At 61.3% G+C, this 55,508-nt stretch carries 57 protein-coding genes and 1 other RNA gene (2 of these 58 cut by a window edge); 23 read left to right on the forward strand and 35 right to left on the reverse strand.

The window, feature by feature from the left end:
- Window positions 1-1,148: the 3' portion of a CYTH domain-containing protein gene (locus KW062_RS28370; protein ID WP_105753615.1), read on the forward strand. 220 nt of this gene lie to the left of the window's left edge; the window shows 1,148 of its 1,368 coding nt (coding positions 221-1,368); the start codon falls outside the window, past its left edge; it ends in the stop codon at window positions 1,146-1,148.
- A 124-nt stretch (window positions 1,149-1,272) separates the two neighbouring features.
- On the opposite strand, the gene KW062_RS28375 is transcribed toward KW062_RS28370, so the two are convergent.
- Window positions 1,273-1,737 (reverse strand): Lrp/AsnC family transcriptional regulator, encoded by a 465-nt coding sequence (locus KW062_RS28375; RefSeq protein ID WP_027616915.1) that lies wholly within the window; start codon window positions 1,735-1,737, stop codon window positions 1,273-1,275.
- 125 nt (window positions 1,738-1,862) lie between these two features.
- Between KW062_RS28375 and KW062_RS28380 the strand changes: the two genes are divergently transcribed.
- From KW062_RS28380 to KW062_RS28400, 5 genes are all read left to right on the forward strand, one after another.
- Window positions 1,863-2,201, forward strand: a complete 339-nt coding sequence (locus tag KW062_RS28380) for a hypothetical protein (protein WP_027616914.1) — start codon at window positions 1,863-1,865, stop codon at window positions 2,199-2,201.
- Between the two features lie 111 nt (window positions 2,202-2,312).
- Entirely contained in the window at window positions 2,313-4,094 is a 1,782-nt protein-coding gene (locus KW062_RS28385) for a GspE/PulE family protein (protein WP_105753614.1), read from the forward strand.
- A 70-nt stretch (window positions 4,095-4,164) separates the two neighbouring features.
- Window positions 4,165-5,085, forward strand: a complete 921-nt coding sequence (locus KW062_RS28390; protein WP_027616912.1) for an SPFH domain-containing protein — start codon at window positions 4,165-4,167, stop codon at window positions 5,083-5,085.
- 10 nt (window positions 5,086-5,095) lie between these two features.
- Window positions 5,096-5,545, forward strand: coding sequence for an NfeD family protein (locus tag KW062_RS28395; RefSeq protein WP_027616911.1), 450 nt, complete (start codon window positions 5,096-5,098; stop codon window positions 5,543-5,545).
- 72 nt (window positions 5,546-5,617) lie between these two features.
- Window positions 5,618-5,932, forward strand: a complete 315-nt coding sequence (locus KW062_RS28400) for a DUF2388 domain-containing protein (protein ID WP_027616910.1) — start codon at window positions 5,618-5,620, stop codon at window positions 5,930-5,932.
- Window positions 5,933-6,002: 70 nt separating this feature from the next.
- Here KW062_RS28400 and gcvP read toward each other — a convergent pair whose 3' ends face one another.
- Complete coding sequence (gene gcvP, locus KW062_RS28405; RefSeq protein ID WP_105753613.1) at window positions 6,003-8,876, reverse strand: aminomethyl-transferring glycine dehydrogenase; 2,874 nt, start codon at window positions 8,874-8,876, stop codon at window positions 6,003-6,005.
- A 151-nt stretch (window positions 8,877-9,027) separates the two neighbouring features.
- Here gcvP and KW062_RS28410 point away from each other — a divergent pair, with 151 nt between their 5' ends.
- Complete coding sequence (locus tag KW062_RS28410) at window positions 9,028-10,167, forward strand: DegT/DnrJ/EryC1/StrS family aminotransferase (RefSeq protein WP_105753612.1); 1,140 nt, start codon at window positions 9,028-9,030, stop codon at window positions 10,165-10,167.
- A 44-nt stretch (window positions 10,168-10,211) separates the two neighbouring features.
- Here the strand turns inward: KW062_RS28410 and gcvH are convergent, their stop codons facing one another.
- The 9 genes from gcvH to KW062_RS28455 form a co-directional block, all read right to left on the reverse strand.
- Window positions 10,212-10,595 (reverse strand): glycine cleavage system protein GcvH, encoded by a 384-nt coding sequence (gcvH, locus tag KW062_RS28415; protein ID WP_105753611.1) that lies wholly within the window; start codon window positions 10,593-10,595, stop codon window positions 10,212-10,214.
- A gap of 51 nt (window positions 10,596-10,646) precedes the next feature.
- Window positions 10,647-11,729, reverse strand: a complete 1,083-nt coding sequence (gene gcvT, locus KW062_RS28420; RefSeq protein ID WP_105753610.1) for a glycine cleavage system aminomethyltransferase GcvT — start codon at window positions 11,727-11,729, stop codon at window positions 10,647-10,649.
- A gap of 155 nt (window positions 11,730-11,884) precedes the next feature.
- Entirely contained in the window at window positions 11,885-13,501 is a 1,617-nt protein-coding gene (locus KW062_RS28425) for an ABC transporter permease (RefSeq protein WP_027616905.1), read from the reverse strand.
- A 102-nt stretch (window positions 13,502-13,603) separates the two neighbouring features.
- Window positions 13,604-14,605: an extracellular solute-binding protein gene (locus tag KW062_RS28430; RefSeq protein WP_027616904.1), complete on the reverse strand. Its 1,002-nt coding sequence runs from the start codon at window positions 14,603-14,605 to the stop codon at window positions 13,604-13,606.
- 107 nt (window positions 14,606-14,712) lie between these two features.
- Entirely contained in the window at window positions 14,713-15,930 is a 1,218-nt protein-coding gene (locus KW062_RS28435) for a 2-octaprenyl-3-methyl-6-methoxy-1,4-benzoquinol hydroxylase (RefSeq protein WP_177433236.1), read from the reverse strand.
- A 9-nt stretch (window positions 15,931-15,939) separates the two neighbouring features.
- Complete coding sequence (locus KW062_RS28440) at window positions 15,940-16,425, reverse strand: DUF4442 domain-containing protein (protein ID WP_027616902.1); 486 nt, start codon at window positions 16,423-16,425, stop codon at window positions 15,940-15,942.
- A complete protein-coding gene (ubiH, locus tag KW062_RS28445; RefSeq protein ID WP_105753608.1) occupies window positions 16,418-17,605 on the reverse strand; it encodes a 2-octaprenyl-6-methoxyphenyl hydroxylase in 1,188 nt (395 codons plus the stop codon). Before ubiH ends, KW062_RS28440 begins: the two co-directional genes overlap by 8 nt.
- Window positions 17,602-18,936, reverse strand: a complete 1,335-nt coding sequence (gene pepP, locus KW062_RS28450; protein WP_105753607.1) for a Xaa-Pro aminopeptidase — start codon at window positions 18,934-18,936, stop codon at window positions 17,602-17,604. Before pepP ends, ubiH begins: the two co-directional genes overlap by 4 nt.
- 31 nt (window positions 18,937-18,967) lie before the next feature.
- Window positions 18,968-19,528 (reverse strand): YecA/YgfB family protein, encoded by a 561-nt coding sequence (locus tag KW062_RS28455; protein ID WP_027616899.1) that lies wholly within the window; start codon window positions 19,526-19,528, stop codon window positions 18,968-18,970.
- Between the two features lie 164 nt (window positions 19,529-19,692).
- On the opposite strand from KW062_RS28455, the gene KW062_RS28460 reads away from it, so the two are divergent.
- The 4 genes from KW062_RS28460 to KW062_RS28475 all read left to right on the forward strand — a co-directional run bounded on the left by KW062_RS28460 (window position 19,693) and on the right by KW062_RS28475 (window position 21,136).
- A complete protein-coding gene (locus KW062_RS28460; protein WP_027616898.1) occupies window positions 19,693-19,902 on the forward strand; it encodes a TIGR02449 family protein in 210 nt (69 codons plus the stop codon).
- Window positions 19,899-20,216 (forward strand): cell division protein ZapA, encoded by a 318-nt coding sequence (locus KW062_RS28465; RefSeq protein ID WP_027616897.1) that lies wholly within the window; start codon window positions 19,899-19,901, stop codon window positions 20,214-20,216. Before KW062_RS28460 ends, KW062_RS28465 begins: the two co-directional genes overlap by 4 nt.
- 30 nt (window positions 20,217-20,246) lie before the next feature.
- A non-coding RNA gene (gene ssrS / locus KW062_RS28470) (6S RNA) lies at window positions 20,247-20,425 on the forward strand.
- An 87-nt stretch (window positions 20,426-20,512) separates the two neighbouring features.
- On the forward strand, window positions 20,513-21,136 hold the full coding sequence (locus tag KW062_RS28475; RefSeq protein ID WP_027616896.1) for a 5-formyltetrahydrofolate cyclo-ligase: 624 nt from the start codon (window positions 20,513-20,515) through the stop codon (window positions 21,134-21,136).
- 3 nt (window positions 21,137-21,139) lie between these two features.
- On the opposite strand, the gene KW062_RS28480 is transcribed toward KW062_RS28475, so the two are convergent.
- Window positions 21,140-21,286 (reverse strand): hypothetical protein, encoded by a 147-nt coding sequence (locus KW062_RS28480; protein ID WP_177327211.1) that lies wholly within the window; start codon window positions 21,284-21,286, stop codon window positions 21,140-21,142.
- A gap of 197 nt (window positions 21,287-21,483) precedes the next feature.
- Here KW062_RS28480 and KW062_RS28485 point away from each other — a divergent pair, with 197 nt between their 5' ends.
- Window positions 21,484-21,933 (forward strand): EVE domain-containing protein, encoded by a 450-nt coding sequence (locus KW062_RS28485; RefSeq protein WP_105753606.1) that lies wholly within the window; start codon window positions 21,484-21,486, stop codon window positions 21,931-21,933.
- Window positions 21,934-21,957: 24 nt separating this feature from the next.
- Here the strand turns inward: KW062_RS28485 and KW062_RS28490 are convergent, their stop codons facing one another.
- Window positions 21,958-22,365 carry a flagellar basal body-associated protein FliL gene (locus KW062_RS28490; RefSeq protein WP_105753605.1) on the reverse strand — a complete coding sequence of 136 codons (408 nt, stop codon included), beginning with the start codon at window positions 22,363-22,365 and terminating at the stop codon, window positions 21,958-21,960.
- A gap of 158 nt (window positions 22,366-22,523) precedes the next feature.
- On the opposite strand from KW062_RS28490, the gene KW062_RS28495 reads away from it, so the two are divergent.
- On the forward strand, window positions 22,524-23,501 hold the full coding sequence (locus tag KW062_RS28495; protein ID WP_105753604.1) for an NADPH:quinone oxidoreductase family protein: 978 nt from the start codon (window positions 22,524-22,526) through the stop codon (window positions 23,499-23,501).
- Here the strand turns inward: KW062_RS28495 and KW062_RS28500 are convergent.
- Window positions 23,498-24,106 (reverse strand): energy transducer TonB, encoded by a 609-nt coding sequence (locus KW062_RS28500; RefSeq protein ID WP_105753603.1) that lies wholly within the window; start codon window positions 24,104-24,106, stop codon window positions 23,498-23,500. The two genes, KW062_RS28495 and KW062_RS28500, sit on opposite strands and share 4 nt — an antisense overlap.
- 167 nt (window positions 24,107-24,273) lie before the next feature.
- The gene (locus tag KW062_RS28505; RefSeq protein WP_027616891.1) at window positions 24,274-24,942 is read right to left on the reverse strand and encodes a gamma-glutamylcyclotransferase; all 669 of its coding nucleotides are present in this window, start codon (window positions 24,940-24,942) and stop codon (window positions 24,274-24,276) included.
- A 298-nt stretch (window positions 24,943-25,240) separates the two neighbouring features.
- On the opposite strand from KW062_RS28505, the gene KW062_RS28510 reads away from it, so the two are divergent.
- Window positions 25,241-25,708, forward strand: coding sequence for a hypothetical protein (locus KW062_RS28510; protein ID WP_027616890.1), 468 nt, complete (start codon window positions 25,241-25,243; stop codon window positions 25,706-25,708).
- Window positions 25,709-25,753: 45 nt separating this feature from the next.
- On the opposite strand, the gene KW062_RS28515 is transcribed toward KW062_RS28510, so the two are convergent.
- The 5 genes from KW062_RS28515 to KW062_RS28535 form a co-directional block, all read right to left on the reverse strand.
- Window positions 25,754-26,722 carry a CDP-6-deoxy-delta-3,4-glucoseen reductase gene (locus KW062_RS28515; protein WP_027616889.1) on the reverse strand — a complete coding sequence of 323 codons (969 nt, stop codon included), beginning with the start codon at window positions 26,720-26,722 and terminating at the stop codon, window positions 25,754-25,756.
- Window positions 26,722-28,188, reverse strand: coding sequence for a 4-hydroxy-3-polyprenylbenzoate decarboxylase (ubiD, locus tag KW062_RS28520; RefSeq protein WP_105753602.1), 1,467 nt, complete (start codon window positions 28,186-28,188; stop codon window positions 26,722-26,724). The genes KW062_RS28515 and ubiD overlap by 1 nt, the downstream gene beginning before the upstream one ends.
- 139 nt (window positions 28,189-28,327) lie before the next feature.
- Window positions 28,328-29,587: a transcription termination factor Rho gene (gene rho, locus KW062_RS28525; protein ID WP_003206716.1), complete on the reverse strand. Its 1,260-nt coding sequence runs from the start codon at window positions 29,585-29,587 to the stop codon at window positions 28,328-28,330.
- 247 nt (window positions 29,588-29,834) lie between these two features.
- A complete protein-coding gene (gene trxA / locus KW062_RS28530) occupies window positions 29,835-30,164 on the reverse strand; it encodes a thioredoxin TrxA (protein WP_003206727.1) in 330 nt (109 codons plus the stop codon).
- Window positions 30,165-30,284: 120 nt separating this feature from the next.
- Complete coding sequence (locus KW062_RS28535; RefSeq protein WP_105753601.1) at window positions 30,285-30,992, reverse strand: FadR/GntR family transcriptional regulator; 708 nt, start codon at window positions 30,990-30,992, stop codon at window positions 30,285-30,287.
- A gap of 255 nt (window positions 30,993-31,247) precedes the next feature.
- On the opposite strand from KW062_RS28535, the gene KW062_RS28540 reads away from it, so the two are divergent.
- From KW062_RS28540 to ppx, 5 genes are all read left to right on the forward strand, one after another.
- Window positions 31,248-32,033, forward strand: a complete 786-nt coding sequence (locus tag KW062_RS28540) for a transporter substrate-binding domain-containing protein (protein WP_105753600.1) — start codon at window positions 31,248-31,250, stop codon at window positions 32,031-32,033.
- A gap of 22 nt (window positions 32,034-32,055) precedes the next feature.
- Window positions 32,056-32,724 (forward strand): amino acid ABC transporter permease, encoded by a 669-nt coding sequence (locus tag KW062_RS28545; RefSeq protein ID WP_027616884.1) that lies wholly within the window; start codon window positions 32,056-32,058, stop codon window positions 32,722-32,724.
- A complete protein-coding gene (locus KW062_RS28550; RefSeq protein ID WP_027616883.1) occupies window positions 32,721-33,371 on the forward strand; it encodes an amino acid ABC transporter permease in 651 nt (216 codons plus the stop codon). Before KW062_RS28545 ends, KW062_RS28550 begins: the two co-directional genes overlap by 4 nt.
- Window positions 33,358-34,095 (forward strand): amino acid ABC transporter ATP-binding protein, encoded by a 738-nt coding sequence (locus KW062_RS28555; protein ID WP_105753599.1) that lies wholly within the window; start codon window positions 33,358-33,360, stop codon window positions 34,093-34,095. Before KW062_RS28550 ends, KW062_RS28555 begins: the two co-directional genes overlap by 14 nt.
- Before the next feature lie 217 nt (window positions 34,096-34,312).
- Window positions 34,313-35,815 carry an exopolyphosphatase gene (ppx, locus tag KW062_RS28560; protein WP_027616881.1) on the forward strand — a complete coding sequence of 501 codons (1,503 nt, stop codon included), beginning with the start codon at window positions 34,313-34,315 and terminating at the stop codon, window positions 35,813-35,815.
- Window positions 35,816-35,869: 54 nt separating this feature from the next.
- Here the strand turns inward: ppx and ppk1 are convergent, their stop codons facing one another.
- Together ppk1 and hemB are read right to left on the reverse strand one after the other, a co-directional pair.
- Window positions 35,870-38,101 (reverse strand): polyphosphate kinase 1, encoded by a 2,232-nt coding sequence (gene ppk1 / locus KW062_RS28565; RefSeq protein WP_027616880.1) that lies wholly within the window; start codon window positions 38,099-38,101, stop codon window positions 35,870-35,872.
- A gap of 18 nt (window positions 38,102-38,119) precedes the next feature.
- Window positions 38,120-39,133, reverse strand: coding sequence for a porphobilinogen synthase (gene hemB, locus KW062_RS28570; protein WP_027616879.1), 1,014 nt, complete (start codon window positions 39,131-39,133; stop codon window positions 38,120-38,122).
- A 207-nt stretch (window positions 39,134-39,340) separates the two neighbouring features.
- Between hemB and KW062_RS28575 the strand changes: the two genes are divergently transcribed.
- On the forward strand, window positions 39,341-39,970 hold the full coding sequence (locus KW062_RS28575; RefSeq protein ID WP_027616878.1) for a DedA family protein: 630 nt from the start codon (window positions 39,341-39,343) through the stop codon (window positions 39,968-39,970).
- 172 nt (window positions 39,971-40,142) lie between these two features.
- Window positions 40,143-40,811, forward strand: coding sequence for an isoprenoid biosynthesis glyoxalase ElbB (elbB, locus tag KW062_RS28580; RefSeq protein ID WP_027616877.1), 669 nt, complete (start codon window positions 40,143-40,145; stop codon window positions 40,809-40,811).
- Window positions 40,812-40,814: 3 nt separating this feature from the next.
- Here elbB and KW062_RS28585 read toward each other — a convergent pair whose 3' ends face one another.
- The 5 genes from KW062_RS28585 to abc-f form a co-directional block, all read right to left on the reverse strand.
- The gene (locus tag KW062_RS28585) at window positions 40,815-41,270 is read right to left on the reverse strand and encodes a YaiI/YqxD family protein (protein WP_105753598.1); all 456 of its coding nucleotides are present in this window, start codon (window positions 41,268-41,270) and stop codon (window positions 40,815-40,817) included.
- 21 nt (window positions 41,271-41,291) lie between these two features.
- Window positions 41,292-43,187: an FTR1 family protein gene (locus KW062_RS28590; protein ID WP_105753597.1), complete on the reverse strand. Its 1,896-nt coding sequence runs from the start codon at window positions 43,185-43,187 to the stop codon at window positions 41,292-41,294.
- 147 nt (window positions 43,188-43,334) lie between these two features.
- Window positions 43,335-43,967, reverse strand: coding sequence for a LysE family transporter (locus KW062_RS28595; protein WP_105753596.1), 633 nt, complete (start codon window positions 43,965-43,967; stop codon window positions 43,335-43,337).
- 115 nt (window positions 43,968-44,082) lie between these two features.
- Window positions 44,083-44,664 (reverse strand): mechanosensitive ion channel family protein, encoded by a 582-nt coding sequence (locus KW062_RS28600; RefSeq protein WP_105753731.1) that lies wholly within the window; start codon window positions 44,662-44,664, stop codon window positions 44,083-44,085.
- A complete protein-coding gene (gene abc-f, locus KW062_RS28605; protein WP_105753595.1) occupies window positions 44,664-46,574 on the reverse strand; it encodes a ribosomal protection-like ABC-F family protein in 1,911 nt (636 codons plus the stop codon). The genes KW062_RS28600 and abc-f overlap by 1 nt, the downstream gene beginning before the upstream one ends.
- A gap of 50 nt (window positions 46,575-46,624) precedes the next feature.
- On the opposite strand from abc-f, the gene KW062_RS28610 reads away from it, so the two are divergent.
- Complete coding sequence (locus tag KW062_RS28610; RefSeq protein WP_105753594.1) at window positions 46,625-47,089, forward strand: TIGR02444 family protein; 465 nt, start codon at window positions 46,625-46,627, stop codon at window positions 47,087-47,089.
- Here the strand turns inward: KW062_RS28610 and KW062_RS28615 are convergent.
- Entirely contained in the window at window positions 47,086-48,243 is a 1,158-nt protein-coding gene (locus tag KW062_RS28615; RefSeq protein ID WP_105753593.1) for an AlgP family protein, read from the reverse strand. The genes KW062_RS28610 and KW062_RS28615 overlap by 4 nt on opposite strands.
- Before the next feature lie 192 nt (window positions 48,244-48,435).
- Between KW062_RS28615 and KW062_RS28620 the strand changes: the two genes are divergently transcribed.
- On the forward strand, window positions 48,436-49,101 hold the full coding sequence (locus tag KW062_RS28620; RefSeq protein WP_105753592.1) for an FKBP-type peptidyl-prolyl cis-trans isomerase: 666 nt from the start codon (window positions 48,436-48,438) through the stop codon (window positions 49,099-49,101).
- Between the two features lie 60 nt (window positions 49,102-49,161).
- On the opposite strand, the gene KW062_RS28625 is transcribed toward KW062_RS28620, so the two are convergent.
- The 7 genes from KW062_RS28625 to KW062_RS28655 form a co-directional block, all read right to left on the reverse strand.
- The gene (locus KW062_RS28625; RefSeq protein ID WP_027616868.1) at window positions 49,162-49,620 is read right to left on the reverse strand and encodes an Rsd/AlgQ family anti-sigma factor; all 459 of its coding nucleotides are present in this window, start codon (window positions 49,618-49,620) and stop codon (window positions 49,162-49,164) included.
- A 176-nt stretch (window positions 49,621-49,796) separates the two neighbouring features.
- Entirely contained in the window at window positions 49,797-50,348 is a 552-nt protein-coding gene (locus KW062_RS28630) for a disulfide bond formation protein B (protein ID WP_105753591.1), read from the reverse strand.
- A gap of 231 nt (window positions 50,349-50,579) precedes the next feature.
- Entirely contained in the window at window positions 50,580-51,818 is a 1,239-nt protein-coding gene (locus KW062_RS28635) for a heme biosynthesis protein HemY (protein ID WP_027616866.1), read from the reverse strand.
- Window positions 51,815-52,951, reverse strand: a complete 1,137-nt coding sequence (locus KW062_RS28640) for a uroporphyrinogen-III C-methyltransferase (RefSeq protein ID WP_027616865.1) — start codon at window positions 52,949-52,951, stop codon at window positions 51,815-51,817. The genes KW062_RS28635 and KW062_RS28640 overlap by 4 nt, the downstream gene beginning before the upstream one ends.
- Before the next feature lie 16 nt (window positions 52,952-52,967).
- Window positions 52,968-53,732: a uroporphyrinogen-III synthase gene (locus KW062_RS28645; RefSeq protein ID WP_105753590.1), complete on the reverse strand. Its 765-nt coding sequence runs from the start codon at window positions 53,730-53,732 to the stop codon at window positions 52,968-52,970.
- The gene (hemC, locus tag KW062_RS28650; RefSeq protein ID WP_105753589.1) at window positions 53,729-54,670 is read right to left on the reverse strand and encodes a hydroxymethylbilane synthase; all 942 of its coding nucleotides are present in this window, start codon (window positions 54,668-54,670) and stop codon (window positions 53,729-53,731) included. The genes KW062_RS28645 and hemC overlap by 4 nt, the downstream gene beginning before the upstream one ends.
- A gap of 138 nt (window positions 54,671-54,808) precedes the next feature.
- Window positions 54,809-55,508, reverse strand: the 3' portion of a protein-coding gene (locus KW062_RS28655; RefSeq protein ID WP_105753588.1) for a LytR/AlgR family response regulator transcription factor. The gene runs 47 nt beyond the window's last position; only the last 700 of its 747 coding nucleotides appear in the window; its start codon lies beyond the right edge, outside the window; it ends in the stop codon at window positions 54,809-54,811.

Raw genomic sequence — 55,508 nt, forward strand, 5'->3', positions numbered from 1 at the left:
GCCAGAGCGTCGCCGGCCTGTCCGAGCGCAATGAATTCAACTGGGACCTGCCCAAGGCCAAGCTCGACGTCAAAAAACTCGACGGTGAATGCTGGCCTGAAGCGCTGGCTGAGCTGGACAAAAAAACCCTTAAGCCCATTTTCACCACCGACTTCGTGCGCGAGCGCGCCGAAATCGCCTGGGGCCGCGGCAAGGCCAAGGTGGTGATCGAGGCCGCACTGGACCTGGGCCACGTCGTGGTCGGCAAGCAGAAAGAAGAAATCTGCGAGCTGGAACTGGAACTGCGCGAAGGCGAGCCGGCAGCCTTGCTGGAACTGGCCGCCGAGCTGGCCGAGAAACTGGCGCTGATGCCGTGCGACATCAGCAAGGCGGAACGTGGCTATCGCCTGTACGACGCCAACAGCTACTCGCTGAGCCTGCCGGCCCCCGAGCTGAGCTTCGAAATGCCGCTGGACGATGCATTCGCAGCCCTGTGCTGGCACTTGCTGGGCAGCAGCCAGCGTCTGGCCGAGCAGTACCGCTTCAACGGCCACTGGCGCCTGCTGCAGGACTGGGTCGAGTGCCTGGCCGAACTGCGCGCACTGATTGGTAGCCTCGGCCAAGCCGCGCCACGCCAGTCGACCCACGACCTGCGTGCGGCACTCGACGCCCTGCTCGAAGACTGGCGTCCACTGGTCCAGGCCGGTCTGGACGACGAAGACGTACGCAAGGTGGCACCCGAGCAATTCCTCGAAGAACTCGAAGACCCACGCTGGGGCCAGTTCTCGCTGAACGCGTCACGCTGGTTGCTGGCTCGCAGCTGGACCGCCGACCGCAACACCCGGGGCAATCGCCAGGGCGCTGCGCAGTTGGGGAACTGGTTGCCACGCCTGTTGGCTGAAGAAGCCACCTCGCTGCAATTGCAACGCTACCAGCAGCAGCCGGAAGACCTCGCCGAGCAGTTGCCGCGCATCGAACGTATCCAGGCCTGGCTGCACCACGCCCGCGCCGTGCTGGACGTGGCGGAAATGGATCGCCTGTATGGCGAGCTGAACAAACTGGCGCAACTGGCCAACGAGTCGATCACCGACGAAGTGCTCGACGCCCGCAAGCAGCAGGCGATTGCGGTGTATCAGAACCGCGCGTGGAAGACCTTGCTGCGTATGTAATGCCGCCATCGCTGGCAAGCCAGCTCCTACAAGGGACGTGTGGTGCACACAACCCCCCTGTAGGAGCTGGCTTGTCGGGCCGCCGCATCGCAGCGAAGAGGCCCGCCCAATCACCGCAAAACCTTCAAACCGGCAAACAGGTGGTCGACTTGATCTCCGACAACGCCACAATCGAGTTCACTTCCTGGATCCCCGGCACCATCGACAGTTTCTCGAAGAAGAAGCGCTCGTAGGCTTCGATGTCCGCCGTGACGATCCGCAGCAGAAAATCCACCGCGCCCATCAGCACATAACACTCCAGCACTTCAGGAAAACCGCGAATCGCCTCGGTGAATTCGGTGAAGTTCGAACGGCCGTGGGCGTTCAGTTTGACCTCGGCGAATATCTGCGTGTTGAGGCCGATTTTCTTGCGGTCGAGCAAGGTCACCTGACCACGAATCACCCCCTCCTCACGCATTCGCTGGATCCGGCGCCAGCACGGCGACTGGGATAACCCGACCTGATCGGCGATCTGCGCGCTGGACAGTGAAGCGTCCTCCTGCAGCAACGCCAGAATACGGCGATCGTAAGCGTCCAGCTCGCTGCGCATAAATAAACCTCCTTATCGTTTATCTGAGAATCAATTAATTCGACTGACCTGCAATTTCGCCTATCTTAGGCAAAAAAAACCCCGCGACAGATGTAAAAATTTCTCCATCGCCCTGGAGACCGACCATGCCCCCGCTCGAAGCTGTCAGCAACCCACCTGTCCGCGCCGATGTCTGGCACGCAGCCAACACCCATTGCCAAGTCCACTACCAATTGCTCGCCGAAGCCGAGCCAGACCTGCTATGCCGGGCGCTGAACCTGTTTGCCCTGCAATTCCTCGTGCCGCTGCAGGTCAACGTGCAGCGTCAGGACGACCTGTTGGCCCTGGACATCGTGATCGACGGCTTGAGCTGGCATCGGGCCGAAGTGATCGCGGAAAAACTCCGTAACCTGATCAGTGTCTGCTCGGTGGAACTCACAACCACTGACTCTCACCGGGATGTAGCGATACTGGCGACCGGCTGAAGACCGCAGAAAAACCTCGCAACGCTTGATCCGGGCGTACCGCCAAGGCTGCGTCGGGGGATATCTATCCTTGCCAATCGATGCTCTACATCGTTTCCACAAGGAGTGCGGATGTCCTCTCAACTCGCTACCCCGGATCGCTGGCTGGATCTCAACGAACTGCTGCGCGCCTTGATCGCTCAAGGGTTCCTCAGCCAAGAGGCGGCCGAACAGACGCTCAGCGCCCGACGCGACCCAGCCAACAGCCAATTACACCCACTGGAGTTTCTTGCCAGCCAGCAACTTGCCGACCGCCACCGACCGGGCCAACACCTGGATCTGGAAAGCCTGACCCTGTGGCTGGCGCAACAGGCCGGCCAGCCCTACATGCGCATCGACCCGCTAAACATCAATGTCGCCCGGGTCACTCCGCTGATGTCCTATGCCTTCGCCCAGCGCCACAAAATCCTCGCCGTGGCGATCGATCGCCACGCAGTGACCGTCGCCAGCGCACAGCCTTACGTTCGCGGCTGGGAAGCCGACCTGGCCCATGTGCTGCAACTGCCGATCAAGCGCGTGCTGGCCAATCCGGCCGACATTCAGCGCTACAGCGTCGAGTTCTATCGCTTGGCCAAGTCAGTCAGCGGTGCCAGCCTGGCGGATCATGCAGCGACCGTCGGGGGCAACTTCGAGCAGTTGCTCAACCTTGGCGCCAGCGACCAGGAGCCCGACGCCAATGACGCGCACATCGTCAACATCGTCGACTGGCTGTTCCAGTACGCCTTCCAGCAGCGTGCCAGTGATATCCACATCGAGCCCAGGCGCGAACAGGGCACCGTACGATTTCGCATCGACGGCGTGTTGCACGTGGTCTATCAATTTCCGCCTCAGGTCAGCGCGGCGATTGTCAGTCGCCTGAAAAGCCTGGGGCGGATGAACGTTGCCGAAAAGCGCAAACCCCAGGACGGCCGCGTCAAGACCAGGACTCCGGAAGGCGGCGAAGTGGAGCTGCGTTTGTCGACCCTGCCCACCGCGTTCGGGGAGAAGCTGGTCATGCGCATTTTTGATCCGCAGGTACTGCTCAAGGACTTCAATCAACTGGGATTTTCCGCCGACGATCTACGTCGCTGGGAAGACATGACGCGCCAGCCCAACGGCATCATTCTGGTCACCGGCCCGACGGGATCGGGCAAGACCACTACCCTCTACAGCACCCTGAAACAACTCGCGACGACCCAGGTCAATCTGTGCACCATCGAAGACCCGATCGAGATGATCGAACCGGCATTCACGCAAATGCAGGTCCAGCACAGTATCGAGCTGGGCTTTGCCAGCGGAGTGCGCGCGCTGATGCGCCAGGACCCGGACATCATCATGATCGGTGAAATCCGTGACCTCGAAACCGCCGAGATGGCCATTCAGGCAGCGCTTACCGGGCACCTGGTGCTGTCGACCCTGCATACCAACGATGCGCCCAGTGCCATCAGCCGTTTACTGGAATTGGGCATCCCGCACTATCTGATCAAGGCGACCCTGCTCGGGGTCATGGCCCAGCGTCTGGTGCGCACCCTGTGCCCACACTGCAAGGTGCCACTGGCATTGTCCGACAGTGACTGGCGCAGCCTGACTCACCCAAGACCGCTGGCTCCGCCCACCAACGCACATCGCGCCACGGGTTGTCTGGAGTGCCGCAACACGGGTTACCGCGGCCGTGCAGGTGTCTACGAAATCATGCAACTGAGCGAGCGCCTCAAAGCCATGCTCAACCCGGCTGTCGATATCCAGACCATCCGTTACCAGGCGCTCAAGGACGGCATGTGCAGCCTGCGCGAGGCCGGCGCGGAAAAAGTCGCCAAAGGCCTGACCAGCATCGACGAAGTCCTGCGGGTGACGCCACATCCTGAACGGAAGTAAAGCGTGTCGCGGACAAGCACCCACCGCTACACTCAGGCCTGCACCTTCATTGACTGAACAGGGATATTTCATGCAAACCGGTAGCGTACTTCTGCTTTTCGTTGGCTTGGTGGTGGCCATTTTGTTCATGGGGTTCAAGGTGGTTCCCCAGGGCTATCAATGGACCGTCGAGCGATTTGGCCGATACACCAACACCCTCAAGCCAGGCCTGAACATCATCATTCCGGTGATGGACCGCATCGGTCGCAAGATCAACGTGATGGAAAGCGTGCTGGATATTCCACCGCAGGAAGTCATCACCGCCGACAACGCCACGGTGCAGATCGATGCCGTGTGCTTCTTCCAGGTGGTCAACACCGCACAAGCGGCTTATGAGGTGAACAACCTCGAACACGCCATTCGCAACCTGCTGCAGACCAATATCCGCACTGTACTGGGGTCGATGGAACTGGATGCCATGCTCAGCCAGCGCGACGGTATCAACGAAAAACTACTGCGCACCGTGGATGAAGCGACCGCGCCCTGGGGCATCAAGATCACCCGGATCGAAATCAAGGACATCAGCCCGCCCGCCGACCTGATGGCGGCCATGTCCGGGCAGATGAAAGCCGAGCGGATCAAGCGCGCGCAGATCCTGGAAGCCGAAGGCCTGCGCGCCTCGGCGATTCTCACCGCCGAGGGCAAGAAGCAGGCACAGATCCTCGAAGCCGAAGGCAGTCGCCAGGCAGCATTTCTCGAATCCGAAGCCCGTGAACGCCAGGCCGAAGCAGAAGCCAAGGCCACCCAGGTGGTGTCTGAGGCGATCGCCAACGGCAACGTCCAGGCAGTGAATTACTTCGTCGCGCAAAAATACATCGACGCCCTCGGCAAACTGTCTTCGGCCAACAACAGCAAAGTCATCCTGATGCCGCTGGAAGCCAGCCAGGTGATCGGCGCGGTCGGCGGTATCGGCGAGATCGTCAAGGCCACGTTCGACAGCAAGAAGGCCTGAGGCGCGATTTATGTGGGCATTCCTGCAACAGCTTTCATTCTGGGACTGGCTGGCACTGGGCACTGTGCTGTTGATTCTCGAAGTGTTCGGTGCCGGCGGCTACCTGCTGTGGATCGGCTTGGCGGCCGCCGCCGTCGGCGTGCTGACTTTCGTCATTCCCGGCCTGTCATGGGAGTGGCAGTTCCTGCTGTTCGGCTTGCTGTCGATCTTCACCGCCCTGTACTGGTGGTATCGCCAGCGCAGTGCAGTGCGGACCAGCGACGAGCCGAACCTCAACCTGCGCGGCCAGGAACTGCTGGGCAAGGTGTTCGTGGTGCATCAGGCGATAGTCGACGGGCGCGGCAAGATCAAGGTGGCTGATGGCGTGTGGATGGCCAGGGGGCCGGACACTCCCGAGGGCGCCAAAGTACGGGTAGTGGGTTTGGATGGTGTGGTGATCGTCGTCGAGCATCTGGATTAGCCGGCGCGGAACAAAATCGCCCTTTGCCAATCCAAACGGCCAGTTCTTCCCAACCCGATGGAGTCACCCTAAATGCGCGTCAAACTGGCCGCCGCTACCCTTGCCCTGCTCTCGCTGAGCGCCGGGTCTGCCATGGCCGATACTTTCTGGAGAAACGTGATTTCCTCCGGTGCGACCACGGCTTCCACCTACCTGACCTCCAAGGATCACAAAATGATCGCGGCGGCCCAGGACGACGCCAGCAGCTTCGTCGCCAGCGACGGCGCCATTCGCGGGCCGTTCCTGGAGTCGGCCATGCACCAGGTGCGCGCCGAGCACCCGGGTCTGCAGGCCAGCGATATGGAATTGGCCAACGCGATTCTGGCGCGTAATACCACCACCGAGTAATGCTGCTTTTTGCAGGAGCGAGCAAGCTCGCTCCTGCAGTGGTTTCCAGCCCAAGCCCAGTGCCATTCCTTCAGCGATATTCATCCACCGGCACACACGCACAGTACAAATTCCGATCGCCATACACATTGTCCACCCGATTCACCGTCGGCCAGTACTTGTGCGCCCGAGTGTGGGCGTCCGGCGTCACGGCCTGCTCGATGCTGTAGGGCCTATCCCAGACCCCCGTGATATCCGCCAGGGTATGGGGCGAGCGTTTCAGCGGATTGTCATCGGCCGGCCAGGTGCCGTTCTGCACCTCGCTGATTTCCGCGCGAATGCTCAACATCGCATTGATAAAGCGGTCCAGTTCCGCCTTGGACTCACTTTCAGTCGGCTCGACCATCAAGGTACCGGCCACCGGAAACGACATGGTGGGCGCGTGGAAGCCGTAATCCATCAGGCGTTTGGCCACGTCTTCCTCAGTGATCCCGGTCAGCGCCTTCAGCGGCCGGAGGTCGAGGATGCATTCATGGGCCACCCGCCCGTTGCGCCCGCTGAACAGCACCGGAAATGCGCCGGACAACTGTTCGGCCAGGTAGTTGGCGGATAGGATCGCCACCTCGCTGGCATCCGCCAGTTGCGGGCCCATCATGGCGATGTACATCCAGCTGATCGGCAAAATACTGGCACTGCCCCAGGGCGCGGCGCTGACCGCACCGTTCTGCGGATCCGGCCCGTCCAGCGGCACTACCGGATGATTGGCGACGAACGGCGCAAGATGAGCGCGAACTCCGATCGGCCCCATCCCTGGCCCGCCACCGCCGTGGGGAATGCAAAAGGTCTTGTGCAGATTCATGTGTGAGACGTCGGCACCGATGTCCGCCGGCCGCGCCAGGCCGACCTGGGCGTTGAGGTTGGCGCCATCCATGTACACCTGACCACCATGACTGTGGATAACTTCGCAGATCTCGCTGATGCCCTCTTCGTACACACCGTGGGTCGAAGGGTAAGTCGCCATCAGGCAGGCCAGTTTGTCCCCCGCCGTCGCGGCCTTGGTTTTCAGGTCTTCCAGATCGACGTTGCCGGCCTCGTCGCACTCGACAATCACTACCCGCATCCCGGCCATTTGCGCCGAAGCCGGGTTGGTGCCGTGGGCCGATGCCGGGATCAGGCAAATATCCCGCGCACCTTGCTGACGGCTCGCGTGGTACTTGCTGATCGCCAGCAGCCCGGCGTATTCGCCCTGAGCCCCGGAGTTGGGCTGCATGCAGATCGCGTCGAATCCGGTGATCGCGCACAACCAGCTCTCCAGCTCACTGATCATCAAGCCATAGCCCGTCGCCTGCTCCTTCGGCGCAAAGGGGTGCAGGTTGGCGAAGCCCGGCCAGGTGATCGGGATCATTTCGGCGGTGGCATTGAGTTTCATGGTGCAGGAGCCCAGCGGGATCATCGACTGGTTGAGCGCCAGGTCCTTGTTCTCCAACTGTTTGAGGTAGCGCAGCATCTCGGTTTCACTGTGATGGGCGTTGAACACCGGATGGCGCAGGTACGTGCTGCTGCGCAGCAGGCTGGCCGGAATCCCGGACGCCAGCGGCTCGTCATCCAGCTCGGCGACCTCCAGCCCGTGGTCAGCCCCCAGGAACACGTCGAACAGCTTGGCCACGGTGCGTTCGTCACAGCTCTCGTCAAGACTCAGGCCGACCTGGCCCCGGCCCAGTATCCGCAGGTTGATCTGCGCCGCCTTGGCGGTTTCAATAATGGCGGTCTGACTGCCGCCCACCTCGAGGGTCAAGGTGTCGAAGAACTGCTGGTTGAGGCGCGTAATACCGTTGCGCTCAAGGCCGGCGGCGAGGATGCAGGTCAGCCGGTGCACCCTTTGCGCAATGCACTTGAGCCCCTGCGGGCCGTGGTAGACCGCGTAGAAGCTGGCGATGTTGGCCAGCAGCACCTGAGCCGTGCAGATGTTCGAGTTGGCCTTCTCGCGGCGAATATGCTGCTCGCGGGTTTGCAGAGCCATGCGCAGGGCGACATTGCCACGGGCATCTTTCGAGACACCAATGATCCGCCCGGGAATCGCCCGCTTGTACTCCTCACGACTGGCAAAAAACGCCGCATGCGGGCCGCCATAGCCCATCGGCACGCCGAAACGCTGAGACGAACCGAACACCACGTCGGCGCCCATTTCACCAGGCGGCGTCAGCAACAACAGGCTGAGCAGGTCAGCCGCGACGCAAGCCAGTGCCTGCTGGGCGTGCAGGTGATCAATCAGCGGCCGCAGGTCGCGGATCTCGCCGTGGGTATCGGGATACTGCAACAGCGCACCGAACACCTGGTGCTGCGGCAAGTTATCCACAGCGTCGACGATCAATTCGAAACCGAAACCCTGAGCCCGGGTTTGCACCACGGAAATGGTTTGCGGGTGACAGTTCTCATCGACGAAGAACAGATTGCTTTTGGACTTCGCCACCCGCTTGGCCAGCGCCATGGCTTCCGCGGCGGCCGTCGCCTCATCGAGCAGCGAAGCATTGGCCAGATCCAGGCCGGTCAAATCGATGGTCAATTGCTGGAAATTGAGCAGGGCTTCGAGCCGGCCCTGGGCAATTTCCGGCTGATAGGGGGTGTAGGCGGTGTACCAACCGGGGTTTTCCAGCACGTTTCGCAGGATCACCGCTGGCGTCAGGGTCCCGTGATAGCCCATGCCGATAAGGCTGGTCCAGACCTGGTTCTGCTCGGCATAGCCGCGCAGCTTTGCAAGCGCCGCCTCTTCGTCCAACGCCGGCGGCAGTTCCAGCGCACGATTGAAGCGAATGCCCGGCGGCACTGTCTGCTCGATCAATTCGACCCGGCTGCCGAGCCCCAGGCTGTCGAGCATCGCCTGTTGTTCAGTGGCGTCCGGCCCCAGGTGGCGGCGCAGGAAGGCATTGGGGTCGCGTAACTGGCTCAAGCTGGGCATTTGGGACATGACGGGCTCTCTCTTGATTGGCGCTCAGCGTCTGTTCAACTCGGTTCAGGCAGCATAGCTGCCCTGTGCGCAGGGTATGGTGTCTTCGGCCAATCGGAGCCATTCTGTTGCGCGTCTCGCCTACGTCCGCCCATCAGGTGCCCTGATCGTCATGAGCCAACTGCCTTTTCTGCCGTTTTCCAAACCTGTCATCGATGAAGCCACCATCAGCGCGGTCGGCGATGTCCTGCGCTCCGGCTGGATCACCAGCGGGCCCAAGGTCCAGGCCTTTGAAGCGCAACTCTCCGAGTTTTTCGGCGGCCGCCCGGTGCGCACTTTCAATTCCGGCACCTGCACCATGGAAATCGCCCTGCGCATTGCCGGTATCGGTGCCGGTGACGAGGTGATCACCACGCCCATCTCCTGGGTGGCAACCGCCAACGTGATCCTCGAAGTCGGGGCGACGCCGGTGTTTGCCGATATCGACCCGATCACCCGCAACATCGATTTGGACCAACTGGAAGCCGCGATCACCCCGTGCACCAAAGCCATCATTCCCGTGTATCTGGCCGGTTTACCGGTGGACATGGCGCGCCTGTACGCGATTGCCCGCAAGCATGGCCTGCGGGTGATCGAGGACGCCGCCCAGGCGCTGGGTTCCAGCTGGAACGGGCACCGGATCGGAGCCACCGGGGATTTCATTTCGTTCAGTTTCCAGGCGAACAAGAATGTCACCTGCTCGGAAGGCGGCTGCCTGGTCCTCAACACGCCTGAAGAGGCGCGACTGGCAGAAAAGTACCGCCTGCAAGGGGTGACCCGTAGCGGCTTCGACGGCCTGGATGTCGACGTGCTGGGCGGCAAATTCAATATGACCGACATCGCTGCCGCCATCGGCCTGGGTCAGTTTGCCGGGATAGAGGCGATCACCGCCCAGCGCCGGATGCTGGCCAAACATTACTTTGAGTGCTTCGGCGACGATTTCGAGGCCCGTTACGGTGCACAGTTGCCGCCGGCGGACTTCACCCAAAGTAACTGGCACCTGTTCCAATTGGTCCTGCCTGAACGCACCGATGGTCTACCGGCACGCGCCACCTTCATGGAGAAAATGCAGGAGCTGGGAATTGGCATCGGCTATCACTACCCGCCGATTCATCTGCTGAGTCTGTACCGCGAACGCGGGTTCAAGGAGGGGATGTTCCCGGTGGCCGAGCGTGTTGGCCGGCTGATCGTGTCGTTGCCGATGTTTTCGACCATGAACTCGGGCGATGTCGAGCGGGTGGTGGCAGCGGTAAAAACCGTACTGCAGCGCTGATGGAGGTTGGCGCAGGAGCCGACTGAGCGGCTCCTGCGTGCGCATCACTCGCCGATAGCGGCCTTGTAGCCGGCGGCGTCGAGGAGTTTTTCCAGGTCGGCCGGGTTGCTTGGCTTGAGCTTGAAGATCCAGGCGCCGTAAGGCTCGGAGTTGAGCAACTCTGGACTGGCGCTCAGATCTTCATTGACGGCGATCACTTCACCGGCAACTGGCGAGTAGATGTCCGAAGCGGCCTTGACCGACTCCACCACACCGGCCTGGTCGCCAGCGCCGAATACATTGCCCACTTCAGTCAGTTCGACAAACACCACGTCGCCCAACGCCTCCTGAGCGTGATCGCTGATGCCTACCGTGACAGTGCCATCCGCTTCCAGGCGCGCCCATTCGTGACTTTCGGCAAAACGCAGGTCGGCAGGGATATCGCTCATGTTCTGTGTCCTCAAGAAGAAATGTCAGCGGTGCTGGCCCGCCGGAAATGGTTAGATCAAGGTTTTGCCATGCCGCACGAAGGTCGGTTTTACCACCCGAACCGGGTACCACTTGCCACGGATTTCCACTTCTGCGCGGTCGGCGGTTGCCATCGGCAATCGCGCCAGGGCAATCGATTTGCTTAGCGTAGGAGAGAAACTACCACTGGTGATCTCTCCTTCGCCAACATCAGCGATGCGCACCACTTGGTGCGCACGTAAAACCCCGCGCTCTTCGAGCACCAGGCCGACCAGTTTGTGCTGTACGCCAGCCGTACGCTCGGCTTCCAGTGCGACCCGGCCGATGAACGGACGAGCGGCGGGATCCCAGGCAATGCTCCAGGCCATGTTCGAGGCCAGCGGTGAAACATCCTGATGAATGTCTTGGCCGTAGAGGTTCATTCCAGCCTCCAGGCGCAAGGTGTCGCGGGCGCCGAGGCCGATGGGCGAGATCCCGGCGCCGACCAGGTCGTTGAAGAACGCCTGGGCCTGATCGGCCGGCATGGCAATTTCCAGGCCGTCCTCGCCGGTGTAGCCGGTACGGGCAATGAACCAGTCGCCGTCGTATTGACCTTCAAAAGGCTTGAGTTGCTGGATCAGGACGCCACGGGACTGGCTGACCAGCTCGGCAATTTTCTGCCGGGCATGCGGCCCCTGGATCGCCAGCATTGCCAGGTCGCGGCGCTCGTGCAGGTGTACCTGGAACTGGCCGATCTGCGCCTGCATCCAGGCCAGGTCCTGATCACGGGTGGCGGCGTTCACCACCAGGCGGTAACCGTCTTCCTGGCGATAGACGATCATGTCGTCGACGATGCCACCACGCTCATTGAGCATGGCGCTGTACAGGGCACGGCCGTTGCTGTGCAGGCGCTCGACATCATTGGCCAGCAGATACTGGAGCCAGGCCTTGGCCTGTGGGCCGCTGACATCGATCACGGTCATATGGGAAACATCGAACACCCCGCAATCGCGGCGCACCTGATGGTGTTCCTCGACCTGCGAGCCGTAATGCAGTGGCATATCCCAACCGCCAAAATCGACCATCTTCGCGCCGAGGGCGAGATGAAGGTCATACAGAGGCGTACGCTGTCCCATGGGTTTCTCCTTCCGGGCGTGGCGAAGGTGCGAACAGGTGCTATCGGGGTGAAAGCCTCAGAATAGAAGGCTTTCAGCCAATTTCAGCTACCCGGTCTGAAGGACGATCCGCACCGAATGCCGCGCATTGTAGCCGCAAGGTGTAGTACTGGCACCTAACCGATGCGATGAGCCGAACGGCGGATCAAGCCAATGACCGGCAACAGTCCCACCAGGATCAGGGTCAAGGCCGGCAAGGAGGCGCGCGCCCACTCCCCTTCGCTGGTCATTTCGAAGATCCGAACGGCCAGCGTGTCCCAGCCGAACGGGCGCATCAGCAGGGTGGCGGGCATTTCCTTGAGCACATCGACGAACACCAGCAGCGCCGCGCTAAGGGTCCCGGGCAGCAGCAATGGCAGATACACTTTGAAAAACAGTCGCGGGCCACTCACTCCCAGGCTGCGGGCGGCTTCGGGCAAGGATGGACGAATCCGCGCCAGGCTGTTTTCCAGCGGTCCGTAGGCCACCGCAATAAACCGCACCAGATAGGCCAGCAACAAGGCTGCCACGCTACCCAGCAGCAACGGCTTGCCGGCCCCACCCAGCCAGCTCGACAAGGGCACCACCAGCTCGCGGTCCAAATAACTGAACGCCAGCATGATCGACACCGCCAGCACCGATCCCGGCAAGGCATAGCCGATATTCGCCACGCTGATCCCGGAGCGAATGGCCCGGGTCGGCGCCAGGCGGCGGGCGAACGCCAGGACCATAGCCACGCTGACGGTGATCAGCGCCGCCATGGCGCCCAGGTACAAGGTGTGCAGGATCAGCGCGGAGTAGCGCTCGTCGAGGTCGAAACGGCCACGCTGCCAGAACCACGCCAGCAACTGCAGCAACGGGATCACGAACGCGCAGGCGAACACCAGGCCGCACCAAGTGCTCGCCGCCAGCGCCTTGAACCCACGCAAGTGATACAGCGCCTTGCCACGCGGCCGCTCATTGCTCGCGCGACTGGCGCCACGGGCGCGTCGCTCGCCGTACAGCAGCACCATCACCACCAGCAGCAACAGGCTGGCCAATTGGGCGGCGCTGGACAGGCTGAAGAAGCCGTACCAGGTCTTGTAGATTGCTGTGGTAAAGGTGTCGAAGTTGAACACCGACACCGCACCGAAATCCGCCAGAGTCTCCATTAGCGCCAGGGCCACACCGGCACCGATGGCCGGGCGCGCCATGGGCAGGGCCACACGCCAGAACGCCTGCCATGGCGATTGCCCGAGCACCCGCGCCGCTTCCATCAGCCCCTTACCCTGAGCCAGAAATGCAGTTCGCGCCAGCAAGTAGACGTAGGGATAGAACACCAGCACCAGGACCAGGATCACCCCGCCCGTGGAGCGCACCCGAGGCAGGCGCAAGCCGCTGCCGAACCATTCGCGCAGCAGGCTTTGCACCGGGCCGGAGAAGTCCAGCAGGCCGACGAACACGAACGCCAGGACATAGGCCGGAATCGCAAAAGGCAGCATCAGCGCCCAATCCAGCCAGCGTCGCCCGGGAAACTCGCACAGGCTGGTGAGCCAGGCCAGGCTCACGCCCAGCAAGGTCACGCCGACGCCGACCCCGAGGATCAGGGTCAGAGTGTTGCCCAGCAGGCGTGGCATCTGGGTGTCCCACAGGTGCGACCAGATCTGCGCATCGACGGATTGCCACGACAGCAACAGGACGCTCAGCGGCAGCAGAACCAGGGCGGCGACGGCGAAAACCAGCGGATACCAGCGGCGTTGGGCGGGATGGGCCACAGGGCGAGATCTCAAGCAGAGGAAACAGGCAGCACGGGGATGAAGAAGACAGGCGCCCAAACAAAACGCCCCGCTAGTGCGGGGCGCAGTATACCGGCTGACTCAATTCCAGCCAGCACGGTCCATCAAGCGAATGGCCTCGGCCTGACGCTTGCCCGCCACTTCAACCGGCAGGGCGTCCGGGACGAACTGACCCCAGGCGGCCACTTCGGCCGACGGTTTCACGCTTGGGTTAGCTGGAAATTCCTGGTTGACGTCGGCAAAGATCTTTTGCGCCTCAGGCGTGGTCATCCACTCCACCAGCGCCTTGGCGGCTTCCGGGTGCGGTGCGTATTTGGTCAGGCCGATGCCTGACAGATTGACGTGCACGCCACGGTCAGCCTGGTTCGGCCAGAACAGTTTGACCGGCAGATTCGGGTTCTGCTGGTGCAGGCGGCCGTAGTAGTAAGTGTTGACGATACCGACGTCGCACTGCCCGGCGGCGATCGCCTGCATCACGGCGTTGTCATCGGAGAACACGTCGGTGGCCAGGTTATTTACCCAACCCTTGATGATCGCTTCAGTCTTGGCTTCGCCATGGGTTTCGATCAGCGTGGCGGTCAGCGACTGGTTGTAGACCTTCTTCGCCGTGCGCAGGCACAGGCGGCCTTCCCACTGTTTGTCGGCCAGGGCTTCGTAAGTGGTCAGTTCACTCGGCTTGACCCGGTCGGTGGAGTACACCAAGGTCCGGGCACGCAGGCTCAGGCCGGTCCAGGCATGGGATTTGGCGCGGTATTGCTGGGGAATATTGGCATCGATGGTTTTCGAGGTGAACGGCTGCAGGATACCCATTTGCTCGGCCTGCCAGAGGTTGCCGGCGTCGACGGTCAGCAGCAGGTCGGCGGTGGCGTTCTCACCTTCGGCCTTGATGCGCTGCATCAGCGGCGCTTCCTTGTCGGTGATGAACTTCACTTTGACACCGGTTTTCTCGGTGTAGGCATCGAAGACCGGTTTGATCAGCTCGTCGATGCGCGAGGAGTAGACCACCACCTCGTCGGCAGCCTGTGCCGTGGTGCCAATCAGGGTCAGGGCAAGGGCGGTCAGTAGACGCTTCGGTGCCAACATGGGAGCGGTCTCTCGATAGCAAAAATGAGCCGAAATGATAAGGACTCACATTTACCAGCTCAACCGATCCCTCCGCCGCACAAGTTACCAGATGTTGCGCGGCGCCCTCATGCCTTGGCCAGCTCCGGCAGATCGCCGCTCAAACCCAGGGCCTGACGCACAAACAGCGCCTTGGCCTCGGGCATCTGATCGACCATTTTCAAGCCGCTGTTGCGCAACCAGCGCACCGGCAAGGGATCGGCCTGGAACAAACGCTCGAATCCTTCCATCGCCGCCATCAACGCCAGGTTGTGCGGCATGCGCCGCCGCTCGTAGCGACTGAGCACCTTCACCTCCGCCAGCCGCTCGCCACGGCCGGCGGCTTGCAGCAGCACTTCGGCCAGCACCGCGGCGTCGAGGAAACCGAGGTTGACGCCCTGCCCAGCAAGGGGGTGAATGGTATGCGCGGCGTCGCCGATCAGCGCCAGCCCCTCTGCCACGTAGCGCTTGGCATGTCGCTGGCGCAACGGCACGCAGAGCCGTGGATCAGCGCCGAGCACGCGACCAAGGCGCCCTTCGAAGGCACGCTCCAGTTCTGCGCAAAATGCTTCTTCGTCCAGCGTCATCAGGCGTTGCGCCTGTTCGGGCGTCGTCGACCAGACAATCGAACACCAGTCGTGCTGACCGTCGCGCTCCAGCGGCAGGAACGCCAACGGGCCGTCGTCGGTGAAACGCTGCCAGGCGGTCATCTGGTGCGGTTGGGAGCTGCGCACGCTGGTGACGATTGCATGGTGTAGATAATCCCACTCCCGGGTGGCCACCCCGGTGAGGCGGCGCACCGCCGAGTTAGCGCCGTCGGCGGCAATCACCAGCGGGGCACGCAGGGTGCGGCCATCGGCCAGGGTCAGCAGCCAGTCATCGCCGGAGCGGCGCATCTGCTCCAGCCGCGCATTGGCCAGTAGACCCAGGTCGCAATCATGCAGGCGCTCGAGCAAAGCGTCCTGAACCACCCGATTCTCGACGATATACCCCAGTGTCTCGGCGTGCACGCTGGCCGCCGAAAAGTGAATCTGACCGGTGCCGCTGCCGTCCCACACCTGCATGTCGGAGTACGGACTGCTGCGCCGCTTGAGCACACCGTCCCAGACGCCCAGACGCTCGAGAATCCGCTGGCTGGCGACGGACAACGCACTGACCCGCGGTTCGAAGGCCGATTGCGCATCAAAGGGTTTGACGCTCATCGGGCTGCCGTCGAGCAGCAACACTTCCAGGCCACTGTCCTGTAGCGCCAGTGCCAGGGCACTGCCGACCATTCCAGCCCCGACAATCAGCAGATCTGCGCGCATGTCCATGCTTTAAGCCTGTCTCGCTTGCGGCTTGAGCCGCACGTAAAGGGTTTTCTCGACCCGGGCAACCAGGGTGCCAGCGCCGTCGTGAATATCGATCCGCAATTGCGGCAGGTACTTTTCGCCATTGGCGGTGTGCTCGCGCACTTCGTCGAGCAGCCCCTGATCGATGCGAAAACGGGCGAATACCGGCCCCTTGCCAGGGGAAATGAAGTCGATATCGGCCGACTTGTCCCAGACGATGTAGTCGCGCCCGAGGTTTTCCATGAGCATCAGCATGAAAAACGGGTCGATCATCGAATACAGGCTGCCACCGAACTGGGTGCCCACGTAATTACGGTTGTACCAGCCCAGCCCCATGCTCACCTGGACATCGCGAAAGTCGTCGCTGATCTGCCGCACGCGCACGCCGGCACCGATATAGGGCGGGTAAAAGCACATCAGGATGCGCATCAACCGTGCCTTGCCGACTTTGCGGGTCAACCACTCAAACATCCGGACGCGTCCCCAGGCCCATGGCCTGCCGGGCGAACCAGCGTTTGGCCGGTGGCAACAAGTCGAGGCCCAACAGGCCGATATTGCGCCCCAGGGAAACCAGCGGCTGGGAGCTGCCGAACAGCCGCGTGACCTGATCGGAGAAGCCGACGGTGAGGTTCTGGTCGAGGCGTTGGCGCTCGCGATAAGCCTGCAGGGTAGCGAAATCACCCGGCATGTTGTCACTGGCGAGCAAGGCCTCAGCCAGGGCCAGGGCGTCGCGCAAGGACAGGTTGAAGCCTTGCCCGGCAATCGGATGCAGGCTGTGGGCGGCATTGCCCAACACCGCCAGATGCGGACGCACCTGTTCCTCGGCCTCGATCAGCGACAGCGGATACAAATGCCGTGCGCCGACCTGCTTGAGCGTACCCAGGCGGTACCCGAACACGCCCTGCAACTCACTGAGGAAACTGCGCTCATCCAGTGCCGCCAGGCGTTGCGCATCCATGCCCAGGCGGGTCCAGACCAGCGCGCAGCGATTTTCCGGCAACGGCAACAAGGCCATCGGACCGTCATCGGTGAAGCGTTCGAAGGCCATGCCGTTGTGCGCTTCACTGGGGGTGATGTTGGCGATCAAGGCGCTCTGGTTATACGGACGCGACTTGACGCCAATGCCCAACTGCTCACGCAAGCCGGAACGGCCGCCGTCGGCCAAAACCGCCAGGTCGCACTCGAGACTGGTTTCATCATTGAGGGTCAACCGATAGCCGTCTTCCAGCGGCTCCATGCGCGTGACCTCGGCCGGGCAACGCCAACTGATCACGTCCTTGTCCAGGCCCTGCCACAGGCATTGGCCCAGCCAGGCGTTTTCCACCACGTAGCCGAGGGCCGGTACGCCCTCTTCCATCGCCGACAGACGGGCGGTGGAAAAACGTCCACGGTCAGACACATGAATCTGCTTGATCGGCTCAGCACGCCGCGAAATCGCCTGCCACAGACCCAGGCGCTGGTAAATCTGCTGCGCGCCGTAGGACAACGCCGAAGAACGCGCGTCGTAACTCGGTTGATAGCTGTCACCGGGAGCGAAGGGTTCGATCAGCACGATCTTCCAGCCGCGCGCCTTGGCGCCCGCCTGCAAGGCTAACGCCAGACTGGCGCCGACCAGCCCGCCACCGATGATTGCCAGATTGACCCGGCTCATGCGACCTGGGTCCGGGCAGCGGCCATCAACGTCTCGATCTCGGCGACCGTCTTCGGCACGCCATGGGTCAGGATTTCACAGCCTTGCTTGGTCACTACCACGTCATCCTCGATGCGCACGCCAATGCCGCGCCATTTCTTCGCTACGTTCTGATTGTCCGCAGCGATGTAAATCCCCGGCTCGACGGTCAGGGCCATGCCGACTTCCAGCACCCGCCACTCCCCGCCGACCTTGTACTCGCCGACATCGTGCACATCCATGCCCAGCCAATGTCCGGCGCGATGCATGTAGAACGCCTTGTAGGCTTCGCTGGCTATCAACTCGTCGACCTCACCTTGCAGCAATCCCAGCTCGACCAGACCGGCGGTGATCACTTGCACCGTGGCTTCGTGTGCCTGATTCCAGTGCTTGTTCGGCGCAATCTGTGCGAACGCGGCTTCCTGCGCGGCCAGAACCAGCTCATAGATCGCCTTCTGCTCCGCCGAAAACTTGCCGTTGACCGGCCAGGTGCGTGTGATATCGCTGGCGTAACAGTCGATCTCGCAGCCGGCGTCGATCAGGACCAGGTCGCCGTCCTTGAGCTGCGCGTCATTCTGTTGGTAGTGCAGGATGCAACTGTTGCGCCCGGCGGCGACGATCGAGCCATAGGCCGGCATTTTTGCCCCACCCTTGCGGAACTCGTAATCCAGCTCGGCTTCAAGGCTGAACTCGTGCAAGCCCACTCGGCTCGCTTGCATCGCCCGGATATGGGCCTGGGCGGAAATCCGCGCGGCTTCGCGCATCACCTTGACCTCTGCCGCCGATTTATACAGGCGCATGTCGTGCAACAGATGATCCAGAGCAACGAATTCGTTCGGCGGCTGGGCGCCGAGGTGCGCCTTGGAGCGAATCACGTTGATCCACTCCATCAGGTGCCGGTCGAATTCCGCGTTACTGCCCATCGCCGAGTACACCCGGTCACGGCCTTCGATCAGGCCGGGGAGAATGTCGTCGATATCGGTAATCGGAAAGGCATCATCAGCACCGAAATCGCGAATCGCGCCTTCCTGGCCGGCACGCAGGCCATCCCAAAGTTCGCGCTCGGCATTGCGCTCGCGACAGAACAGGATGTACTCGCCGTGCTCGCGCCCAGGGATCAGGACAATGACTGCCTGAGGCTCCGGGAAACCGCTGAGGTATTGGAAATCGCTGTCCTGGCGGTAGACGTGCTCGACGTCACGGTTGCGGATCGCCACGGCGGCGGCCGGCAGGATTGCGATGCTGTTGGGTTCCATCTGCGCCATCAGCGCCTTGCGGCGGCGGGTGTATTCCGATTTCGGGATATGAATCATGGGCAGATGGGCGTCCCTTTCCAGCAATGGATTAATGCAGCGATGGCTTGGCAGCAGCCGGTTCGGCGGCTTTTTTGGTCTCGGTAAACAGCAGCAATGGGGCGACCCGCAGGTACTCCATGACTTCCATATAGTCGTTTTCGCCGTCGTCGGACTCTTCCAGAGCGTCCTGGACCTGGGAAATGGCCGAAAGGTCCTGCAACACTTCGGTGGCTTCGGTACTCAGCATGCTGCTGTCACGGCAGTTCAGGCCAAAACCGCTGAGGAAACCCTGGCACCACTCGCCCAGCGCGGCTGCACGCTCAGTGAGCGGCGCATCGTCGGTTGGCAACAGCAGGACCACGGTCATGTCTTCGCCGGTCAGCTCGCCCTTGACCATCTCCTGCAGGCCGATCAGGGCGTTGCGGACATTGTCATGCGGCTCGCTTTCGAGCAGTTCGGCGGCATCGATCAGCCAGCCTTCGGCATCAAAGCCGGCGCCGGCGCAGCTGCGGCCGAGCAACAGGCCGTGCAGTTCGGCAGGCGAGACAGGATGGCCGCTGGTTTGCAGCAGGGTGGCAAAGGCTTGGTACGGAGAATTCTGAATGGGCATGGGTAGCTAGGCGCCAAGCGGCGCTATGTCTAGAATGAAGGCCTTGTATCCTACATCGACTCCCCTGTAGGAGCGAGCCTGCTCGCGATGTTAACGCCGAGCATCTGACACCACGCGGTGCGAGATCGCGCCTGAAGTCCGCCCCCCATCAGACAGTGAAGACAATGGAAGACGACGACCTGCAAGCGCTGATGGCCAGACTCGAGTTGTTAATTACCCGAGTCGAGCAACTAAAGAGTCAAAACGGACTCTTACTAGCTCAGGAAAAAACCTGGCGCGAGGAACGCGCGCACCTCATTGAAAAAAATGAAATCGCCCGGCGTAAGGTCGAATCGATGATTTCGCGCCTCAAGGCCCTGGAGCAAGACTCATGAGTTCAAGCAATAGCGTCACCGTGCAGATCCTCGATAAAGAGTATTCGATCATCTGCCCCCAGGAAGAACGCAGCAACCTGGTGAGCGCCGCCCGCTACCTGGACGGCAAGATGCGCGAAATCCGCAGCAGCGGCAAAGTCATCGGCGCCGATCGCATTGCCGTGATGGCCGCCTTGAACATCACCCATGACCTGCTGCACAGCCAGGAACGACCGGACGTGCAGGCCAGCGGCTCGACTCGCGAGCAGGTGCGTGATCTGCTCGATCGCGTCGACCTGGTGCTCGCGTCCGATCAGGATGTAGGCAAAAGCTGATTCCTTGGGGTGGTTGCGGTATACTCGCGCCACTCCCTGGGGTGCTTGCCAGTTGACGATGTCCCTGAGCCGATTCGCACTACCCTGGAGGTTGCACGTTGGGCTGGTGTGCATGTCCGCTAGACGGAAAGCCTTAAAGCCTACTGCATCTTCCACCTTGAACTTTCGGGTTCAAGGGCTAAGTCAGCAGCGGTTCATCCGGGGAGCCTGATTCAAGCCGATGCCAGTTCATACTGGCATCGGCTTTTTACGATCACGCCCTTCTGGCGTATTCGACACTCGAACAGCCCAAGACGATGACCGAACCTGCGCCGCTTTCCCGCCCGCAACTTCGACGCCAGTTGCGCAAGGCCCGCCGCGCACTGACCGGCCGCCAGCAACAGCAGGCCGCCCGCGGGCTGTATCGACAACTGGCGCAACATCCGTTGTTTCGCCGGGCCAGACACATATCCCTGTACCTGCCCACCGACGGTGAAATCGATCCGCGCCTGCTGCTGCGCGCCGCCCAGCGCCGGGGCAAGGCCACCTACCTGCCGGTGCTCAGCGCCTGGCCTCGGACCAAAATGGTCTTCCAGCGCATTCGTCCCGGCGAAAAACTGCAGCCCAACCGTTTTCGCATTCTCGAGCCGCGAGTCAACCCGGCGCGCCAGCGCAAGGTCTGGACACTGGACCTGGTGCTGTTGCCGCTGGTCGGTTTTGACGAGGACGGTGGGCGCCTGGGCATGGGCGGCGGTTTCTATGACCGCAGCCTGGCGTATCTGGAGCGCCGCAAAAGCTGGCGCAAGCCGACGCTGATGGGCCTGGCCCACGAATGTCAGAAAGTCGGGAAGCTGGCACAAGCCAGTTGGGATGTGCCGCTGCAAGGCACGGTGACCGATCGCCAGTGGTACGTTGCCGACCCGGCGATCCTTGACACTTGAACCTTAGCGCTTGAAGGGCTGGATCTGTTGCGCGACTTCGATCGGTGCATCGGTCTTGTTGGCCCACAGGCTCTGTGCGTAACCGGTCGTCACCACACCCAGACCAAACACGATCACCAGTACCCAGAGTAAATCCGGCTTGCGTTGCATCGATTGCCCCCCTCAAGGCGTGTCACACACGATGTCAGCAGCCGTGTCCATTCCAGGCCGTGCTTGCCGCGTCTTGCTTAAAAGTCCGGCATTTTGCGGTAACGTGAGGCGACACGCAAACACTGGCGTCAACCGACCGTCGGTTTGTCATATATTTACCCTTATCCTTCGCGCCCCCTTCTTTTGGAGCATAAAAGATGACCTATTGGCTGATGAAATCCGAGCCCGACGAGCTCTCAATCAAAGGCCTGGAAAAGCTCGGCGAAGCCCGTTGGGACGGGGTTCGCAACTACCAGGCACGGAATTTCCTGCGAGCCATGGCGGTGGGTGACGAGTTTTTCTTTTATCACTCAAGCTGCCCCGAGCCGGGTATCGCCGGGATCGGGCGGATCATCGAAGCCGCCTACCCGGACCCGACGGCGCTGGAGCCCGAGAGCCACTACTTCGACCCCAAGGCCAACGCTGAAAAGAACCCTTGGAGTGCGATCAACGTCGCGCACGTGGAAACCTTTCCCAAGGTGCTCAGGCTCGACTACCTGAAGCAACAAAGTGCCCTGGAACAGATGCCCCTGGTGCAGAAAGGCAGCCGGCTTTCGGTGATGCCGGTCACCGCCGAGCAATGGGCTGCCGTACTTGCATTGCGCTGATGGAGCATTAGCGCCCGTCGGCCCTTACTGAATGATCAGGTTGTTGAACAACAGATCCTCGACCATCGGCTTGCCGGTTTCGTCGTTCATGACCTGCTGGGTCTGCTTCAGGGCTTCCTGGCGCAGTTTTTCCTTGGCTTCGACGTTGTTCATGGTTTCGCTGGTCTGCTGGTTGAACAGCGCGACCAGTTGATTACGGATCAACGGCTCATTGGCCTTGACCGCCTTGGCCGCCTCATCGCCGGTGACACGCAACGCCACGTCGGCCTTGTAGACCTTGAGCTTGGGCGTGCCGTCCAGGCCGTAATTGCCCACGAACGGCGGGCTCAGGCTGATGTAGCTGACTTTCGGCGCCGCACCCTCTTTGGCTTCTTCGCCCAGTGCTGCCATAGGCAGAGACAGGGCCAGCATCAACATGATCCACGCTTTCACAATTCGCTCCTTATCCGGTTGGCGGCCTAGCATAGCGATCCACCCACGCCAGCCCAAGCGCAAAGCTTATGGCCGACTATCAGGGTGGGGCATGCTCGTTGACCCGTTGACTCACACACCTACACTTATCGGCCATCACTCCCAAAGGAATAGCCCTGATGAAAGCCGTGCTGTGCAAAGCCTTCGGCCCTGCCGAATCGCTGGTGCTGGAAGACGTCGCCAGTCCTGTCGCGAAGAAGAACGAAATCCTGCTGGAGGTGCATGCCGCCGGGGTCAACTTCCCGGACACGCTGATCATCGAGGGCAAATACCAGTTCAAGCCGCCCTTCCCATTTTCACCGGGCGGTGAAGCGGCAGGCGTGGTCAACGCAGTGGGGGAAAAGGTCAGTCACCTCAGGGTGGGCGACCGGGTCATGGCGCTGACCGGCTGGGGCAGCTTTGCCGAGCAGGTCGCGGTACCGGGCTATAACGTCCTGCCAATCCCGTCGTCGATGGATTTCAATACCGCTGCAGCGTTCAGCATGACCTACGGCACCTCGATGCACGCGCTGAAACAACGCGGCAACCTGCAGCCGGGAGAAACCCTGCTGGTACTGGGCGCCTCCGGCGGCGTCGGCCTGGCCGCAGTGGAAATCGGCAAAGCCATGGGCGCCCGGGTGATTGCTGCCGCCAGCAGCAGCGAGAAACTGGCGGTAGCCAAGGCCGCCGGCGCCGATGAGTTGATCAACTACAGCGAAACCAGCCTCAAGGACGAAATCAAGCGCCTGACCGACGGCCAGGGCGCCGATGTGATCTACGACCCGGTCGGCGGCGACCTGTTCGATCAGGCCATCCGCGCCATCGCCTGGAACGGCCGCCTGTTGGTGGTGGGCTTTGCCAGCGGACGTATCCCCGAACTGCCGGTCAACCTCGCACTGCTCAAGGGCGCCGCCGTAGTTGGAGTGTTCTGGGGCTCCTTCGCCCAGCGCCAACCGCAGGACAACGCCGCCAACTTCCAGCAATTGTTCGCCTGGTTCGGTGAGGGCAAGTTGAAGCCACTGGTGTCGCAGGTCTATCCGCTGGACAACGCCGCCCAGGCGATCAACGACCTGGGTCAGCGCAAGGCGGTGGGCAAGGTGGTGGTGCAGGTTCGCTAGAGGAGCTTGCGAATTTCCTCAGGCAGAAATCGTTTGAAACGCGAGTGGGGGCTGTTCAGGCACTCTCGGGCAATGTAGGGCGCCTGCCGGTTCAACTTGGCAATCAGAGCCAGGCGCTCCTCGTTCGACCATTGGTGATGGAATACCCCGTTCGTCAGATACGCGCGGGTGTAGCGAAACGCCGTCAGATCGACCCAGTTGAATTCTGCGAAGCGGACAAAGCTGCGGTTGATCTCGCGGCATTTCACCTCCTTGAGCCACGCATGGGCATCAATTGGGTCATCCAGGCGGAACTGGATGGGCGCTATCAACTCCACTACCGCCAGCTTTTCGGCATCTACCGTCCAGGGCTTGAACCGCCACTGCTCTGTCGCCTCCTTCGCCGCGTCCGCCAGACCGGGATGGTCACTTTGCAGGACGCGGACCTTGCTCACCGAACCATCGGCATGCACGGTCAAGCTGACTTTTACATCGCCTGTCACCCCTGCCCTGTGCAGCGCACTGGGATAAATCGGTTTTGGACTGTACTCCGCCACCAGGAAGATTTCTGCGGCCAAACCTTCGCCCGCCACACACAACATCAAAAACAAACCAAGCCAACGCATACCGCCCTCCGCATTCCGGTGCCGGGTTTGGCACTGATGCAAAAGGGTACGGACAGCGTTGTAAAAGCCCTATCCCGGCATTTCCGAGAGCCTTGCGGGAAGCGTCGCAAAAAGTTGCACTTCAATTCCTACAGCGGCGACTGATTGATGAGCAACGGATGCCGGCTTCAGTGCCGCGGCGCATCCGCGTGATCCCGGGCTGTGCCACAGCGCTTGAGCCGCGCCTCCAGATTGCGGTCCGGCATGGCGTGGCTACGCAGAGCGCTGACCGTTTGCTCGACGTAATCGCGCGTCGTCCCATAGCGCCCGCAGGCGCTTTCAAAGACCTGGCTGAGCACATGATCCGGCAAATTTCCGGCATAGCTGGGCAGGTGTCGCTCCAGGACAAAGCCCAATGCCTGAACCTTGCTTCCATCCTCGAGCCGGCAGTTGAGCCAGTGCGGGCGATAGGAAGGAACCGGCATTTCGCGCTGCCACAGGGCGTACAGCGAGGCTTCCAGTTGTTCCTCAGGCAAGCGATAGGCAAACCCGCTGCACGAGCCGCCACGGTCCAGGCCAAATACCAGCCCCGGCAACTCCGGCGTGCCGCGATGCTCGTGGGACCACAGGTACAGGCCACGGTGGTAGCCATGCACCCGCCCGCGCACACGTTCGACCGCCGAGCATTCCGGACGCCAGATCAACGAGCCATAGGCGAACAACCAGACCGGCCCGCCTTTGTGCAGAGCCATGGTGGATTGCATCGAGTTGAGCAACTGCTCGCGCGTCAATTGCGCACCCAGATCAAGCCGCGGAGGATAAGCCACTTTGAGAAAGTCGGATTCAATGGCTGTCATGATAGAAACAATCGCCCCCACAGTTGTTGCGAGATGTAAGTAACTTTAGCTCAATTGAACGTAAAGCTCTAACTACCGCTCGCAACTTACTAAGAACTCAGAACTTTCCCGGATAAATATTCAATAAGTCAGCGATATATAGCCTAACGTCATTTGCAACGCCGCTTAAATATCTTTATGTACTAACCATAAGCTATTCGCACTACGACAACCGCCAGCACGTTCAGCTTGGCAACAGGAGCAGTCCCGTATAAAGGCCGGTCACAACGCCAGCCTTATCGCGTTGAAGGAACCAACGATGAAAAAATCCTGGATCTGCCTGCTTCTGGCGTTCACCTATACAACCCACGCCTGGGCGCAAGATGACGAGCAAGGGACCTGGTATCTGCAAACCAGTGTCTATACCCGACACTTTTCCCCAGACCCCGAGCACAACAATCACCAGCAGTTGCTTGGCCTGGAGTACCACGATGCCTCCGGCTGGCTGCTGGGCGGCGCGACCTTCCTCAACTCGTTCGACCAGCGAGCCTATTACGCCTATGGCGGCAAACGCTACGACAGTGCGGACTATCCGCTCTACGTGAAGCTCACCGGAGGACTACTGGAGGGTTATCACGGCAAGTACCAGAACAAGATCCCGCTCAACCGATACGGCGTTGCACCGGTCGTCATTCCCTCCCTGGGCACTTACTACGGACCGGTATCAGCCGAGCTGGTTTTGCTCGGCTTCAACGCGGCGATGATTACCACCGGGGTGCGGTTTTAGACGGGATCACGATCGGGGATCACGATCGAGGATCAAGATCGAGGATCAAGATCGAGGCGCGTATGCAAATACGTCGGCGCGCATTTGGTGGGCATCCATGCCGGCTTCGACCAGGGCGTCCAGCGTGCCGTAGACCATCGCCGGTGAACCGCTGGCATACACATGCAGCGGCTTGAGATCGGGGAAGTCCTGGCACACCGCTTCGTGCAACATGCCACAGCGCCCTTCCCAGCCACACAAATCACTGACCACCTGATGCAGGAACAGATTGGGCAATTTCTGCCATTCGTCCCAGTGCTCCATCTGGTAGAAATCTTCCGGCCGACGCACGCCCCAATACAGATGCACGGGATGCTTGAAGCCCTTGGCCCGGCAGTGTTCAAGCAGGCTGTGGATCTGGCCCATCCCGGTACCTGCCGCGATCAACACCAGCGGACCGTCCGGTAATTCGGCGAGGTGGGTATCGCCAAAAGGCATTTCGATGCGCGCCATGCCGTTGCGTTGCAGTTGTTCGATCAGGCTCCGGGCGCTGGCCTCGCGAGCCAGCACGTGGATTTCCAGGTCACGTCCGGAATGCGGAGCGGAGGCCAGGGAGAAGGCGGATTTTTCGCCATTCTCGCGTTCGATCATCAAGTACTGCCCGGCGTGATAGCGCGGCGGCTTGCCCGCCGGCGCCCGCAGGCGGACCCGCCAGGTGTCGCCGCCAACGTCCAGACATTCGATGACCTGACACGACAGACTGCGCACCGGCAGTTCTCCCAGCGCAAGAACGCCATCCCACAACACGATGCAGTCTTCCAGCGGCGCTGCTATGCAAGTGTAGAACTCACCGTGGTCGCGCACCTCACCAGTCTGTTCGACCCGGCCTTCGACCAATAACGCCGCGCACACATGGCAGTTGCCGTTGCGGCAGCTTTGCGGGCAGTCATAACCCAGGCGTCGCGCGCCATCGAGAATTCGCTCGCCGGGCTGTATCTCAAGCACTGCTCCGGACGGCTGCAAGGTTACACGCATCAATCTATTCCTAACTGATTCCAGATGGCATCGATCCGGCGCGTCACCGCCTCATCCTTGACGATCACCCGCCCCCACTCGCGCGTGGTTTCACCGGGCCACTTGTGCGTGGCATCGAGCCCCATCTTCGAGCCCAGGCCGGAAATCGGCGAGGCGAAGTCGAGGTAGTCGATCGGCGTGTTATCGATCATCACCGTGTCGCGCTTGGGATCCATGCGCGTGGTGATGGCCCAGATCACGTCGTTCCAGTCGCGGGCGTTGATATCGTCGTCGGTGACGATAACGAACTTGGTGTACATGAACTGTCGCAAAAACGACCAGACACCCAGCATTACCCGCTTGGCGTGGCCTGGGTACTGCTTTTTCATGGTGACCACGGCCATCCGGTACGAGCAGCCCTCGGGCGGCAGGTAGAAGTCAGTGATTTCCGGGAACTGCTTCTGCAGGATCGGCACGAACACTTCGTTCAGGGCCACGCCGAGAATCGCCGGCTCATCCGGTGGACGGCCGGTGTAAGTGCTGTGGTAGATCGGTTTGATGCGATGGGTGATGCGCTCGACAGTGAACACCGGGAAGCTGTCGACTTCGTTGTAGTAGCCAGTATGGTCGCCATACGGCCCCTCGTCGGCCATCTCCCCAGGATGAATCACCCCTTCAAGGATGATTTCGGCGGTGGCCGGAACCTGCAAATCGTTGCCACGGCACTTCACCAGCTCGGTACGGTTACCGCGCAGCAGACCGGCGAAGGCGTATTCGGACAGGCTGTCCGGTACCGGCGTCACCGCGCCAAGGATGGTCGCAGGGTCGGCGCCCAGCGCCACGGACACCGGAAACGGTTGCCCCGGATGCTTCTCGCACCACTCGCGATAATCGAGCGCGCCGCCACGATGGCTCAACCAGCGCATGATCACTTTGTTGCGACCAATCACTTGCTGGCGGTAGATGCCGAGGTTCTGCCGGTCCTTGTTCGGACCCTTGGTCACGGTCAGGCCCCAGGTGATCAGCGGCCCGACGTCGCCCGGCCAGCAGGTCTGCACCGGCAGCATGGCCAGATCGACGTCATCGCCTTCGATGACCACTTCCTGGCAGATCGCGTCCTTGACCACCTTCGGCGCCATGGAAATGATCTTGCGGAAGATCGGTAGCTTCGACCATGCATCCTTGAGGCCTTTCGGCGGCTCGGGCTCCTTGAGGAACGCCAGCAGCTTGCCGATTTCGCGCAGCTCGCTGACCGCCTCGGCGCCCATGCCCAGGGCCACGCGCTCGGGCGTGCCAAACAGGTTGCCGAGCACCGGGATATCGTAGCCAGTAGGATTTTCGAACAACAGTGCCGGGCCCTTGGCGCGCAGCGTGCGATCGCAGACCTCGGTCATTTCCAGCACAGGGGACACTGGAACCTGGATGCGCTTGAGTTCACCGCGCTGTTCCAGGCCGCTGATAAAGTCGCGCAAATCGCGATACTGCATGCGTAAGCCTCACTTGGCCGTGGCGTTCGGGGCAGGCAGTTTAGCGCCGAACCTTGCGCTTCAGAACCACGAACTGCCGGTTGAGCAAAATTCAGATAGCAAAAAGCCGGGTTTCCCCGGCTTTTTCAACCTGTTCGACTTACTTGCGTTTCATCGACAGGAAGAACTCATCGTTGGTCTTGGTCGTTTTCAGCTTGTCGACCAGGAACTCGATGGCGGCGACTTCGTCCATCGGGTGCAGCAACTTGCGCAGGATCCACATGCGCTGCAACTCGTCGTCGGCGGTCAGCAACTCTTCGCGGCGGGTGCCGGAACGGTTGATGTTGATGGCCGGGAACACGCGTTTTTCAGCGATACGACGATCCAGCGGCAGTTCCATGTTGCCGGTGCCCTTGAATTCCTCGTAGATCACTTCGTCCATCTTCGAACCGGTTTCAACCAGTGCGGTGGCGATGATGGTCAGCGAGCCGCCTTCTTCGATGTTCCGCGCGGCGCCGAAGAAACGCTTTGGTTTCTCCAGGGCGTGGGCATCGACACCACCGGTGAGGACCTTGCCGGAGCTCGGGATCACGGTGTTGTAGGCACGGGCCAGACGGGTGATGGAGTCGAGCAGGATCACCACGTCCTTCTTGTGTTCAACCAGGCGCTTGGCCTTCTCGATCACCATTTCGGCAACCTGCACGTGGCGGGTTGGTGGCTCGTCGAACGTCGAGGCAACCACTTCGCCGCGCACGGTGCGCTGCATTTCGGTTACTTCTTCCGGACGCTCGTCGATCAGCAGCACGATCAGATGAACTTCAGGGTTGTTACGCGCAATGTTCGCCGCGATGTTCTGCAGCATGATCGTTTTACCGGCTTTCGGCGGTGCCACGATCAGACCGCGCTGGCCTTTGCCGATCGGTGCGCACAGGTCGATCACACGACCGGTCAAGTCTTCGGTGGAACCGTTACCGGCTTCCATCTTCATGCGTACGGTCGGGAACAGCGGGGTCAGGTTCTCGAAGAGAATCTTGTTCTTCGCGTTCTCCGGACGATCGAAGTTGATCGTGTCGACCTTGAGCAGTGCGAAGTAACGCTCGCCTTCTTTTGGCGGGCGGATCTTGCCAACGATGGTGTCACCGGTACGCAAGTTGAAGCGACGGATCTGGCTCGGCGAGACGTAGATATCGTCCGGGCCGGCGAGATAGGAAGCGTCTGCAGAGCGCAGGAAGCCGAAGCCGTCCTGGAGGATCTCCAGCACGCCATCACCGGAGATTTCCTCGCCGCTTTTCGCGTGCTTTTTCAGCAGGGAGAAAATCACGTCCTGCTTGCGCGAACGGGCCATATTTTCTATGCCCATCTGTTCGGCCAATTCGAGCAGTTCGGTAATCGGCTTTTGCTTGAGTTCAGTCAGATTCATATAGGAATGACGTAATCATTTATAGAGGGGGGAAATTAAGCTTTTGGCTTAATGAGGCCGCGCCGCGGAGAAGGCGACAGAATCGCGTACTTATTCGAAAAGGAGTGCGTCGGCGACGGCTTGCAGGGGGCATTGGAGAAACCAGTGCGGGGCCGAATGTACCACCTGTATTTCGGAGCGTCTAGCCCTGAATAACGAAAAAGCCCCGCAAATTGCGGGGCTTTTTGGGTGACACTTGCAACGACGCTTAAATGTTGGCGTCGAGGAAAGCAGCCAGTTGCGACTTCGACAGCGCACCGACCTTGGTCGCTTCAACGTTGCCGTTCTTGAACAGCATCAGCGTAGGAATACCGCGCACGCCGTGCTTGGCAGGGGTTTCCTGGTTCTCGTCGATGTTCAGCTTGGCAACGGTCAGCTTGCCCTTGTAGGTCTCAGCGATTTCGTCCAGGACCGGAGCGATCATCTTGCATGGACCGCACCACTCAGCCCAGTAGTCGACCAGTACAGCACCTTCGGCCTTGAGTACGTCAGCTTCGAAGCTAGCGTCGCTAACGTGTTTGATAAGATCGCTGCTCATGGAAGTCTCCAGGTTGTAAGCAAAAAAACGTGGCCCATCATAGCCGCCCTTCCCCCGTTCAGGAAGCCGCAGTTGATTGAGTCTCGCTATGGTGATGCATGAGTTTGGGTATAGCTCACGTCATGGGGTAAGGGGAGCGATGAACGCAATTCCTGTACGCAAAGCGGCATTGCGTACGTGTTCCTGCATGGCCTTTTGCGCGGCGCCAGAGGCCCGGCGGCTAAGGGCGCGAAGGATCTTGCGGTGTTCCTGCCAGGTTTCCATGGCCCGCTCGGCCCGGATGAACGGTAGCTTCTGACTCTCTAGAAAGATGTCGGCCCTGGCCGTCAGGATGCTCAGCATCGCTTGATTGCCGCTGGCCAGCAGGATGCGTCGGTGGAACTCAAAGTCCAGCCGGGCCGCTGCTTCGAAGTCGCCAGACTTCAGTTCATTGCGCATGGCGGCGACATTGTCTTCCAGTGCATCGAGCTCATCAGTGCTCAGGGTCACCGCCGCCAACCCCGCCGCAAAGCTCTCCAACGCATAGCGCAACTGAAAGATATCCAGCGGCGAAGCCTGCGCCGCGAACGGCCAGCCCGGCGCGGTCTCGCCTTGCGGCAGCTCCACCGACGCCTGCACGAACACGCCTTTGCCCGGCTGGACGCTGATGACGCCCAACGCACTGAGGGAAGACAACGCCTCACGCAAAGAAGCCCGGCTGACACCCAGCTGTACCGCCAGGTCTCGTTGCGAAGGCAGGGCATCCCCAGGGCCGAAGCCCTGCTCGGTAATCAGTTTGCGGATGGCTTGCAGCGCCACTTCGGGTACGGCGCGGGAGATCGAATTCATGGTTTTCCAGACGAACCAGGCCAAGGTGCGGTCAGTTGTAAAGCTATTCGCGACGCCCGGCAAGTCGTGCCCCATGGGGGTTCGGCGCTTTCCACGGCTGCGCCATCGGGGTGCGAAATGCAACCTGACTGTTCAGACCAGTAAGACCGTACTGCGCCAGCAAAACCGTGCCCTGGCGCCCGCAAACCCCAAGTTGGCATGACCCATGCTCTGTCGATCCGCAGAAATCACTCCTTGCCGATCCGGAGATTTGCCATGACCCAGCGTTACAGCGCCCTCCTCGCCGCCCTGTTTGCCAGCCTGATGCTGAGCCAGGCACCCGCCCACGCCGACGGCCTGGAGGATGTGGTCAAACGCGGCGTCCTCAAGGTGGCCGTGCCCCAGGACTTCCCCCCCTTCGGCTCGGTCGGGCCAGACATGAAGCCACGCGGTCTCGACATCGACACCGCGAAGCTGCTGGCCGACCAACTCAAGGTCAAACTTGAACTGACCCCGGTCAACAGCACCAACCGCATTCCGTTCCTCACCACCGGCAAAGTCGACCTGGTGATTTCCAGCCTCGGCAAAAACCCCGAGCGCGAGAAAGTTATCGACTTCTCCCGCCCCTATGCGCCGTTCTACCTCGCCGTATTCGGTCCGCCAGATGCCGACATCACGTCGCTGGACGACCTCAAGGGCAAGACCATCAGCGTCACCCGCGGCGCGATCGAAGACATCGAGCTGACCAAGGTCGCCCCCGAAGGCGTGACCATCAAGCGTTTTGAAGACAACAACTCGACCATTGCTGCGTACCTGGCCGGGCAAGTCGACCTGATTGCCAGCGGTAACGTGGTGATGGTCGCGATCAGCGAAAAGAGCCCGAAACGGGTGCCCGTGCTGAAAGTGAAGCTCAAGGATTCGCCGGTCTACGTAGGCGTTAACAAAAACGAGCCGGCGCTGCTGGACAAGGTCAACCAGATCCTGGTGACCGCCAAGAGCGACGGCGCACTGGAAAAGAACGCCATGACCTGGCTGAAAGAGCCGTTGCCGGCCGACCTCTGATTCGGCACGCTGGAGACGTTTTATGGCTTATCAGTTCGATTTCCTGCCGGTGCTGAGCAACACCGACCTGTTGTTGCGCGGCGCGTTGTTCACCCTTGAGCTGACCGCCATCGGCGCTGTGCTTGGCGTGGGACTGGGCATCGTCGGGGCGCTGGTGCGGGCGTGGAATATCCGGCCTTTCTCGGGGATCTTCGCGGTCTACGTCGAGTTGATCCGCAACACGCCCTTCCTGGTGCAGCTGTTTTTCATCTTTTTCGGTTTGCCGTCCCTGGGCGTGCAAATTTCCGAGTGGCAGGCGGCGGTGCTGGCGATGGTGATCAACCTCGGCGCCTATTCCACCGAGATCATCCGCGCCGGCATCCAGGCGATCCCCCGGGGTCAACTGGAGGCCGCGGCGGCACTCGCGATGACGCGTTTCGAGGCGTTCCGCCACGTGGTGCTGCTGCCAGCGCTGGGCAAAGTCTGGCCGGCCCTGAGCAGCCAGATCATCATCGTCATGCTCGGCTCGGCGGTGTGTTCACAGATCGCCACCGAAGAGCTGAGTTTCGCCGCCAACTTCATTCAATCGCGCAACTTCCGCGCCTTTGAAACCTATGCCCTGACCACGCTGCTGTACCTGTGCATGGCACTGCTGATCCGCCAATTGCTGAACTGGATCGGCCAGCGGTTCATTACAAGGAGTAGCCGATGAGCGATTTCACCTTCTGGGACATCGTGCGCAACCTGCTGACCGGCCTGCAATGGACCCTGGCGCTGTCGCTGGTGGCCTTTATTGGCGGCGGGCTGATCGGCTTGCTGATCATGGTCATGCGCATTTCAGATAAAGCCCTGCCGCGTCGCGTCGCCCGTACTTACATCGAGCTATTCCAGGGCACGCCGCTGTTGATGCAGCTATTTCTGGTGTTTTTCGGCGTGGCGCTGGCCGGGGTGGAGATTTCACCGTGGATGGCGGCGGCGATTGCACTGACGCTATTTACCAGCGCTTACCTGGCGGAGATCTGGCGCGGCTGCGTCGATTCGATCCCCAACGGCCAATGGGAGGCATCGTCCAGCCTGGCGCTGAGCCCGTTGGAACAGTTGCGCTACGTGATCCTGCCGCAAGCCCTGCGCATCGCCGTGGCGCCGACCGTGGGCTTCTCGGTGCAAGTGGTCAAAGGCACTGCCGTCACCTCGATCATCGGCTTCACCGAACTGACCAAGACCGGCGGCATGCTCGCCAACGCCACCTTCGAACCTTTCATGGTCTACGGCCTCGTCGCCCTCGGCTACTTCCTGCTTTGCTACCCCTTGTCGCTCAGTGCGCGATACCTGGAAAGGAGACTGCATGCCTCTGCTTAGAATTTCCGCCCTGCATAAATACTACGGCGACCATCATGTGCTCAAAGGGATCGACCTGAGCATCGAGGAAGGCCAGGTAGTCGCAATCATTGGCCGCAGTGGCTCGGGTAAATCGACCTTGCTGCGTACCCTCAACGGCCTGGAGTCAATCAACGACGGGGTGATCGAAGTCGACGGCGAATACCTCGATACCGCCCGCGCCGACCTGCGCAGCCTGCGGCAGAAAGTCGGCATGGTGTTCCAGCAGTTCAACCTGTTCCCGCACCTGACCGTGGGTGAGAACGTCATGCTCGCGCCACAGGTGGTGCAAAAAGTGCCCAAAGCCAAGGCCGCCGAACTGGCGCGTCAGATGTTGGAACGGGTCGGACTGGGGGAAAAGTTCGATGCCTTTCCGGACCGACTGTCCGGCGGCCAGCAACAGCGGGTGGCGATTGCCCGTGCCCTGGCCATGTCGCCAAAAGTGTTGCTGTGCGACGAAATCACCTCGGCACTCGACCCGGAGCTGGTCAACGAAGTGCTGAGTGTGGTCCGGCAACTGGCAAAGGAAGGCATGACGCTGATTATGGTCACCCACGAAATGCGTTTCGCCCGAGAGGTTGGGGATAAGTTGGTGTTCATGCACCAGGGCAAGGTGCATGAGGTGGGTGATCCCAAGACGTTGTTTGCCCAGCCGCAGACGGCGGAGCTGGCGAACTTTATCGGGACGGTCGAGGCGGCGGGCTGACCGTTCTTCAGCGTCGGTCAGCCCGTCTTCGCAGGCAAGCCCGCGCCCACCGTGAATGGCAACATGGAAACCCACATATGGGAGCGGGCTTGCCCGCGATTGACCGCGCAGCCGTCAGCAGTTTTCCTGCACTGGATCAAGGCTTTGAACACTGCGCGTTGGCGGCAGCGATTGATCGTGGCACGATGGTCAGGTTATCGACCGAGACCCCTAGACCATGCCCCAATCCCAAGCCAAGAATCTGTCCCTGATCGCCGCTATCGACCTGGGCTCGAACAGCTTTCATATGGTCGTGGCCAAAGCTCACCACAATGAAATACGCATTCTCGAGAGGCTCGGCGAAAAGGTTCAGTTGGCTGCCGGGATCGACGAAGCACGCCAGCTCAGCGAAGAGTCCATGCAGCGCGGGCTCGACTGCCTCAAGCGCTTTGCCCAACTGATCAACGGCATGCCCCTGGGCGCCGTGCGAATCGTCGGCACCAACGCCCTGCGTGAAGCGCGCAACCGCGGCGAGTTCATCCGCCGCGCCGAGGAAATTCTCGGGCATCCGGTCGAAGTCATTTCCGGTCGTGAAGAGGCCCGCCTGATCTACCTCGGCGTGTCCCACACCCTCGCTGACACCCCGGGCAAGCGCCTGGTGGCCGACATCGGCGGTGGCAGCACCGAATTTATCATTGGCCAGCGCTTTGAACCGCTGCTGCGTGAAAGCCTGCAGATGGGCTGCGTGAGCTTCACCCAGCGCTACTTCAAGGACGGCAAGATCACCCCGGCCCGCTACGCCCAGGCGTACACTGCGGCGCGCCTGGAGATCATGAGCATTGAACACGCCCTGCACCGCCTGACCTGGGATGAGGCCATCGGCTCCTCGGGCACCATCCGTGCCATCGGCCTGGCGCTCAAGGCCGGAGGCCACGGCACTGGCGAGGTCAATGCCGAGGGCCTGGCCTGGCTCAAACGCAAGCTGTTCAAGCTCGGCGACGCGGAGAAAATCGATTTCGAGGGCATCAAGCCTGACCGTCGGGCGATCTTCCCTGCCGGCCTGGCGATCCTCGAAGCGATCTTCGACGCCCTTGAGTTGCAACGCATGGACCACTGCGACGGCGCGCTGCGCGAAGGCGTGCTGTACGACCTGCTGGGCCGTCATCACCATGAAGACGTGCGCGAACGCACCCTCAGCTCCCTGATGGACCGCTACCACGTCGACCTCGATCAGGCCGTTCGCGTCGAGCGCAAGGCGCTGCACGCGTTCGACCAGGTGGCGGCGGACTGGGATCTGGATGACGGCGTCTGGCGCGAACTGCTGGGCTGGGCCGCCAAGGTGCACGAAGTCGGCCTGGACATCGCCCACTACCATTACCACAAGCATGGCGCCTACCTGATCGAGCACTCGGACCTGGCCGGTTTCTCCCGTGAAGACCAACTGATGCTGGCCCTGCTGGTTCGCGGGCACCGACGCAATATTCCCAAGGACAAGTTCGCCGAGTTCGGCGACGAAGGCATCAAGCTGATCCGCCTGTGCGTCCTGCTGCGCTTCGCAATTCTGTTCCACCACATCCGCGGCACCCAGGCGATGCCCCAGGTATCGCTGCATGCCAACGGCGACAGCCTGGAAGTGCAGTTCCCGGAAAACTGGCTGGACGAAAACCAACTGACCCAGGCCGACTTCGCCCTGGAAGCCGAGTGGCTGACCCGGGTCGGATTCACCCTCAGCGTGCGCTGAAAACAAAAATGGCGATCCTCAGGGATCGCCATTTTTTTGCCTGTTGCCTGAGAGTCAGCTGCTGACCGGCAGGATCGGGCTACCCAAACGCTCCAGCAAGGTCGCCTGGGCGCTGCGCGGGTTCTGGTTGCCGGTCGGGGTGTTGCGCACGTAGCGACCGTCCGATTGCAGGCTCCAGCTGTGGGTGTTATCGGTCAAGTACAGTTCCAGCTCCTTCTTGACCCGGGTCAGCAGCTTCTTGCCTTCGACCGGGAAGCAAGTCTCGACGCGCTTGTCGAGGTTGCGCTCCATCCAGTCGGCACTGGAGAGGAACATCTGCTCTTCGCCGCCATTGAGGAAGTAGAACACCCGGGTGTGCTCGAGGAAGCGGCCGATGATCGAGCGCACATGAATGTTATGCGAGACCCCGGCGATGCCCGGACGCAGGCAGCACATGCCGCGCACCACCAGATCGATGCGCACCCCTGACTGGCTGGCCTTGTACAGCGCGCGAATGATCTTCGGATCGGTCAGCGAGTTGAACTTGGCAATGATGTGCGCCGGCTTGCCGTCGAGGGCGAACTGGGTTTCGCGGGCAATCATGTCGAGCATGCCCTTCTTCAGGGTAAACGGCGCGTGCAGCAGCTTCTTCATGCGCAGCGTCTTACCCATGCCGATCAACTGGCTGAACAGCTTGCCGACGTCTTCGCACAAGGCGTCGTCGGAAGTCAGCAGGCTGTAGTCGGTGTACAGGCGGGCGTTGCCGGCGTGGTAGTTACCGGTGCCGAGGTGCGCGTAACGGACAATTTCACCGGCCTCGCGACGCAGGATCAGCATCATCTTGGCGTGGGTCTTGAAGCCGACCACGCCATAAATCACCACCGCGCCGGCCGCTTGCAGACGGCTGGCCAGTTGCAGGTTGGACTCTTCATCGAAGCGCGCCCGCAACTCGATCACCGCGGTGACTTCCTTGCCGTTACGCGCCGCATCCACCAGCGCGTCGACGATTTCCGAGTTGGCGCCGGAACGGTACAGGGTCTGGCGGACGGCCAATACATGCGGGTCCTTGGCAGCCTGACGCAGCAGGTCGACCACCGGGGTGAACGACTCGAATGGGTGCAGCAACAGGATGTCCTGCTTGCCGACCACACTGAAAATGTTCTCGCTGTTTTGCAGCAATTTCGGGATCTGCGGGGTGAACGGGGTGTATTGCAGCTCCGGATGGCTGTCCAGGCCGGTGATGCTGAACAGACGGGTCAGGTTGACCGGGCCATTGACCTGATACAGCTCGGTCTCGCTCAGGTTGAACTGCTTGAGCAAGTAATCCGAGAGGTGTTTCGGGCAAGTATCGGCCACTTCCAGACGCACCGCATCGCCGTAGCGCCGCGAGAACAGCTCGCCACGAAGAGCGCGGGCCAGGTCTTCGACGTCTTCGGAGTCAAGCGCGAGGTCGGCGTTTCGGGTCAGGCGGAACTGGTAGCAACCCTTGACCTTCATGCCCTGGAACAGGTCGTCGGCGTGTGCGTGGATCATCGACGACAGGAACACATAATTGTCGCCAGTACCTCCGACTTCTTCCGGCAGCTTGATCACCCGTGGCAGCAAGCGCGGCGCCGGGATGATTGCCAGGCCGGAATCGCGACCAAAGGCATCGACCCCTTCGAGTTCGACGATGAAGTTCAGGCTCTTGTTAACCAGCAACGGGAACGGGTGCGTCGGATCGAGGCCGATCGGGGTGATGATTGGCGCGATTTCGTCGCGGAAATAGCGGCGCACCCAGGTCTTGATCTTGGTGTTCCAGTGCCGCCGACGAATGAAGCGGACCTGATGCTTCTCCAACTCCGGCAACAGAATATCGTTGAGGATCGCGTACTGGCGGTCGACATGGCCGTGCACCAACTCGCTGATGCGTGCCAGCGCCTGATGCGGCTGCAGGCCATCGGCGCCGGCTTGTTCACGGGCGAAGGTGATCTGCTTCTTCAGGCCGGCGACACGAATCTCAAAGAACTCATCGAGATTGCTGGAGAAGATCAGCAAGAACTTCAGCCGCTCCAGCAACGGGTAGGACTCATCCAGCGCCTGTTCCAGCACGCGGATGTTGAACTGCAGTTGCGACAGTTCGCGATGAATATAAAGGATGCTGTCATCCAGGCCCGGGACCGGCACCGCTGGCGCAGCAGGTGCCGCCTCGGCGACCACTGGTGGCGGCACCGGTGCAGGAGCGGGCTCCGGCGCCGCTTCGACCACCGGCTCGTCCACAGGCAGGGCTTCGTTTACAGCAACTTCAGTAAGGCCTTCGGTATTCATCGCGTGTTCCTGGGAGGGCTATTTTTGCTCTCGTAACAATTGAGCGGCACGTACGGCAAAGTAAGTGAGGATGCCATCAGCGCCGGCACGTTTGAAGGCGGTCAGGGACTCAAGGATCACCCCTTCGCTCAACCAGCCGTTTTGTATCGCCGCCATGTGCATGGCGTATTCACCGCTGACCTGATAGACAAAGGTCGGCACTTTAAATTCTTCTTTGACCCGATAAAGGATATCGAGGTACGGCATGCCCGGCTTGACCATGACCATATCCGCGCCTTCGGACAAGTCGCTAGCCACTTCGTGCAAGGCTTCATGGCCATTGGCCGGGTCCATCTGATAGGACGCCTTGTTGGCCTTGCCCAGGTTCAACGCGGAACCGACCGCATCGCGGAACGGCCCGTAGTAGGCACTGGCGTACTTGGCCGAATAGGCCATGATCCGCACGTTGACGTAACCGGCCAGCTCCAGCGCTTCGCGGATCGCCTGGATGCGGCCATCCATCATGTCCGATGGCGCCACCACCTGCGCGCCAGCCTCGGCATGGGACAAGGCCTGCTTGACCAGTGCATCGACGGTAACGTCGTTCTGCACATAGCCGTCTTCATCGAGGATGCCGTCCTGGCCGTGGGTGGTGAACGGGTCCAGGGCCACGTCGGTGATCACCCCCAGTTCCGGGAACTGCGCACGCAAAGCGCGGGTGGCGCGCTGGGCAATGCCTTGCGGATCCCAGGCCTGCGCGGCGTCGAGGGACTTGAGTTCGGTCGGGGTCACCGGAAACAGGGCAACCGCCGGAATCCCCAGCTCGACCCACTGCGCCGCTTCTTCAAGCAACAGGTCGATCGTCAGGCGTTCGACGCCCGGCATCGATGCCACCGCTTCGCGACGGTTTTCACCGTCCAGCACAAACACCGGCAGAATCAGATCGTTGGTAGTCAGGACGTTTTCACGGACCAGACGACGCGAAAATTCATCACGACGGTTGCGACGCAGGCGGGTTGCAGGAAACAAACGGTTGGCGGGGGTAAAGCTCACGGCAGACTCCTGAGCCCGCGCTGGCGGGCGAGCGTGACAGTTATAAGCGCACATTATGACCGTCGTGTGACAGTTATGTGCACCCCTGTGACCCGTAGTCGCATTCATTGTCCTTGTAGGATTTGTTCACGTCGAGACACATTTGGATACTTTCCTCCATGGGCCTAAGGGGTTAGGCTGCGCGTTCATTTCGCCAGCACCCAGACAATGCTCCAACAATTCCTGAATGACTTTGGCTACTTTGCCCTATTCCTGGGTACGTTTTTCGAAGGCGAAACCATCCTGGTTCTTGCAGGATTCCTCGCGTTCCGTGGCTACATGGACATCAATATCGTAGTGGTCGTGGCGTTCCTTGGCAGCTACGCCGGCGACCAGCTGTGGTACTTCCTGGGCCGCAAGCACGGACGCAAGCTGCTGGCGCGCAAGCCGCGCTGGCAATTGATGGGCGATCGGGCGCTGGAACATATTCGCAAGCATCCGGACATCTGGGTCCTGAGCTTTCGCTTCGTCTATGGCCTGCGCACTGTGATGCCGGTGGCTATCGGCCTGTCGGGGTATCCGCCTGGCCGCTACCTGATCCTCAACGGCATTGGTGCGGCAATCTGGGCCACCGCGCTGGCCGCCGCGGCCTATCATTTCGGAGCGGTTCTGGAAGGCATGCTCGGCAGCGTCAAAAAGTACGAACTATGGGTGCTGGGCGCCCTGTTGGTGTTGGGTCTTGGTCTGTGGCTGCGTCGACGATTCAAGAATGCGCGGCTGGCCAAACAGGTCTACGCCGATGAGCAGGCACTCAAGGCCGAAATGGCCCGGAACGAGCCCAAGACGCCAGCCGAGTAACTTGCGGGCGTCACGCTCAGCAGGCTGTAACGGCCAGCGCAGTGCTCACCTGAATTTCATGGCGCGATCCGCGAGGAACGGTTGTCCAACGATCAGCGGTCAACTCTTTGACCCTATGGCAACCGGTGGCAAATTAGTGGACATTTAGCGCCATGAATCTGGAGAAGAGCCCATGAGCAAAAAAGTTGCAGTGATACTTTCCGGCTGTGGCGTCTATGACGGTGCCGAGATCCACGAAAGCGTGATCACCCTGCTGCGCCTGGATCAGCGCGGCGCTCAGGTGCAGTGCTTCGCCCCCAACATCGCGCAATTGCATGTGATCAACCACCTGACCGGTGAGGAGATGCCTGAGGCGCGCAATGTCCTGGTGGAATCGGCGCGCATAGCCCGTGGCCAGGTCAAGGACATCCGCGAGGCCAATGCCGAAGACTTCGACGCACTGATCGTGCCCGGTGGTTTTGGTGCAGCGAAGAACCTCTCCAACTTCGCCATCGAAGGTGCCGGCTGCAGCCTGCAACCGGAAGTCCTGGCACTGGCCGAGGCCTTTGCCGAAGCCGGTAAACCTGTGGGTTTGATCTGCATTTCCCCGGCGCTGGCGGCCAAAATTTACGGCCCGGGCGTCACCTGCACCATCGGCAACGACGCCGATACTGCTGCGGCCATGACCAAAATGGGCGCCACTCACACCGACTGCGCCGTCACAGACATCGTCGAAGACAAGGCGCGCAAACTGGTCAGCACACCTGCCTACATGCTCGCGCAGTCAATCAGCGAGGCCGCCTCCGGCATCAACAAGCTGGTGGACCGGGTGCTGGAACTGACCCACGAAAACGACGCTTGAGCATCAGCCTTTGCGACTGAGCCGAGTGAGAATCCGGTCCAGCGCATTGGCAAATGCCTGTTTCTCCCGCTCGCCAAACGGCGCCGGTCCGCCGCTCATCTGCCCCTGCTCGCGCAGGTCGGTAAACAGATTGCGCACGGCCAGGCGCTCGCCCATGTTCTGCGCATCGAACTCCTTTCCCCGTGGGTCCAGAGCAGCAACGCCCTTTTTGACCAGACGATCGGCCAATGGCACATCGCTGCAGATCACCAAGTCACCGGGCACCGCGTGCTCCACCAGATAGTCATCCGCCGCATCCGGGCCGCTGGGCACCACGATCAGCTTGACCAACGCCAGTGCGGGCTTGGTCTGCGGCTGGCCGGCCACCAGCACGACCTCGAACTGGCGCTTGAGGGCGAACTTTACCACCAGATCCTTCGCTGCCCGTGGGCAAGCGTCGGCATCGATCCATACACGCACGGTGTTCTCCTCTGTAATGAACTACGCCGTCGCCCGACGCTTCTCGGCCATACGACTGCGGCTGTACAGCACGACGATAGCCACAATCGCCAGCACCTGCGCACTGAGCGAGTAAGCATCAGCGTGAATCCCCAGCCAGTCGAAATCGAAGAACGGCACTGGCCGGGTGCCGAAGATCCCGGCTTCCTGCAGAGCTTTCACACCATGCCCGGCAAACACCACCGACAGCGCACAGAGCAGCCCGGCGTTGATCGAGAAGAACAGCGCCAGCGGCAACTTCGCCGAGCCGCGCAAAATCACCCAGGCCAGGCCAATCAGCAGTACGAAGGCGGTTGCACCACCGGCCAGCACCGCGTTATGTCCGGCGGGACCGGCTTGCAGCCACAGGGTTTCGTAGAACAGGATCACTTCGAACAGTTCACGGTATACCGAGAAGAACGCCAGGATCGCGAAGCCGAAACGCCCACCCCCGCCCACCAGGCTGCTCTTGATGTAATCCTGCCAGGCCGCTGCGTGGCGCCGGTCGTGCATCCACACCCCGAGCCACAGCACCATCACACTGGCGAACAGCGCCGTGGCACCTTCGAGCAGTTCACGCTGAGCGCCGCTGACGTCGATTACATAGGCCGCCAAGGCCCAGGTCCCCAGGCCAGCAAGCAAGGCCAGGCCCCAGCCGACGTTGACGCTGCGCACCGCCGACTGCTGGCCGGTGTTGCGCAGGAACGCGAGGATAGCCGCCAGGACCAGAATCGCTTCCAGGCCTTCGCGCAGCAGAATCAACAGACCGGAGATGTAACTCAGCGACCAGCTCAGGCCATCGCCACCGAGCAGGCCGGCGGATTCCTTGAGCTTGGCCTTGGCCGTGTCCAGGCGCTGCTGGGCCTGCTCCACCGGCAAGCCGTCCTGAAGTGACTGACGGTAGGCCATCAGCGCCTTTTCGGTGTCCTTGCGCACGTTGGCGTCGACGTTATCCAGCGAGCTTTCAACCAGCTCGAAGCCTTCCAGATAAGCCGCCACCGACAGATCGTAGGCCTGGTCGTGATCGCCAGCCCGGTACGCGGCAATGCTCTTGTCCAGGGTCGCGGCGGTGTAATCAAGCAACTGCGCCGGGCCACGCTGGACCTGAGGTGGCTGGGCTCGCTGCGCACGGAAAGTAGCTGCTGCTTCAGGCCCTTCGGCCGCCAGTACTTCTGCCGGGGTCTGACGGGCCAGATCGGCAAGGTTGAAGGTCTTCGTACTTTTTACCGCCGCCGGGTCGGCGGTGAAGCCAGCGATGTAGGTTGCCAGATCCCAACGCTGGCGTTCATCCAGCTGATCGGCAAACGACGGCATGTCCGTGCCCTCGATGCCCTGCCCCAGGGTGCTGTAGATCGCGTAGAGGCTCAGGCGGTCCTGACGGGCGCGATCCTGCAGGTTCGCCGGCGGCGGCTCCAGGCCGACACCGGCAGGGCCGTCACCAGCACCGCTGGCGCCATGGCAGACCGCGCAGTTCTGCGCATACAGCGGCGCGCCGCGTGCCGGGTCAGGAGTGATGATAGGCGCCTGACTGACCTCATAGGCCACCGCCAGCTTCGCCCCCAGTTGCCGCGCCTGACGGGCGACCGTCGCACCGTCCTGGCGCTCGTCGACAGCCTTGGTCAACGCCGCCAGCCCCTGTTCCAGTTCAGGCTTCTGCGGATTGGCCGGTAATCCGCCGACAAAACCCTGCAGCGACTTCAGGAACTCGAGCTGCTCCTGGTATTCAGCGCTATCGATCACCTTGCCCGCTTCGACCGTCGCCGGGTAATCGGCGCCAATGTAGTCGAGGACATGCAGGGCTTGTGGGGCACCTTCCACGGTGTCGGCCAGCAGGTTGGAACTGCACAGCGCAAGCAACGGGAGGACCAGCCAGGCCAGGAAACGGGACGGCGCAGTCATGAATGAATCTCATTTGGTAATACGAAGTTACATATTGTTCACTTCGAATGAGTTTCACTCAAGCTTTGTCGGTCCATGGCGGGCGTTTTCAGGTGCCGAGAATGAGAAAGGCGACCCAGAGGTCGCCTTTCATTGAAGCGGGATGGTTCAGACCACGGCTTTGCGCAGGGTCGCCATGAACGCAGCGGCACCAATGAACAGACCCGCGAAGGTGCGATTCATGCGTTTCTGCTGCTTTGGCGTGCGCAGCAGGCGCAACACCTTGGAGGCAAGTCCGGTGTATCCGGCCATCACGATCAGATCAACACAGATCATGGTCGCCCCGAGGATCAGGTACTGCGTCACCAAGGGAGCATGCGGATCGATGAATTGCGGCAGCACCGCCAACATGAACACCAGCGCCTTGGGATTACTGATGTTTACCAGGAAACCCCGGAATACCAGTGCCATGGGTTTGCCGATCGGGCGCATCGCCGCGTCATCGCTCATGTCACTGGGCAGCGCCTTCCATTGCTTGACGGCGAGATACACCAGATACGCCACGCCGAACCATTTGATCGCATAGAAGGCAGTCGCCGATGTCGCGAGGATCGCGCCGACGCCGGCGGCGACAATGGCAATCTGTAGCGCCAGGCCCAATTGCAGGCCGAGGGCATTCCAATAGCCGCGCCAGAAACCGTAGCGCAGGCCGCTGGACATCGACGCAATGGCGCCGGCGCCCGGAGAAAGACTGATTACCCAGCAGGCGGCAAAAAAAGCCAGCCACGTTTCCAACACCATCGCACACCTCGCCTCACACGCTTGTCAGTTGTCTAAGCTAATGCGCCAGCCGGCGAATGACTATCGATTTTTTACCGGAAATGTCCGCTGCCGACCAGCGACAGCGGGCGTGCGACTACTTCTCGAAGCCGCTGGACGGCAATACGTCGCTGCCGCGCCAGCGCCGGACCGAGCGCTGGAAGAACAGGCTGTTGGGCACTTGCACCATGGCGCTGCCGGTGCCGAGCTCTTGCGCCTCGATCAGTGTGGTGTACAGCAGGTTGATCGCGACCACCCGGCCTTTGACGCCGGGCTTGTCGGTGGTGTCCACCAACTCGACCACATCACCCAGGCGAAAGGGCCCGACGGTGAAGATCAGGATTGCGCACAGCAGGTTGGACAGCACGCTCCACATGGCGAAAAACGCCACGGCCGCAACCGCGACGAAACCCGAGAGCGCGGTCCACAGCACCGTCGCTGAAACGCCGAGGCGCTCCAGGACAAAGATCAACGCGCTGCCCATGATCAGCCAGCGCAGACCACCACGCAGCGGCATCAGCAACTGCGGCGGAAACGGATAACGCTCACCCAGACGGGTCAGCCCCTTGGCTACGAAGCGCTGCGCCAGGTAGCCCGCCAGCAGAATCAGGAGGATTTGCAGGCCAAGCCACAGCGGCTCGATCCACACCGCCGGCAAGGGCACCTTGAACGCCTCGATCACGACAGCGCCTCCAGCTCCGCCTGCATGCTTTCCAGCAGTTCCAGCGCTTCCATCCAGGCTTCTTCAAGCTCCGCTTCGCGGACCTTCAAGCGGGCCTGTTCGGCCAGCAGGTCACGCAATTCATTCTTGCGCGCCGACTCGTAGATATCGCTGTCACCCAGGCTTGCATCGACTTTCGCCAACTTCTCGTGGAGCTTGCCCAATTCGGCTTCGAGCTTGTCGGCCTCTCGCTTGTGCGGTGCCAGTTGCTGACGCAACGCAGCCGCGGCCTGGCGCTGGGCCTTCTTGTCAGTCTTGTCCGGATTGACCGGCGTCGTGCTCACCGGCGCATTGCGCTGACGATACTCGACCAGCCAACGGGCGTAGTCTTCCAGGTCGCCGTCGAACTCTTCGACCTTGCCGTCGGCCACCAGGAAAAAGTTGTCAGTGGTGCTCTTGAGCAGATGACGGTCGTGGGAGACCACCAGAACCGCGCCACTGAATTCCTGCAGGGCCATGGTCAGCGCCAGGCGCATTTCCAAGTCCAGGTGGTTGGTCGGTTCGTCGAGCAACAGCAGGTTAGGCCGTTCCCAGGCGATCAGTGCCAGCGCCAGGCGGGCCTTTTCACCACCGGAGAAGTTCAGCACCGGTTCGTCGATTCGCGCACCGCGGAAGTCGAAGCCACCAAGAAAGTCGCGCAGAGTCTGTTCGCGCTCGGTCGGCGCCAGGCGCTGCAGGTGCAGCAAGGGGCTGGCCTTGGCGTCCAGCGAGTCCAACTGGTGCTGGGCAAAGTAGCCGACCACCGTGTTCTCGCCACGGGTCAGGCGCCCGGCCAGCGGTGACAGTTCGCCGGCGAGGTTCTTGATCAGGGTCGACTTGCCGGCACCGTTGGGGCCGAGCAGGCCGATCCGCGCGCCGGGGGTCAACTGCAGTTTGACCTTCTCCAGGATGGTCTTGTCGCCGTAACCCAGGCGGGCATCGGACAGGTCAATCAAGGGGCTGGAGATCTTCGTCGACTCGCGGAAGACGAAGTCGAACGGCGAATCGACGTGAGCCGCCGACAGTTCCTCCATCCGCTCCAACGCCTTGATCCGGCTCTGGGCCTGACGGGCCTTGGTGGCCTGGGCCTTGAACCGGGCGATGTAGCTTTCCATGTGCGCCCGTTGCGCCTGCTGCTTCTCGTAGGCCTGTTGCTGCTGAGCCAGACGCTCGGCACGGGCCCGTTCAAACGCCGTGTAGCCACCGCGGTACAGGGTGATCTTGCGCTGATCGACGTGGGCCACATGATCGACCACGGCGTCGAGGAAGTCGCGGTCGTGAGAAATCAGCAGCAGGGTGCCGGGGTAGCTCTTGAGCCACTCTTCCAGCCAGATGATGGCGTCGAGGTCCAAGTGGTTGGTCGGTTCGTCAAGCAGCAACAAGTCCGACGGACACATCAAGGCCTGCGCCAGGTTCAGACGCATCCGCCAGCCACCGGAGAAATCTCCGACGCGACGATCCGTCTGTTCGTTGGTGAAGCCCAGCCCCGCCAGCAGCTTGCGCGCGCGCGCATCGGCGGTGTAGCCGTCGGCACTGTCGAGCTCGGCGTGCAGGCGCGCCTGGGCGGCACCATCGTGGGCAGCTTCGGCGGCGGCGAGGTCGCGCTGGACCTCGCGCAGGCGCAGGTCACCATCGAGCACGTAGTCGACCGCCAGGCGATCCAGCGTATCGACCTCCTGGCGCATGTGGGCGATACGCCAATCTGCCGGCAGGAAGCAGTCGCCCGAGTCCGGGTGCAGTTCACCTCGAAGCAAGGCAAACAGGCTCGATTTGCCGGCGCCATTGGCACCGATCAGGCCGGCTTTGTGGCCGGCGTGCAGGGTCAGCTCGGCGTCTTCTAGCAGACGTTGCGGGCCACGCTGTAAAGTCAGGTTCTGAAGTCGAATCATAATGGCGGCGGAGTCTACCAGCTTCGCTCGCAACTGGCGCGAGTAGCACTATGTCCTCTGACCTGTGGAGCTTTTCCCTCGACACCTATGCAAGGCCGGGCATCGAGCCCATTTGCCTGCGACTGCAGGATACCGGCGCCAATGTTTGCCTGTTGTTGTGTGCGGCCTGGCTGGGCGAGCGCGGCGTCGCCTGCACTGCGCAGCGATTGCAACAACTGGTGCAAGTGGCACAGCCTTGGTACACCGATGTGATCCAGCCCCTTCGTGAATTGCGCAGGCAATGGAAAGTAGCGGCCGTGACGGATGCCTCGATCAGCGCCCTGCGCGCGCAAATCAAAACCCTGGAGCTGGAAGCGGAGAAACAGTTGTTGGTGCGCCTGGAGAATTCGGCGCGGAAATGGCCAACGGGTCAGAGAAATGACCTGATCTTATGGCTGGAAGGTACGGCGGCGGACGCCGCCAACCTTGATCGCGACGCGCTGCATCAGCTGCGCGTCGCGTTGACCGAGGCTTAGGAAGCGCTTGTCGGTGTGCTGGTGGCGCTGGCGGCCGGTGCAGGCGAGGCAGCTGGAGCGCTGGCGGCCGACGCCGAGGCTGGCGCTGGTGCAGGCGAAGTCGCTGGTGCTGGAGCCGCTGGCTTGGCGGCGACAGGTGCGGCTGCCGGTTTGGCTGCAGCCGGTTTAGCGGCGGCGGGCTTTTTCACTGCTGGTTTTGCAGTTGGTTTAGCTGCAGGTTTAGCGGCGGCTGGCTTCGCAACAGCGGGTTTGGCTGCGGGTTTCGCAGCACTGGCAGCAGCAGGCTTGGCGGCTGGTTTCGCAGCGCTGGCAGCGGCAGGCTTCACAGCCGGTTTAGCCGCTGGCTTGGCGGCAGCCTTGGCCGGAGCTTTGGCAGCAACAGCCTTGGCTACTGGCTTGGCAGCCGGTTTCGCAGCAGCGGTTTTAGCCGCGGGCTTAGCCGCTGCAGTCTTGGCTGCGGGTTTGGCGGCGGCAGTTTTCGCCACAGGCTTGGCGGCGGCTTTTGCAGGCGCCTTGGCAGCAACCGGTTTGGCGGCGGCCGTCCTGGCAGCAGGTTTGGCTGCAGCGGCTTTGGCCGGTGCCTTGGCTACAGGCTTGGCTGCAGCGGCTTTAGCCGGTGCCTTGGCTGCAGGCTTGGCTGCAGCGGCTTTAGCCGGTGCCTTGGCTGCAGGCTTGGCGGCGGTTTTGGCAGGCGCCTTGGCGGCTGGTTTGGCAGCCGGTTTTTTTGCCGCAGCGGCAGTTGCAGGCTTGGCCGCGCGCAGGGTCAATGCCTTGCCAACTGCCTCTTTAACCCGACCCACACCCTGGGCCAGTTTCAAGCTTTCCTGAGCATCGCGCTTGAGTTGCAGAATGTAGTTGCGAGTATCGGATTGACGCTTCTGGAGGGCATCGAGCAGGTCTTCCAGCTCCTTGACCGCACCCTTGGCCTTGGCCTGCGCCTTGGCTTTTCCGGACGTAGCGGCGTCCTGCAATTTGGTGCGGGACTTGTGCAGTTTTTCCTGTGCTTTAACGCGTTGCTTTTCCAGTTTGGCGAGCAGTTTTTCAGCATCAGCCAAGGCTTGCGAACAAGCAGTTTCCAAATGTTCGAGCAGGCTGCCCGAGAGCTGTTGGAGTAAATGCAACGGAGTATTTACAGGCTTCTTATTGGCCGACATGGTTTACCTCCTGGCTGACGTGAGTGCGGCTCATACTAGACCTCTGCTGCTACCGCCGCTAGGGCATGTTGACAGTATCGATTGCCATGGGTTGCACGAAACCGAAAATGTTCTGCCCCAAGCACAAAGCAGTTCTGCGAACTGCCCTTTCGCGCTGGCATAATCCTGCACATTCCAAGCCGGAGAACGCCCATGTCGCGTTTGCTTTTTTTACCTTTGTGCGTGGTTTTTTCGATGGCGCAGGCCGCAGAAAAAAATCCGCAGAATGACGCCCACGATCTTGCTTACAGCCTGGGTGCAAGCTTGGGTGAACGCTTGCGGCAGGAGGTTCCGGACTTGCAAATTCAGGCGTTGCTCGAAGGTCTGCAACAGGCTTATCAGGGCAAACCCCTGGCGCTTGATGATCGACGCATCGAGCAGCTTTTGGCTGCACATGAAGCGCGCATGGCCGAGCAGCCCAACCAACCGAAAAGTGAAATTGCGCTACAGGAAGAGCAGCGTTTTTTAACGACGGAAAAAGCCAGGCCCGGTGTCACGGTATTGGCCGACGGCATCCTGCTGACGAAGTGGGTGGCAGGTCATGGCGACACCGCCGGTGCCCATGGCAAGGTCCAGGTCCGCTACATCGGCAGGCTGCCTGATGGCAGCGTGTTCGACCAGAACGATCAGGCCCAATGGTTCAGTCTCGACAGTGTGATCCCTGGCTGGCGCACAGCGCTGAAGGACATGCCGGTGGGCGCGAAATGGCGGCTGGTCATCCCCTCTGCGCAGGCGTATGGCGCCGAGGGTGCAGGCGATCTCATTGCGCCCTTTACACCGCTGGTATTTGAAGTGGAGTTGTTGGACATCTCTGGCTGAGAATCCATAAACGAAAAACGGTGCGTCATGCGCACCGTTCCAGGGTCTTGTCGATCAGGCTCAGGCTTGTGCCGGAGCTTCTTCCTTGTGCGCCGTGTGCAGCACTTCGATCAGGCAGTCTTCGAGCTCGAAACGCTCATGCAGCAAGCCACCCAGTTCCTTGAATTTCTCGGCGACACACTTGCCTTCGTCGCACAGATCGTTGAACGCCAGCAGCTTTTCAGTGATGACATCGATGCGTGGGTAGAGGGTCTCGGCCAGCTCCAGACCACGCTTGTCGTTGAAGGCTTTTGCCTCACCGGTGAGCTGCTCGTAGATTTCGAAATGGCCCGCCGATACATAGTCGACCAGCACGCCACAGAACTCCAGCAATGGCTTTTGCTCTTTACTCAGGGTCTCAGGCTTGGAGCCGAGAGCATCATAGGCCCGAACCAGTTCGTGACGCTCCTGCAACCAGCGATCGATCAGCAGATGCACTCCACCCCAGCGTTCCTGAGCATTCTGACAACTTTCGAGCATGGTGATCTCTCTTCCCTTGTGGGTAATGCCGCCCTACTTACCGCAAGACTTGAGTATCAAGGTTCGGCCGGGCGAAGCACCGTCGAGCAACATAAATCCAATGACGCGTGCGGGCCAGATTATGCTCGCACGCCAACTGCTACAAGGTACGCAGGAGATAAAGTTCATACAAGTGTTTAATCGCCCTGTGGGCGGCAGTGCGACGACTCGTCGCTGGATGGGTGCTGAAAGGCGCTGCAGACCATCCGAAGGGTTTGATAGCCACTGAGGATCGACACCGAGACAAAAAACATCAGACTCCATTCGGCGATGCTCAGGTCAAACAGCGACCAGGAAATCCGCGCACAGTCCACAGTTCCCTCGAACATCAGTCGGAGCAGGCACACTAGTGGCATCTCTCTGGAAAACTCCTGGGCGTCCGGTGAGCATGCAATCAGTTGCGACACAGGATCGTTTTGCAGCACCACCTGGCGCCAGGCGATAGCCATGCCTGCGCTGGCGCTGATCAGGCTCGCCAGCCAATACAAACCACTGCCCAGGCGACGCGGACCATGCACCGCTGCGATCATGCACACGAGCATCAACAGCAGCAGGCACAGACGCTGCAACATGCACAGGCCACACGCTTTGAGTCCGACTGCATACTCCAGATAATACGAACCGCCCAACACCACGGCCGCCGCCAGGAAAGCCATGAAAAACAACGATCGTGAGCCGGCCAAGGACATGGCTTATCCGTAAAAGAAGAGACAGACAGTTACGGTAGAGGAAAGCGCTGCGGCCTTTCAAGGAGGGTCAGCGCCATGAATTCGACACGATCGTAGGGAAATGCCGACAGGTTTGACAGGAAAACGTGTAGTCCCTCGTAAGACTCTGCCTACGACATACACACTGAAGCAGATACGGCGCGTTTCAGGTAGCAGGTTCGCCCGTTCGGACGAGCCTGCATCCATGTAATCCTACACGCGAGCGGGAACGGGCAAGGGTGACGCCAGTAGGCGCTCATCCAGCAACCCCAGGCCTTCCTGAAAAAGCTGGTTGCTGCGCTCGGTGTCCCCCAGTTGAGCCAGCAATCGAGCAAGCTCGGCGCAAGCTTCGGGATTGCGCTGCAAGCGCAGGCTGCTTTCCAGATAGTCCCGCGCCTTGCCCCACAGACTGGTTTGCAGGCACAGCCGCCCAAGGGTCAACAACAGGCTTGGGTCGTTCGGATGATCCTTTAACCAAGCCTCGGCGGTTTGCAGCTGTCGCGCCGGATCACTGCCGCGCAGCAAACCGTACAAACGTGCCAGATGGCTATCGTAATGACGCTTGAGTGCGGTGCGCAGAACTTCCTCGGCTTCAACTTCGGCGCCCAATTGGCGCAACTGTTCGGCATACGCCAGCACCAACTGAGGTTCCTGGCGTTGAGCCGAGGTGAGCTGTTGCCAGGCGCGGTTGAGCGACTGCAGGCCGACCGCACCGCTATCGTCCCGATGCGCCGCGAGGCTGAGATTTTCACCCCAGGCCCGCCGCTCCAATTCTGCCAACTCACTGGCAGGCAGCGCCTTGTCCTTGCGCAATTCGGGCAACAAGCGAATCACTGACGACCAGTCACCGCGCTGCTGATGCAGGCGCTGCAACTGACGCAATACCTGCACGCTATGGGGATGACGCTCATGCATCGCTACCAGAGTGGTCAGGGCACCGTCGGTATCGCCACGGTCGGTCTGCAATTGCGCATGACTCAAGGCAATTGCCAACTCGGCCTGAGGCTGGCGCTCCAACGCTCGCTCCAGCAGGTTGTCGCACTCCTCGTAGCGCCCTTGCTCATTGGCCGCCCGGGCAGCCCCCAGGTAATACAGCAATGGTTGACGCTCGGCTTCGGCGGCGCGCTGCAGATGGCGCTGTGCGCTGGCCCAGCGACCTTCCGCGAGATCCAGCTGGCCATGTTCGATTGCCACCTGTACTCGCCGGCTGCGATTTCGATTGGACCACGGATTGACCACACCGCTGGAGACGGCCACCAACTCGATCAATGCTTTGACGCCCCACAGCACCAGCCAGATCACCGCCAGCAACAGCAAGGTGGCCCAGAGGCTCGACTCATAGCGAAAGGAGTTGTAGGCAATCAACACGTAACCGGCGTGCTGGGCGATCGCCAGGCCGAGGGCTCCGGCGGCTGCTATGACCAGAAACACAATGATGTAGAGGCGCTTCATTGGCGGGTCTCCGACGTGGCTCCGGCAGCCTTGGCAGCGGGCTTGACCGACTCCTCGGCATTCACGTTACGGCGTTCGAGGTAGCCCTGGACTGCGCTTAGTGTGGTCGCCAGATCCGGGGTGAGCACCGTGACAGGCTGCTGACTCAGTTCACCGATCTGCTCAAGCATGACTTTGCTTTGCGGGTTGTCCTGATTGAAGCTGCCCTTGAGCACGTCACGAGCTTCCGCCAGCGCCTGGGTGTAGACCGGCGCCTGCCCATTGAGCGCGGCCCACTGCGCTTGCTCGAGTGCCAGGCTCAACGCCAGGCGCACCTGGGTCAGGCTCTGGCCGGCGAGCAACGGACGAATATTCTTGTCGGCGCCGAAATCGATGCGGATGTAGCGCGAGATCTGATCCCACCATTGCGCCCAGCGACTGGCACCATCGCCATCGGCGGTCAGCCCCAGCAAGGACTCACCGCGATCGTGGTACTCCGGCGCCAGCTCGGTCAGTTCGGTGACCTGATCACGCAGCGCCCCCAGCTTGAGGAACAGCCCGGTGCGGTCGGGCTGCTCGGTACTGCGCAGAGCCGCCAGACTCTTGGCGATCTGCTCACGTGCAGCGAAAGAGCCCGGATCGTTTTGCTCACGGAGGATTTCGTCCGCCCCCTGGACCAGCGCCTGGGCGCTGCTGATGTCCTGCAGTGCCGAGAGGCGCAAGCTGGCTAGGCGCAACAAGTGCTCGGCTTCGGCCAGGCGCCAGTCCTTGCGGCTGGCGCCGAGCACCGTTTCCAGACGCTGATTGAGTCGTTGTTGGTCACCCTGCAACTGCGCGACCAGGCGGCGCCGCTCTTCCAGTTCTTCGGCTGCCGGCAATTGATCCAGGCGCGCCGACAGGCGTTGCTCGTTGAGTTTCAGACTCTGCGACTGGTCACTCAGCGCCTGCAACTGCCCCAATTGCTGCTGGGTGTTGGCGTGCAGCGTGCGCACCTGCCAGACACCCCAGCCGCCGACGGCAACGCCTGCGGCGCCTACCAGCAACGCCACAAGCGCCAGGCCATTGCCCCGGCGCGGTGCCGGGCTGTTTACGGGTTCAACCGGCACGTCGAGCGCGGGTTGCAGGTCATCTTTTGGCAAGGCTGTTTCGCTCACGTATCCATCCTTTGCATTAGAGAACGGGTCGGGTTTCCCGCAACGCCGTCAGCAAAGCCGTGGCACTGGCACCACGACAATCCACAACTAGTTTGGCGCCTGCCAATCGCGCCATCTCGGCGACCCTGGGGCTGGGAACGAACAACGGCAACCGCGCCAGCGCCGGCCAGGCTTCACCTGCCATTTGCCGCAGGTGCTCAAAACCCTGTCCACTGCTGACCACCAGGCCGTTCAAGCGTTCCGCCGCAATCCGCTCGGGCAAGACTCCGGACGCATAAGGCGGCAGGCTCCGCCGGTACACTTCCAGGTAATCGACACTAGCACCTTGCTCACGCAAACGCTCAGCCAGCAGTTCACGCCCGCCCTCCCCGCGCAGGATCAACACGCGCGCGTCGGGCCGGGAGATTGCCTGGCGCAATGACTCGATCGCCAGCAAGGCTTCGCTGTCGTCGCCTTGCGTCGGGAAACCCACCTGCAGCCCGTGCTCCTGGAGTACCTGCGCAGTCGCCGCGCCGACACTGAACCACTGCAGGTGCGGCAGCCGTGGCCATGCCGGTGCGATCAAGGCAAGCCCCATGCGGGCGGCCGGCTTGCTGACCACGATCACCGCGCAATAACGATCCAGGTGCTCGATCACTTTGCGCATTGTGGCAGAGGCCGAAACCGGCTCCATTTCCAAAAGCGGCAGGCTGCTGCTGAAAATCCCCTCTCGCGCCAAAAAAGCCGCCAGCGCCGCAGAGTCTTCCGTCGGGCGCGTTAGCAGCAAGCGCCAGCCTGTCACTCGTGCCCCGCCTCACCGTAGACCGCTTTCAGAATAGTGTCGGCCCCCTGGTTCAACAGATCTTCGGCGACTTTCACGCCCAAAGCTTCGGCATCGCCACGTGGGGCCCGAGCCTCGGCATTAAGCAAAAGAGTGCCATTCGGGTCACCTACAAGGCCACGCAGCCAGACCTGCTCACCCTCGAGCACGGCATAGCAGGCAATCGGCACCTGGCAGCCACCGTTGAGGTGCTTGTTCAGCGCGCGCTCGGCACTCACACGGGTCGCAGTGTCCTGATGATGCAGCGGCGCCAGCAGGGCGTGGATTTCACTGTCGGCACTGCGGCATTCGATACCCACCGCGCCCTGGCCACCGGCAGGCAGACTGTCGTCGACGCTGATCGAGGAGCTGATGCGATCTTCGAAGCCCAGGCGAATCAGCCCGGCAGCCGCAAGAATGATTGCGTCGTACTCACCCGCATCCAGTTTGGCCAGGCGAGTGTTGACGTTGCCACGCAGGAAGCGGATCTGCAGGTCCGGTCGGCGGCTCAGCAACTGGGTCTGGCGGCGCAAGCTGGAAGTACCCACCACACTGCCCTGGGGCAGCGCCTCAAGACTGGCGTAGGTATTGGAAACAAACGCGTCGCGCGGGTCTTCGCGCTCGCAGATGCAATACAAGCCCAGTCCTTGCGGGAAGTCCATGGGTACGTCTTTCATGGAGTGCACAGCGATGTCGGCTTCGTTTTCAAGCAGCGCGGTTTCCAACTCCTTGACGAACAGGCCTTTGCCACCGATTTTCGACAGGGGCGAGTCCAGCAGCTTGTCGCCGCGACTGACCATGGGCACTAGCGTCACGATCAGGCCGGGGTGAGCCTGCTCCAGACGAGCCTTGACGTATTCGGCCTGCCACAAGGCCAGGGCACTTTTGCGGGTAGCGATGCGGATTTCGCGAGGGGACATGGATCAATCCGTACTGAATAGATACGGCGGATAATAACAGCTCAGCCAAATTCGCTTTGACTTGTATCAGGGGCAACGTGGCCTCCCTGGCCTGACATGCCCGGAAAAGGGATCTGAAAACCGCGTGCGGCTCGCGGTTTAAAGCTGCTGCATCATCTTGCGCACGCCAGCGACATGGCGCCGACTGACAATCAGCGCATCACCGTTCAGACCTTTGAGAAACAGCTGGAAATGCCCGAGCGGAGTCCGTTGCAGACGCTCGATTCGCTCGCGCGCCACCAGCGCATTGCGGTGGATACGCACGAAGCGGTCGCCGAACTCGTCCTCCAGCGCCTTGAGCGGCTCGTCGAGCAGGACCTCGCCACCTTCATGGCGCAAGGTCACATACTTGTGATCGGCAATGAAATAGACGACCTGTGCCAATGGAATCAGCTCAATACCTTTGCGGGTTCGAGCACTGATGTGACTGCGCGGCCCGCTGCCGCTTTCCGCTGCTGGCCGGGTCAGGGCCGCGAGTTGCACGCGATTGGGGCGCTCGGCCTTTTTCAGGGCTTCGAGCAGCAGCTCGGCACGGACCGGCTTGACCAGATAGCCCATTGCACTGGCTTGCAGGGCCTCAATGGGAAATTCTTCCTGGGCGGCGCAGAACACCACCGCTGGCGGGGCCTCTCGTTCGCACAGGCGAGCGGCCACTTGTAACCCGTCGAGGCCAGGCATGCGCACATCAAGCAGCACGATATCGGGCTTCAGGCTGTCGATCAGGGTCAACGCCTCTTCGCCGTTCGTGGCGCTGGGCTCCAGGACGTTGTATCCCTCGAGCTCACTGACCATACGGCTC

The organism is Pseudomonas fluorescens (assembly GCF_019212185.1).
Classification (GTDB): domain Bacteria; phylum Pseudomonadota; class Gammaproteobacteria; order Pseudomonadales; family Pseudomonadaceae; genus Aquipseudomonas.

Coding starts and splice junctions, on each gene's coding strand:
- KW062_RS28500 (WP_105753603.1), bottom strand. CDS start 24,106: ATGCGTTGGCTTGGTTTGTTTTTGATGTTGTGTGTGGCGGGCGAAGGT.
- ppk1 (WP_027616880.1), bottom strand. CDS start 38,101: ATGAATACCGAAGGCCTTACTGAAGTTGCTGTAAACGAAGCCCTGCCT.
- KW062_RS28535 (WP_105753601.1), bottom strand. CDS start 30,992: ATGAATTCGATCTCCCGCGCCGTACCCGAAGTGGCGCTGCAAGCCATC.
- KW062_RS28410 (WP_105753612.1), top strand. CDS start 9,028: ATGAGCCAACTGCCTTTTCTGCCGTTTTCCAAACCTGTCATCGATGAA.
- KW062_RS28555 (WP_105753599.1), top strand. CDS start 33,358: ATGCCTCTGCTTAGAATTTCCGCCCTGCATAAATACTACGGCGACCAT.
- gcvH (WP_105753611.1), bottom strand. CDS start 10,595: ATGAGCGATATCCCTGCCGACCTGCGTTTTGCCGAAAGTCACGAATGG.
- KW062_RS28540 (WP_105753600.1), top strand. CDS start 31,248: ATGACCCAGCGTTACAGCGCCCTCCTCGCCGCCCTGTTTGCCAGCCTG.
- KW062_RS28495 (WP_105753604.1), top strand. CDS start 22,524: ATGAAAGCCGTGCTGTGCAAAGCCTTCGGCCCTGCCGAATCGCTGGTG.
- KW062_RS28400 (WP_027616910.1), top strand. CDS start 5,618: ATGCGCGTCAAACTGGCCGCCGCTACCCTTGCCCTGCTCTCGCTGAGC.
- KW062_RS28610 (WP_105753594.1), top strand. CDS start 46,625: ATGTCCTCTGACCTGTGGAGCTTTTCCCTCGACACCTATGCAAGGCCG.
- KW062_RS28615 (WP_105753593.1), bottom strand. CDS start 48,243: ATGTCGGCCAATAAGAAGCCTGTAAATACTCCGTTGCATTTACTCCAA.
- KW062_RS28510 (WP_027616890.1), top strand. CDS start 25,241: ATGAAAAAATCCTGGATCTGCCTGCTTCTGGCGTTCACCTATACAACC.
- hemC (WP_105753589.1), bottom strand. CDS start 54,670: ATGTCCCCTCGCGAAATCCGCATCGCTACCCGCAAAAGTGCCCTGGCC.
- KW062_RS28385 (WP_105753614.1), top strand. CDS start 2,313: ATGTCCTCTCAACTCGCTACCCCGGATCGCTGGCTGGATCTCAACGAA.
- KW062_RS28475 (WP_027616896.1), top strand. CDS start 20,513: ATGACCGAACCTGCGCCGCTTTCCCGCCCGCAACTTCGACGCCAGTTG.
- KW062_RS28590 (WP_105753597.1), bottom strand. CDS start 43,187: ATGACTGCGCCGTCCCGTTTCCTGGCCTGGCTGGTCCTCCCGTTGCTT.
- KW062_RS28625 (WP_027616868.1), bottom strand. CDS start 49,620: ATGCTCGAAAGTTGTCAGAATGCTCAGGAACGCTGGGGTGGAGTGCAT.
- ubiH (WP_105753608.1), bottom strand. CDS start 17,605: ATGAGCCGGGTCAATCTGGCAATCATCGGTGGCGGGCTGGTCGGCGCC.
- KW062_RS28545 (WP_027616884.1), top strand. CDS start 32,056: ATGGCTTATCAGTTCGATTTCCTGCCGGTGCTGAGCAACACCGACCTG.
- KW062_RS28435 (WP_177433236.1), bottom strand. CDS start 15,930: ATGCGCGCAGATCTGCTGATTGTCGGGGCTGGAATGGTCGGCAGTGCC.
- KW062_RS28480 (WP_177327211.1), bottom strand. CDS start 21,286: ATGCAACGCAAGCCGGATTTACTCTGGGTACTGGTGATCGTGTTTGGT.
- gcvP (WP_105753613.1), bottom strand. CDS start 8,876: ATGTCCCAAATGCCCAGCTTGAGCCAGTTACGCGACCCCAATGCCTTC.
- KW062_RS28460 (WP_027616898.1), top strand. CDS start 19,693: ATGGAAGACGACGACCTGCAAGCGCTGATGGCCAGACTCGAGTTGTTA.
- KW062_RS28375 (WP_027616915.1), bottom strand. CDS start 1,737: ATGCGCAGCGAGCTGGACGCTTACGATCGCCGTATTCTGGCGTTGCTG.
- gcvT (WP_105753610.1), bottom strand. CDS start 11,729: ATGGGACAGCGTACGCCTCTGTATGACCTTCATCTCGCCCTCGGCGCG.
- ubiD (WP_105753602.1), bottom strand. CDS start 28,188: ATGCAGTATCGCGATTTGCGCGACTTTATCAGCGGCCTGGAACAGCGC.
- KW062_RS28465 (WP_027616897.1), top strand. CDS start 19,899: ATGAGTTCAAGCAATAGCGTCACCGTGCAGATCCTCGATAAAGAGTAT.
- KW062_RS28485 (WP_105753606.1), top strand. CDS start 21,484: ATGACCTATTGGCTGATGAAATCCGAGCCCGACGAGCTCTCAATCAAA.
- trxA (WP_003206727.1), bottom strand. CDS start 30,164: ATGAGCAGCGATCTTATCAAACACGTTAGCGACGCTAGCTTCGAAGCT.
- rho (WP_003206716.1), bottom strand. CDS start 29,587: ATGAATCTGACTGAACTCAAGCAAAAGCCGATTACCGAACTGCTCGAA.
- KW062_RS28440 (WP_027616902.1), bottom strand. CDS start 16,425: ATGTTTGAGTGGTTGACCCGCAAAGTCGGCAAGGCACGGTTGATGCGC.
- ppx (WP_027616881.1), top strand. CDS start 34,313: ATGCCCCAATCCCAAGCCAAGAATCTGTCCCTGATCGCCGCTATCGAC.
- KW062_RS28635 (WP_027616866.1), bottom strand. CDS start 51,818: ATGAAGCGCCTCTACATCATTGTGTTTCTGGTCATAGCAGCCGCCGGA.
- KW062_RS28575 (WP_027616878.1), top strand. CDS start 39,341: ATGCTCCAACAATTCCTGAATGACTTTGGCTACTTTGCCCTATTCCTG.
- KW062_RS28395 (WP_027616911.1), top strand. CDS start 5,096: ATGTGGGCATTCCTGCAACAGCTTTCATTCTGGGACTGGCTGGCACTG.
- KW062_RS28380 (WP_027616914.1), top strand. CDS start 1,863: ATGCCCCCGCTCGAAGCTGTCAGCAACCCACCTGTCCGCGCCGATGTC.
- elbB (WP_027616877.1), top strand. CDS start 40,143: ATGAGCAAAAAAGTTGCAGTGATACTTTCCGGCTGTGGCGTCTATGAC.
- abc-f (WP_105753595.1), bottom strand. CDS start 46,574: ATGATTCGACTTCAGAACCTGACTTTACAGCGTGGCCCGCAACGTCTG.
- KW062_RS28455 (WP_027616899.1), bottom strand. CDS start 19,528: ATGCCCATTCAGAATTCTCCGTACCAAGCCTTTGCCACCCTGCTGCAA.
- KW062_RS28430 (WP_027616904.1), bottom strand. CDS start 14,605: ATGTTGGCACCGAAGCGTCTACTGACCGCCCTTGCCCTGACCCTGATT.
- KW062_RS28505 (WP_027616891.1), bottom strand. CDS start 24,942: ATGACAGCCATTGAATCCGACTTTCTCAAAGTGGCTTATCCTCCGCGG.
- KW062_RS28595 (WP_105753596.1), bottom strand. CDS start 43,967: ATGGTGTTGGAAACGTGGCTGGCTTTTTTTGCCGCCTGCTGGGTAATC.
- KW062_RS28515 (WP_027616889.1), bottom strand. CDS start 26,722: ATGCGTGTAACCTTGCAGCCGTCCGGAGCAGTGCTTGAGATACAGCCC.
- KW062_RS28620 (WP_105753592.1), top strand. CDS start 48,436: ATGTCGCGTTTGCTTTTTTTACCTTTGTGCGTGGTTTTTTCGATGGCG.
- pepP (WP_105753607.1), bottom strand. CDS start 18,936: ATGATTCATATCCCGAAATCGGAATACACCCGCCGCCGCAAGGCGCTG.
- KW062_RS28550 (WP_027616883.1), top strand. CDS start 32,721: ATGAGCGATTTCACCTTCTGGGACATCGTGCGCAACCTGCTGACCGGC.
- KW062_RS28630 (WP_105753591.1), bottom strand. CDS start 50,348: ATGTCCTTGGCCGGCTCACGATCGTTGTTTTTCATGGCTTTCCTGGCG.
- KW062_RS28390 (WP_027616912.1), top strand. CDS start 4,165: ATGCAAACCGGTAGCGTACTTCTGCTTTTCGTTGGCTTGGTGGTGGCC.